This window comes from Mesorhizobium sp. M0898 (assembly GCF_040319695.1).
Lineage (GTDB): Bacteria > Pseudomonadota > Alphaproteobacteria > Rhizobiales > Rhizobiaceae > Mesorhizobium.
This window is the reverse complement of sequence record NZ_JAMYOE010000041.1, coordinates 1-43,898: the sequence shown is the minus strand read 5'-3', so window position 1 is coordinate 43,898 and position 43,898 is coordinate 1. Positions and strand designations below refer to the sequence as shown.

Genomic DNA, 43,898 nt, shown 5'->3' with positions numbered 1-43,898 from the left:
CATCAGCCATCGCATCAAGAAATGCGCCTGGAACGACGACTATCTCATCAATGCCATCACTCATATGCGATAGCCCTGCCCTTGAAGGGGAGATGTCCGGCAGGACAGAGGGGGGTGTGAAGGAATGCCAACGTCCCGGTTGGCCCGCCTCGTTAGAACAGGAATGCGGCCGTGGCGGGGTTCGGGCCGGTGCGGCCGTCGGGCGAATCCATGCCCCGGATAAGCTCGAGGTCCTTCGCTTCCAACTCGAAATCGAAGACATCGAAATTGGCGGCGATGCGGTCCTGGTGGATCGACTTTGGAATGACGATCAGCCCTTCCTGAAGGTGCCACCTGACGATCGTCTGCGCCACCGACTTGCCGTGTTTCCTGGCGATGCTTTCAAGCGTCGGATCGCTCAACAGCCGGCCGCTGCCCAGTGGGCTCCAGCTCTCGATGCGGATGTTGTGCCTGTCGTGGAATTCACGTTTGTCACGCTGCTGGAAGCGGGGGTGGAGCTCGATCTGGTTGACGGTCGGCGTGACGCCGGTCTCGCCGATGATCCGTTCGAGGTGGTCCTGGTTGAAGTTCGAAACGCCGATCGACTTGATCCGGCCTGATTGCCTGAGTTCGATCAGCGTCTTCCAGGCCTCGACATATCTGTCCTGGCTGGGCACCGGCCAGTGGATCAGGAACAGGTCGATCTGTTCGATGCCGAGCTTGCTCATCGTCTCGTCGAAGGCGCGCAAGGCGGCGTCGCGCTGATGCGCGCCGTTGCGCAGTTTCGAGGTGATGAACAACTCGCTTCTCGGCACGCCGGCCGAGCGGATCGCCTGCCCGACACCTTCCTCGTTCTGATAGCCTTCGGCGGTGTCGATCAGCCTGTAGCCGGCCTCGATTCCCCAGCGCACCACCTTGGCGGTGATGGCTGGATCGACCTGCCACACGCCGAGGCCGATTTGCGGAATGGCGGAGCCGTCGTTCAATCTGATTTGTTCAGGTCTATTCAGGGTAATCTGTTCAGGCATGTTCAGGTCCTTCTGCATCGTTCCGCCCGGCGCAGGCTCTATCTAGTCTGAATGGCCGCCAAAGCCAGTCGATCTCAGGAGAATGTGAGGAGACGGACGTGAAGCGCTGATCCTCCGCTTCGGGCCGACAGCTCTCTGCGACCCACGGACTCCAGGGAACTCTATACAGGACGACCCCACTATCGCGGATTCTGTGGTATTCTGTGGACGATCCGAGGAGGCGACTGCGTTGACCAACAGCTTGGAAGCCGAAGGGGCAAGAGACTGGTCGCCCCTGCTGGTCGCGGCAGAACAAGGCGATGCGGAGGCGGTTCGATCGGAATTGGCGGCTGGCGCCGACATCAATCAGTCGGACGACGGCGGCTGGTCTGCACTTCACCTTTCAGCCCTCAATGGCCGCACAGCTGTGGTGGAGGCGCTGATCGAAGACCCGGAAATCGACGTGAATGCCAGAAACAAGTGGAAGAGCACGCCCTTGAGCCTTGCGTCGGCCAAGGGACATTACGCGTGTATCGCAGTCCTCGTGAGACACCCCCAAATAGAGATCAACGCGCGAGCTGACTACTACGGCAGAACGGCTCTTATCGAGGCGGCGAAGAACGGGCATCTCGAAGTCGTCAAGTTGCTCGTGGAGAATGGCGCGGAAGTAAATCTGACCGACAAGACGGGCAGAAACAACGCGCTCATCGAGGCTATCAAGGGGCGGCACTACGAGATCGCGGAATACCTGCTGGATTCTGGGAAAGTGAGCTTTATCAACAAAGAGATGAGGCTAAACGCCCTGATCTGGGCTGGCAGCTGCCACAACCCTCAGCTTATCGAAAAGCTGGAAGCCGCGATCCACCGTTTCTTCGACGGCAAATAAGGGCCTCGCCCTTACTGTCGCGGGGCGCGTCCGCATCTCCCGTCACGACAAGCTCGATGGCGCAAACGGTCCCGCGACGCTTCGCATAAATTATTCAACCAAATGGTTGACTATCTCAAAGCGTGCGTCTATATTCAACTACATGGTTGAATTAGAGACACCCAAGATGGACGCGGTTTTTCACGCCCTTGGCGACGCCACCCGGCGGCACATGCTTCGCGATCTCGCCGATGGCGAGAAAACGGTAAGCCAGCTGGCGGAACCCTTCGCGATGTCGCTCGCGGCGGCCTCCAAGCACATCAAGGCGCTGGAGAACGCAGGGCTTATTCGTCGAGAGGTGAGGGGCCGAACGCATCTGTGCCGACTAGCCCCTGGACCGCTGGCCAGCGCCCATCAGTGGCTCAGCTTCTACGAGCGCTTCTGGACCGGTCGTCTCGATGTTCTCGAACGCCTTCTTCGCGAAGAGGACGCACGCAAAGCCCAGGAAGAGCCCAGGAAATCGCCCAACTCAGAAGAAGGAGACGAGCAATGAACCAGATGAGAACCATCGACGCCCATGGCGAGCTGAGCGAGCCCGCCACGTTCACCATTCAGCGCCTCTTGCCCGGCCCCATCGAGCGCGTCTGGGCCTATCTCACCGAGAGTGACTTGCGCCGGCAATGGATGGCCGCGGGCCAGATGGAAATGAAGGCCGGCAGCTCGTTCGAATTGGTCTGGCGTAACGACGAGCTGACGGACCCGCCTGGCCAGCGACCAGCGGGCTTTCCCGAAGAGCATCGGATGGAGGGCCGGATCACCGAACTCGATCCGCCGCGCAAGCTTTCCATCACCTGGGGAAACACCGGCGGCGTCTCCTTCTTGCTGGAGGCGAAGGGTAACGATGTGCTGCTCACCGTCGTTCATCGCCGCCTGCCGGAACGTGCAATCCAGCTCAACATCACGGCCGGCTGGCACATACACCTCGACCTGCTGGCCGCCCGCCTGGCGGGCAAGACGCCGACCTCGTTCTGGGACGGCTGGAGCCGCCTGCGGGAAGAATACGACCGCCGCCTGCCGGCCTGATGTAACTCGCGGCGGCCATCCCTGAGGTCGCCGCCAGCAACACGAAGCAACGCTGAACCGATGAAACGTGCTTGCATCCCGCAAGCCTGATGGAGGAAGTCATGCGCAAATTAATCGCTGGAATGAAAATTTCCGTCGACGGCAAGATGGAGGGGCCCGAGGGTTACGCCGATTGGGTCGACGCGTGGTCGGACGAATACGGCCTGACGCCGCAAATCGACGCTTGCCTGCTTGGCAGCGTCATGTATGCCGGCTACGAGCGCTACTGGAGCGCCATCCAGAACGAGCCCGACAAGCCGCTGCCGATGACCGGCAAATTGCCGAAGCCGGCCGAGCTCGAATGGGCCCGCTTCGCCGCGCAGACCCCGCATTATGTGCTGTCGAACACAATGACTTCGGCGGCCTGGCCAAAGACGCGCTTCGTGCGGAATTTCGAGGATATCGCTGCACTGAAACAGCAGCCCGGCAAGGACATCTACCTTATGGGCGGCGCCCGAATTACCGCGAGCCTTATCGATGCCGGGCTGGTCGATGAGCTCAGGCTCATCGTCTATCCGCTGCTCGCCGGTGAAGGAAAGGCGCTGTTTGGGACGGCGAAAAATCGTCGTGGGCTCGAACTGCGCAAGGTCGAACAGCTTTCGGACGGCCGCGTTGGGCTGGTCTACGGGATCGGCTAAAGCGCGTCGCGTTCGATCGGCCTCATGCGATGCGCTTTTTACACGGCATGCATTAGCGCCAACGTCAGGCAACGACGCCGCGGCAGGCCCAGGCGACATTGGCAAAGGACCTCGGGCCGTCGGGCCGGCCGGCCTCATAGGCGTCGCGCATGGCGGCGTCGGTGCGCGCCCGCTCTTCCGGGTCGAGCGCGGCCACATACTTGCCGAGCGGCCCTTCGCCGGCGGCAATCGGCGCCCAGTAATCATCGAAATTTTGGTAGTCCATGCGGATCATCAACTGGGTTTCCGTAACGTCGCGGAGATCCTGTTCGACAAAGGTCCGTTTCATTTCACCCGGCTGCATCATCGGCTGCGTGCAATAGCGGGCACGCAACTGGCGTCCGCCTTCACTGAGCACCGCCACCGTGTCGATCATCATGCGCATCCCCGGCATGCCGCCGAGATGGTCCCATACCGTCGCCGCGACGACGCCGCCCGGCCGCACGACGCGGCGCATCTCGGCGACTGCCTTGCCGGCTTCGGGCACGAAATGGAGCACGAGCAGGGCTAGGGCACGGTCGAACGCGCCATCCTCAAAGGGCAGGGCGCAGGCATCCGCCTGACGGATTTTTATCCGCGGATCGGTGTTGCGTCGGATTGCCTCCTCGACGAAAACGGCCGAAAAGTCGATCGCCGCGACCTCGCCGAGGTCAGCGGCCTTGACGAGCGCGAAGGTCAGGCTGCCGGTACCGCAACCGACGTCGAGGATGTTTTCGCCGTCGGCAAGCCCCACGAAGTCGATGAACAGCGGCGCGAGTCTTTGGCTCCAGCGGCCCATGAGCTGCTCATAGCCGGCAGCATGATGAACATTGAAACTTGAAGTCATCGAAGCCTCCTCCCAAAGCCGTATGCTAGACTTCGGCGGCCGCTGACGAAAGCCACTTTTGGCGCGTGTTGGTTCGGCAGCCCGGAGCGCGCGAAGACATCGCCGGCCGGATTTGACGGCGCCGACCAGCCAGCCTCCGTGGCCTCGACCACCTATTCGGCGGGCAACCCGCGGCGCTTCCATTCGCTGCGCGGCACCGGATCTCCGACACGGAAGGCGAAGGAAATGACTTTCGTCGCGTCCGGATCGACCTCGCAACGATAGCTCAAATCGTACCACTGCCCGTTGGCACGGAAGGCGGTCCTGGGAACTTGCATGATAGTGCCTTCCTTCAGCCTGAATGAACGCAAGAGGTCGGGAAAATAGGGGGGCGAGGCGCGGCGCAACTGTTCGCGCAATTCCGTGAGGCAGAGCTGACCGATCCGCACGGGGCGGGGTATATTGCCCATTGCGCTTGTCGCTATCGGATCACCGGTTGCTGCTTCCGAGAACAACGTCTTGGCTTGCTGAAGCTTCAAGGGTTTTTGCTCCTTGACATCCGCTGGCTTGGGCTTCGGCGGCGGTGATGCGCCAGGCGACGGAGCCTGGTCTTTCCCCTCGACCGCTGTCACGGCAGGTGGCTGTGCAAGATCCTGGTTACTGGGAACTTGCGGCGCTGGCGGTTGTTCCGAACCATCCTCCGCACTGTTGCCGTCCAGAGACTTGCGAGGACCGGCGTCCTTCTCACCGAATTGGAAGACAGGTCTCTGCGCGGTGACCTCACGGCTCGTCGGCGTCTCGACCTTGGCTTCCGGCTGCTTTTCCGGCTTGGGCGGTTCAGCGGGGGACGGAGGTTTGGTTTTTTCCGGCGGTTTAGGCGGCGGCACGATATCAACTGCGATGGGCTGCTCCTTCTGCGGCTGCGGGGGCGACAGCGGCAGTGCGGACAAAAGAAGCGCGGCGGCGAGCAAATGCACGACCGCGGAGGCAGGCAAGGCCCACCCGAAAACCCGGCGCTGATCCCGTATGTCGTTTCTCATCATGACCGGTGTGTGGAATGAAATATTGGCGGCATCAAGCATCGATGCCGCCGGACGTCGAAATAACCCGTTGCGAATCGATAGTCGGCGGCTGCAACACGGCGCGGCATCCAATCGTGTGGCGTCGGCGTCCGCGCAGGGGACCGGGCCAGCAGCGCATGCGGCAAGTCGTCATTTCAGGCGGCTAGCAGGCACGCCCTGCCGGCACGGTGTCGCCGGTTGAAATCACAGGGAAACCGATAGCCCGCCGTCAACCGCCAGCACGTGCCCGTTGACGTAAGCGGCAGCGTCGGAGGCGAGAAACACCACGGCTCCGCCGAGCTCCTCAGGCTGGGCCCAGCGGCCCGCGGGGGTTCGTGCCTCGACCCATTTGGTGAAGGCCTCGTCGCGCATAAGTGCGGTGTTGAGCTCGGTGGCGAAATAGCCGGGGGCGATCGCGTTGACGGTGATGCCGTGACGGCCCAGCTCAGCGGCAGTGGAGCGTGTCAGCCCGTGCAGGCCCGCCTTTGCCGCCACATAGGCGTGAATGGTGGGACGGCCAAGGATCGCTGCGACCGATCCGGTGTTTATTATGCGCCCGAACTTGTTTGGCAGCATCAGGCGCACCGCGTCGCGCATCATGCGGAAGCAAGCCGACAGATTGACGGCAACCACATGGTTGAAATCCTCGTCCTGCCATTCGACCAGCGGTTTACGATGCTGGATGCCGGCGTTGTTGACCAGAATATCGAGGCGGCCGTGGCGTTCGACGATTCCTTCGAGCGACGCCCTTGAGATCGCCGCGTCGGTGACATCGAACGGCAGGGCTTCTGCACCGATCCTTTCGGCGGCCGCGGAAAGGGCGGCCATGTCGCGCGCATTGACGATCACCGTCGCGCCGTTTTCCGCAAGTGCCTTGGCCATGGCAAAACCAAGACCACGCGAGGCACCCGTGACCAATGCGACACGGCCCTTGAGCGAGAACAATTCCGGCATTGAGATCCCCTGTGAAAAGGGCGGGAGTTTCCTCCCGCCCAAAAGCACTATTTGGCGACGCAAGTGTCGGCTGTCTCCGGAGTGCAGACATCGAGGCCCGTGTAGGTCGGGTCGGCCGGCGGAGCCTTGCCCTCCTTCATTTCCTTCAGCGCCATCATCGTCTTGTAGCCCATCTCGAACGGCCGCTGGCCGACCTGGCCAAGGGAGAAACCTTCCTTCATCTGGTCGATCTGTACCGGAAGCGTGTCGGCAACGACAAGGGCCAGGGCTTTCGAGGCGATCTTGTCCTTGTACGGTGCGACCGCGGCGCGGTTGGCATCGGGAATGAACTGCGGGAAGCCACCGGTTGGGACGAATGCGTCGAGGTTCGGGTTTTTCGCCATGATATCCTCGAACTGTTGCACCGAAAGCGGGAAATCATCGTTGGTGTAGAGCGGACAGCCTTCGATTTCGGTCCAGCCGTTCTGGCCCGTCAGCCGATCCCCGGGCGAGGCCGCCGATTTGGTGCCCGAAAGCGTATCGCGAATGCCCTGCATGCGCTCGTTGTGGTTGGCCGCCGCGGCGCCGCCGGACTGGATGCAGATCGTGCCGCCTTTGGGCTTGATCTGCATTACAAGCTTGGCGAGGTTCTCGCCGATTTCGTAATTGTGCGTGCCGATATAGGCAACGCGGAGATCCTTGTTTTCGGGCAGGAGATCGGAGTCCCAGGTGAGGACCGGGATGCCGGCTTCCTTGGCGGCCTGCAGCGCAACCGCCATCGCCGCGGCGTTCGATGGCGACACGGCGATGCCGTCCACCTTCTTGGCCACGAGGTCCTGTACGATCTGCACCTGCTCGTCGCCACCACCATGTTCGCCGGGGCCGATATACATGCACTCCACGGCGCCATTGGATTCGGCCTCGGCTTTCTTGCAGCCGTCGCGTGCCTGGTCGAAGAAAGGATTGTTCATGTTCTTCGGCACCAGGGCGAAGGTGTATTTCGCCTGGGCGCCGGAAACGGCGAGCACCATTGCGCCAAGCGCCACGGCGGCCGTCAGCAGATGTTTTTTCATGTGACGTTCTCCTCCTGGGTGTGATCCCGCAAGCCTCCCGCCGGCGGGTTTCTAGCGGCGTTTTTTGGGCATCAAGACTGCCAGCGACGCGGCGAGAATCGATTTGCCGCCGGTTTGCATGCCCAAAAGAACCGCAAGAACGATGAAGGCGCCGACGAAGGCACCCTGCCAATTTGAATCGATACCGGCCATCAGCAGCGCATTCCTGATCACCTCGAGGAAGGCCGAACCGATGATCGCACCGAAGGCCGTGCCGGCGCCGCCCATGAGGCTGGCGCCGCCAATGACTGTCGCGGCGATAACGCGCAGCTCGTAGCCCTGGCCCATGGCATTGATGGCCGAGCCGTTATAGCCGAGGAGCAGGAGCGAGGCGAGCGCGGCGGTGAAAGCCGAGAAGACATAGGCCTGGAATTTAATCCAGTTGACCGGAACGCCGGTGAGCCGTGCCGCCTCCTCATTGCCGCCGATGGCGAAGAGATGCCGGGCCCAGGCTGTGAAGTTGAATACGAAGCCGAGAATCAGGGCCAAGATCACCATGGTCCAGAATTGTGACGACAGTTCTGGTATCCAATGCGGTGCCCAGTCGTTCGGACCATGCCGCGGCCATTTCCACTGACCGATTGCCTTCACGATCGGAGCATCGGGCCCGAACTGGTAGAGCATCTGGTTGGCCGAGAATACGACCGCCAGCGAGCGCGCGACGGACAGCATACCGAGGGTGACCACAAAGGACGGCATCCCGACATAGGCGACAAAGAATCCGTTGACCGCGCCACAGGCCAGACCGGAGAAAAGGCCCATGGCGAAGGCGACGTACCAGGGATAATGCCAAGTGAGGAACAGGCCGGCGACGATGACCACGAGACCCATGACGGAGCCGACCGACAGATCGATACCGCCGGTGATGATGACGATCGTCATGCCAAGTGCCATGATGCCGAAAGGTGCGAAATTGCGCGTCACATTGGCGACATTTTCAGACGTGCCGAAGCTCGGCTCCATCGCAGTCATCAACATGACGAGCGCGATGAGCGCGATCGTCACCCAGAAGGGCTGACTTGAAATCACACGCTGGAGAACTGTTTTTTCCTTGGTCGGGACGAAATCCGACATGGCCGGCCGGCCATGTTCTTCGACTGAGCCCTGAACGCCAATTGACTCCTGAACACTATTCGCCACGGATGGCCCCCGTTATCAGTCCAGTGATTTCCTCGGGCGATGTTTTGTCGGCTGGCTTGTCGGCAACTTTCGAGCCCCGCCTGAGGACGATAATGCGATCTGCCACGGCGAACACGTCAGGCATTCGGTGACTGATCAGCATGACGCCGACTCCTTGTGCTTTGAGGCGTCGGATCAGTTCGAGTACTTCCGCCACCTGGCGCACGGAGATGGCGGCCGTTGGTTCGTCCATCAGCACCAGCTTGGCATTTGAAAGCCGGGTCCGCGCGATGGCGACCGCCTGGCGCTGCCCACCCGACATCTTCCTGACGAGGTCGCGCGGCCGGGTTTCCGATTTGAGTTCCTTGAACAGCGCTGCCGAGCGATCGATCATCGCCTGCTTGTCAAGAATCCTGATCGGCCAGAAGCCTTTCTTGATCTCGCGCCCCAGAAAGACGTTCTGCGCGGCCGTCAGATTATCGGCGAGCGCCAGGTCCTGATAAACAACTTCGATCCCCTTGGCGCGGGCCTGCACGGGCTGGTGGAAGTGGCACACCTCGCCCTCGACTACAATTTCGCCGTCGCTCGGAGGAAAATTCCCGGCCACAGTCTTGACTATCGTCGACTTGCCGGCGCCGTTGTCCCCCATCAGACCAACGACTTCGCCTCGCTCCACCTGGAAGCTGACGTCAGTCAGGGCCTGGATAGCCCCGAAATTCTTGGAGACGTGGCAAACCTCAAGCACCGGCATCGCGGTCCTCCCGGGACAACATTTATCGGTCTTGTCCCTGGTCAATGCACAGCAGCTAATCAGCGAAACGTATTCAACACAATCATTTATTAGGTCAGGCCTTCCGGCCGTAACGCGCCTCGTCCAAGTGTGACTTGTAGCTGCTGCAGAGCACCGAGGCGCTCGGCCGATCCGTACAACAGCCACCAGGCGATCCTCATGCTTGCGCCGCTTCATATCCGTTTCGGGTGAAATGAGTGGGCATTTTTCGAGCGGTGCCAACGCCTCGGGTATGGAGCGCGGCAGAACACGGCTATGCGTCATTCAAACACACGAGGACAGTGGCCAAGCCTGTCCCTAGCGTGCGTCGGCCAGAGCGCACGTCAGGAGATGAACCCGCATTCGGGGGAGGCGAGGGTCAAGTATTGAAAATCCGCTCCTTGCCGGCGCTGCACGAGAGGGATATTCGGTCATGAATTTCAAAGGTTTGATCAAGCGTGCCGAGACAGTGGAGAGAGCGTTCAAGGAGCTCGAAACCGATTTGGCGGATGCGTTTAGCGAATGTCTCAATGTGGACGATCAGTCGCCGTTGAACGACGTCACTGTGCCGGATGAGACGGTATCGGATGAGAATCTCGCGACAACGGATGACAGCTCGCAGCTCGAAGCCAATGCGGACGCCTTCGAGACCGCACGACGGCTGTCCCCCCATACGCAAACCCGGCTGGCTGCCTTAAATGCGGTCGATGGGCTCTTTCACGACGCGCAGGAGTATCTGGGGGAGATCAATGCGAAACTGTCGGAGATCGCGACCTCGCATCATCTGACGGGCGAATTCCTGAAACTGCTTCACGGCGACATTCTTCGCGCCAACGAATTGGAGCTGGCAAATACCGGCCTGACCGCGCAGCAAAGGGTGCTGTCCGAACAGCTCCACGATGCAACCAGAAAGCAGCGCGAGCGCGACAGCGCTATCGAGGCCCTGCAGCAGCACGAGGCGAGCCTGGTCGAGGACAAGGAAGCACTTCGCGGCGCGCTGGCTGCGGCAAGGCTGGAACTCGTCGTCGCAGGCAATGCGAGCGCAAAACGCGAGGCCGAGTTCGGCGAGCTTGTCAAAACGCTCTCGGCCAGAGCGGTCGAGGCCAACAGACGCTCGCGCGAGAACGAGATGCTGCGGGAGAAGCATGTCAGTCTGTCGATCGATCTCGACAAGGCGCTGAAACGGGAGGCCGAGGCGCGGCACAGGCTGGACGAACTCTCGACCGTCCATGCCAATGACGCCGCGCAGGTTTCCGAACTGCTGGCCGCGCTTGGCAAGAGCGAGAAAGAGGAAATGCGGCTGCAGAAATCGCTCGATATGGCGCAGACGAAGCTATCGGAAATAACGGAAGCGGCCCGCCTCAGGGACGGTGACAGGGAAGCCGAGCTTGCACGCAGTGTCGCGGAGATGACCGGCTTGCGTTCTGAAATCGAGGACCTTCGATCGCGGCTGGAAGCCGCCTCCAACCACAACAGCGAAGCCGTCACCGAGATCGCCAGGCTCAAGGCTCAAGCGAGCGACGCGGTGGCCGAAAAGCAAATTGTCGAGCAAAAATTGTCCGCTCTCACGAAGGAGAGCGAACACGACAAGATGAACCTTTCCGCGGTCAGCGCGAATTTTTCGCAGCTTTCCCTGCAGCAGGCATCCGAACAGATACAGTTCGACGTCCAGCGGCAGGAATGCGAGGATCTGCGAGCCGAAGTCGCGTCGCTTCAAGCCCGGGTCAAGGAACTGTTGCCCTATGAGCGGCTCCACAAGGCCACCAACGCCAGACCGCGTGAAGACGGCGTGGTCGAGATCACCGCCGCGGTGGCGGAGAAGGCCCGCGCCAGCAGGCGGCGCCTTCGCCTGCGCGCTGCTTCGTAGCTCAGGCGCGGCTGTCTGAATTTCGACTGGTGCGAAGCGAACATCCGTCGATGGAAGCGATCCTTGGGGCTGGCCTCCCCTGCGTCAGGCTGCAATAGTGCACGCCGGTGAGGCGGAGGGGGCTGAGCGTGCGGCTATTCACAAACCGGAACCACCTCCGTTGGAGGTTGGCCGTCATCGCAATCATGGTGCTTTCGCCGAAGGCGGCGTCGGCCGACACCATTACGCCCGACCGGGTCGCCGCGGCCATTGCGAAGCTCGAATTGCTTGCCGAAGGCGTCGTCGCGGATGGTAGCGTGCCCGGTCTGGCCATCGGCGTCGTGCACGGCGACGAGGTGATCTTCCTCAAGGGGTTCGGGCATCGCGAAGCCGGAAAACCGGAGATCGTCGATGCTGACACGGTCTTCCAGATTGCCTCGCTCTCCAAGCCGGTCTCCGCCACCGTCGTGGCGGCGCTGGTCAGCGACGGGATCGCTTCGTGGGATTCCAAGATCGCCGACCTCGATCCGGCTTTCCGGCTCGCTCAGCCCTATCCGACCAGCGAACTCACGGTCCGCGACCTGTTTGCGCACCGCAGCGGGCTTCCCGGCACCGCCGGCGACGACCTCGAGGACATCGGCTATGACCGCGCGGAGATCCTGCGCCGGCTGCGGTTCGTGTCGCCGTCATCGAGCTTTCGTGCGGGCTATTCCTACAGCAATTTTGGACTGACCGAGGGTGCCGTCGCGGCCGCGAAGCCGACGGGTAAATCATGGGAAGAGGTCGCCGAAGAGAAGCTCTACCGTCCGCTTGGAATGGCCTCGACCAGCTCCCGTCATTCGGACTTCATCAAGCACGCCAACCGCGCCGAGCTCCACGCCAAAATCGATGGCGCCTGGACCGCGAAGGTCCAGCGCTATCCGGATGCGCAGGCGCCAGCAGGCGGCGTCAATTCCACCGCACGCGACCTCTCGCAATGGATGCGCCTTGTGCTCGGCAACGGGGTCTATGCCGGCAAGAGACTCATTGCCGCCGATGCGCTGGACCAGACACATATTCCCTTGACGGCTCGCGGCAAGAATCCCGTCTCCGGAGGCGAGGCCTTCTACGGCCTCGGCTGGAATATCGAATTCGGCCGGCACGGGCTGATCTGGGGTCACGCGGGCGCCTTCAGCGCCGGCGCACGCAGCCTGGTGATGCTCTTCCCCGAGGAGAAGCTTGGCATCGTCGTCATCGCCAACGCCTTTCCGACAGGCGTGCCGGAGGGGCTGTCCGACAGCTTCGCCGATCTCGTTTTCGACGGAACGCTGGGCAAGGATAAGGTAAAGGCATGGAATAATATCTATGCGAGCATGTTCGGCCCGGTGATTGCGGCGGCCAAGGCCACCTATGCCGCGCCGCCCTCTCCAGCAAGTCCGGTCGAGCCGGCCAGTGCCTATGCGGGCCGTTACTTCAACGACTTCTTCGGCGAAGCTATTGTATCGGGCGAAGGAGACACTCTTGTCCTCAAGGTCGGGCCTGCCGGCGCGCGGTCCTATTCGCTGAAGCATTTCGACCGCGACCTCTTCGTGACCTTCCCCGATGCCGAGATGCCGGACAGGCCCTCGGCCGTCAGCTTTGCCGTCGGCCGCGACGGCAAGGCGTCGGCCATCACCGTCGAATTTCTCGACGACAATCATCTCGGCACGCTGCGGCGCGTGGGGGATTAGCCACCGGCGGTGAGGGAGCCTATGCCGGGCCGAACTGGAGCAATTTGAAGCAATCGCCGCTTCCCGACTTCAACTGCGTCAGGAAGGGTTTCGACCGGTCGAGCCATTCCTGGTGCGATCTGGCATCGGCTTCGATTTCATTGGCCGGTGCAAGCTTGACGAAGCCGCGCCCCGTGCTGAAAAGCCAGCACGCGCGGGCGAGAAACCGCCTGCTGCGCTGGCGCAGGAGGTCGGCATCATAAAAGACGTCGAGCACCTCCTGCTTGATCTTCCGTTCCTTTTCGGGATTGGCGATCGCAACCTCGATCGGCTCGCCGCCGATTGCATCCTGCAGGTCCTTGTAATCCAGAGCGATCTGGGTAGTGGCATATTTGATATCGCTCTCGTCCCGGACGATGTTGAACCATAGCGTTGGGTTGAGCTCGTTGACGACGAACGATGCTTCGAAATCGCGCGACAGATTCAGGATATCGAACCCCTGAACATCGACGTCGCGCTCGACCAGAAGGATCTGCGAAACCTGCTTGGCGAGCGCCGTTCCGTGGGCGCTGACGGCGGCATTGTTTCCGCCGTGTTCCGGACTGACATAGGCACCGCCATCATCCAGCAGCGCGTCGAATTCGCCGAGGGCCTCCACGACAGCGCTGCCGCGGGCAACACGCGCCGCCAGTTTGGCGAGAACCTGCTGGAGCTCCGTTTCGCGTTTGCGCTGGTCCTGATAATTCTGCTGAAAAAAGAAGATGAACAGGGACACGCCAATCCCGATCAGGATCACGCCCAGCTGCGAAAAGATATTGCGATAATATTCCAGCAGCTTTTCACGATGGCGTACGTCGTCACGCACACTGTGCGCCACGCGAAGATTGACGATCAGCGAAACGACCAGGAGCCCGGCGCCGACCAGGATCAGGCCACCGATCAGCAGGTAGCCATGTCGTGAGTTGAAGTCCATTGCTTTGCCGCGCTCCCGAAACCCCAGACAGCGCAGACTAATACCATTCCGCCTCAACACCTACGATCATCCCCACCATTCGGCCACTGTTCTTACAGCCAGGACTACGCTCGCCATCCGCCTCGTTTCGTGGCGGTCTTCTCGCAGCCGGATTCAGGCCGCGTGCTTGGAACCAATGACCGGCGAGACTGTTCAGCTATGACTTTGATACGACGCCGACGTGCCCGGCCGGCTGGGCATGCGGCGATCTTGAGGAGTTCTCATCATGAAGATTTCGTCCAGATTTCGTTCAGTCGCAGTTGCCGTCATCGCTGCGGCGGCAGTTAGCTTTGCCAGCGTCGCGCATGCCGACAGCGGTACGATCCGCTTCGCCGTCTACAAGGCGGCCTTCTTCATCGGCGGCTCCGGAGGCGAGGGCACACTGACCTTCCATGGTCGCCGATATCCGATCTCGGTCGGCGGCATCTCGGGCGGCCTCGCCTTCGGCGCCTCCAAGACCTATTTCAAAGGTACCGTGCGCCACATACGCCGCGCCCGGGATGTGACGGGGGTGTACGGTGCAGCGGGCGGTGGCGGCGCGCTCGGCAAAGGAGCCCAGGTGATCGTCATGACCAATGACAAGGGTGCCCAACTCGAACTCACGGGCAGGCAGGTAGGCCTGCAAGTCAATGCCGATCTCAGCGGTATGAGCATCTCGCTGAAATAAGGACAGTCACTGCATTCGTTATTCCTTGGATGGGCCGGATTTGGCCGCTCCAAACCGCAGCCCATCCATCAGCAGCGACACCAATCGGCGCGAGCGATCGCGCCAGTCCTTGGTGTCCGGGGCCGAATAGATGCCGCCCAGCGCATGCAGCACGTCGGAGGCATCGACATCGCCGCGGATCGAGCCGTCGGCGACCGCGGCATCGATCAGCCGCCGCAAGGCGAGCGTCACCCTGCCGGAAACGTCGGAGAACAGGGTTGAGTTGGTCGTGAGCAGGATGCGCAGGCTTGTCGACAGCCCGCGCTTGGTGGCGATGTAGTCGACGAAGCGCTGCATCCATTGTTCGAGCGCCATGTCGGGCGCATGATCGCGGGCGAGTTCTTCGGCCGCCTGGCACAGTCCTTCCACCTCGCGCCGATAAACCACCTCGACCAGGTGCTCGCGGGTTGGGAAATGCCGGTAGAGCGTGCCGATGCCGACGCCGGCCTGGCGCGCAATCTCCTCCAGCGAGGCATCGACGCCTTGCGCGGCAAAGGCTTTTGCCGCGACCTCGACCAGAGCATCGCGGTTGCGCTGCGCGTCGGCGCGCAGCGGCTTTGCAACGGCGGCTTCGGTTTTGTCTCCAGAAATGACGGGCGGCTCCGCGGCCAATTTTTTCTCCAGTGCTGATCCGAAGCATACCCGGATAGGCAGGCCCCATTTCAAGAACGCAGACGCTTCCACCTTCGTTACGTCTCCGACAAATATAATCGCAAGTAAATATAATCACAGGATCGAGTCTGGGCCGGCGTTCCGGCAGGCGAGGCATCTTGCCCGCCTCCGGTGCACGGCCCGTGGATGACGTCCGGTGGATGACGACGGAGGATATTTCCTCGCGGCCGGCACTCCTCATCTGTTCGGCCGATGCCGTGGGGCAAAAATGAGCCCATGTTGAGCACGATCCCCTCAGGATCATTGGACTGTCCTGCCCCTACAGACAGTTCAGAGAGCACCACCGGCTTGGGCCGGTGGTGCTTTTTTGTCTCCAGGCATGACGGCCGGCTGCCCTGCCAATTTTCTCCAATTTTGATCATTTTCGATCCTGGGCTTGAACAGGGCGGAGCAGGCCCTTAGGTAATAAGCGGAGGCGCCTCCGATTGTGGAGCGCCTTTCTCATGTAATCACGGGATCGGGTATGTCACGTCTTTCGACCTCGCAAGCCGCAGCCCTCCCGGAGCTCGCGCCAAGTCGAATCGACCCCCTCTGCCCTGCCGGGCATCTCCCCCGCAAGGGGGGAGATTGGCTCACCTAGCCATAAGCTGATCTTGCCGCTCGCCGGCCGGGCACCAGATCATCCCCTCCCGCGTCAAGCAACTGGACCCAGACGCCCCATGACAAGCAAAACCCGAACTCCAATCCAACTTCGAATCAACGGACATCGACATGAGCTGGAGGTCGAACCGCGCGTTACCCTGCTCGACGCCTTGCGCGACCATCTCGGCCTGACCGGCACCAAGAAGGGCTGCGACCAGGGCCAGTGCGGCGCCTGCACCGTTCATATCGACGGCCAGCGCGTGCTGGCCTGCCTGACGCTCGCCACTCAGGCTGAAGGCAGGGACATCACCACCATCGAAGGGCTTGCCGGGGAGGATGGCACGCTGCATGCGGTGCAGGCCGCCTTCCTCGAACAGGATGCCTTCCAGTGCGGCTATTGCACGCCGGGCCAGATCATGTCGGCGGTCGCCTGCATTCGCGAAGGCCATGCCGGCTCGGATGAGGATATCCGCGAATACATGGCCGGCAATCTCTGCCGCTGCGGCGCCTATCCGCATATCGTCGCCGCCGTGCGCCAGGCGGCCGTGGAGGCCGCATCATGAGGGATTTTTCGTATCTCCGCGCCAGCTCCGTCGATGCAGCCCGTGAGGCAGCAGCACTTCCCGGCGCCATGCTTTTGGCCGGCGGCACGACGCTTGTCGATCTCGCGAAATGCGGCGTTGCCGAACCCGAGACCGTGGTCGACATCACCCATCTCAAGGGACTGGACACGATTGCCGTTGATGACCGGGGCGCCACGATCGGCGCGCTGGCCAGGATGAGCCGCGTCGCCGACCATGCCGATATCAAGAGCCGGTTCCCCGCCGTCTCGGAAGCATTGTGGCAGGCGGCGTCGGCGCAGCTGCGCAACATGGCGACGATCGGCGGCAATCTGATGCAGCGTACGCGCTGCCCCTATTTCCGCGATCCGGCGAATTTCCCCGCTTGCAACAAGCGCTCGCCCGGCAGCGGCTGCTCGGCGATCGGCGGGGTCACCCGCGGCCATGCCGTGCTCGGCACCAGCGAGGCCTGCATCGCCATCTATCCCGGCGACCTGGCGGTTGCACTCGTCGCCTTCGACGCGATCGTCCATCTCGGCGACCGTCAGGTCGCCGTCGATGATTTTTTCCTGTTGCCGGGCAGCACGCCCGAAAGGGAACATGCGATCGAGCCCGGCGAGATGATCACCGCGATCGGCATTCCCGCTTCGGCGGCCGCCCGCCGCTCGACCTATCTCAAGGTCCGCGACCGCCAGTCCTATGAATTCGCCGCGGCAAGTGCCGCGGTCGGCATCGAATTCGAGGCCGACGGAAGGACGATCCGCGATCTGCGCGTCGCGCTTGGCGGTGTCGCCACCAAGCCATGGCGCGCCCTTGCCGTCGAAGAGGCGCTGAAAGGCAAAGTGCTCGAGCCGGAGGTCGTCAGGCAAGCCAGCCTGCTCGCCGTCGAGGGCACCGTCGACCATGGCGCCAACCACTACAAGATCGAACTGGCGCCGCGCGTCGTCGCCCGCGCCATCCTCAAAATGGGAGAAACGGCATGACCGTTCACGAGTTGAGAACAAGACCCGGCGATGCCAAACGCGGCGACGCTTCGGACGGTGCCGTCCTCGCCGACCAGGTCGGCGGCCGGCTGTCGCGCGTCGACGGCCCGGCCAAGATCACCGGTGCCGCCAAATACGCCGTCGAGCAGCAGCTCGAGGGGCTTACCCATGCGGTGCTGGTCGAGAGCACCATTGCCGCCGGCCGGGTGCGTTCGATCGACACGGCCGCGGCCAAGGCGTCGCCCGGCGTGCTGCTGGTGCTGACGCCCGACAATATCCTGCCGCTGAGAACCGCAACGGACTGGCTGGGCACGCCGCCGCCGGACGTCGCCTATTGCCCGCTGGCGCGCGACATCACCTTCAGCGGCCAGCATGTCGCGGCGGTGGTGGCCGAGAGTTTCGAGCAGGCGGTCGCCGCCGCGGCGCTGGTCAAGATCGCCTATGACGAGGCGCCGGCGATCGTCGACCTCAGCGATCCAAAGGCCGGCGACGGCATCCCCGTCGATGCGATGACCAAGGAATGGGGCGAGGCGGAGACAGCGTTCGCCTCGGCTCCGGTCAGGATCTGCAACGCCTACAACACGCCGCGCGAATACCAGGCGCCGATGGAGCCGCATGGCCTGATCGCAAAGTGGCAGGGCGACCAGCTGACGGTCTGGGAGCCGAGCCAATGGCTCGACGGCATGGCGCGGACCTATGCCGAATGGTTCGGCGTGCCGTTCGAGAATGTACGACTGGTCTCGCCCTATATTGGCGGCGGCTTCGGCTCCAAGGCGTTTGCCTATGGCTACGGCGCTGTAGCGGCAGTCGCCGCGAAAATGCTGGGACGGCCGGTGAAGCTGGCGGTCACCAGGCCGCAGACCTTCACCGCCTATGGCGGACGGGCGGCGACGCGCCAGACCGTGGCGCTCGGCGCCAACGCGGAGGGCCAGATCCAGTCGATCGTGCATCGCGGCGTCAATGAGACCTCGGTCGACGGCATGTGGGTCGAGCCGCTCGGCTCGGTCACCTCGGTCATGTACGCGACGCCGAATTTCTCGTCGCGGCAGAACGTCGTGCGGGTCAACACGGTGGTGCCGGGGGCATTGCGCGCGCCGGGCGAGAACCCGAGCGCCTTCGGCATCGAAAGCGCCATCGACGAGCTCGCCTATGAGGTCGGTATCGATCCGCTGGAAATCCGGCTCAGGAATTATGCCGAGCAGGATCCGCATGCGAAGAAGCCGTGGTCGACACGGCAGCTGCGTGAGGCCTTCGCGGCCGGCGTCGAAGCCTTTGGCTGGTCGAAGCGGAACCCCCGGCCGCGTTCGATGCGCGACGGCAACCAGCTGATCGGCTGGGGTGTCGCGGCAGGCACCTATCCGGTGCGGCGCGCCTATGGCGAGGCGGTCGTGCGCATTCTCGCCGACGGCTCGGTCGAGGTCGAAAGCTCATCGATCGACATGGGGCAGGGCACCTACACGATCCTGGCGCAGACCGCCGCCGAGGTGGTGGGCGTGCCGGCGGAAAACGTCGTCGTCAAGCTTGGCGATTCCCGCTATGCCCGTGCCGGCGTCACCGGCGGTTCGCGGCTGGCCGGGGTGATGACCGGCGCCGTCCACAAGGCGGCGAGTGCCGCGCTCGACCAGCTGATCGGGCTCGCCATCAGCGATCCGGCTTCGCCGTTCCATGCGCTGCAGGCCAACACGCTCGTCGTCGCCAATGGCCGCATCGCCTCGCCGCGCGGCAACGGCCCTGAGGTTTCGATCGCCGAACTGCTCAGCAGCGTCGGGCGCGAGCATATCGAGGCGAAGGGCGACACCATGCCGGCCAATTCGACGGTCGAGGACCGCTACAAGAACTACACCACCATAGCCATGGCGCTGCCACACACCGAGGGCGACTATTCCCGCCACAGCTGGTGCGCGCATTTCATCGAAGTCCGCGTCGACGAGGACTTTGGCACGGTTCGCGTTTCCCGCGTGGTGTCGGCGCTGGATTCGGGCCGGCTCTACAATCCCAAGCTCGCCGAAAGCCAGTGGAAGGGCGGAATCATCATGGGCATCGGCCAGGCGCTGCTCGAGGAGGGCATCGTCGACCGCCGGCATGGGCGCATCGTCAACAACAATCTCGCCGACTATCTCATCGCCACCAATGCCGACATTCCCGACATCGAGGTGATCTCGGTCGGTATTCCCGATCCGCATTCCTCGGTGCTGGGCGGCAAGGGGGTCGGCGAGCTGGGCATCGTCGGCGTGGCGCCGGCGATCGCCAACGCGGTATTCCACGCCACCGGGAAAAGGGTGCGGGATCTGCCGATCACGCTGGAGAAGCTGATTTAGGCGGAGGTTGGGACTGTCGGCGCGTTGGCGATTGGCAAAAGCCGAGGTGACGACCGATCTCCCCACGAGAGGGGAGATCGGCAGCTTCAACGCTCTGCCTTTTTCAGGCTCACCACGACAGACTGAACGCGAGCTTGCCGAAATGCCGGCCGCCGGCTGCCATGTGGGCGTAGGCCTCGGTCGCCTGGTGCTGGCTGTAGACAGTGTCGATGACCGGATCGATACGGGCGGCGCCGATGGCCCGCGCCGCGTCGCACAGATCGGATACCGAACCGGTGTTGTTGCCCACCACCTTGAGTGCCTTGATGATGATCGGTAGCAGGTTCGTGGTGGCCTCGGCGCCGGTGACGAAGCCGATGGCGAACACCGTGCCGCCGGGCGCCGCGGCATTGATGGAGCGGGCGAAGGTGGCCGAGCCGCCGGTTTCGACGATCAGATCGGCGCCGAGGCCGTCGGTCAACTCGAGCACCTTGGCGTCCCAGTCCGGCGTCTCACGATAATTAATGAGATGATCCGCACCCAAGGCCTTGGCGCGCGCCAGCTTTTCGTCAGACGACGAGGTGATGATGACCGTGGCGCCGGCTGCCTTGGCCAGCTGCAGGGTCAGGATCGAGACACCGCCGGTACCGAGCAGGACGACGACCGACCCCGGCCCGGCATCGGCGGCGCGAAGCGCATTCCACGCGGTGGTGCCGGCGATCGGCAGCGTCGCTGCCGCTTCGAAGGACAGATGCGCCGGCATCGGCACGACGGCATTGGCCGGCAGCGCGACATATTCGGCGAGCGAGCCGGGCAGTGTCAGCCCGCGCATCTCTCTGGTCTCATAAGGCCGCGGACGGCCGCCGATCCAGCGCGGTTTTGCATGGGCGATGACGCGGTCGTTGATGGCGAGCCTCGACACGCCCTCGCCAATGCCGACGATCTCGCCGGCGCCGTCGACGACGGGAATGAGCGGAAAGCTCGGACCTGGATAGTTGCCGCTCGCTATCGCGACATCGACAAAATTGAGGCTTGCGGCGCGCAGGCGGATCAGCACTTCGCCGCGTTGCGGTTCAGGCGTGGGAACGGTGGCCGCGCGAAACGCGTCCAGTCTCGGGGCAGTCAGTTCGATCGCTTTCATGTCTCACTCCGGTTGATGGCCGATTGACGGGCCGGGATTGAGTGAAACTAGCTGCTGCGCTATTGGTATATAATCCTTGGCTTTTACATTTGAGCTCTGCACCTGATGCAGCAATCGCACGAACCGGCAGCATTGGTCGAAATGGCCGCCTTCGCGGCAATCGCTGAAGCACGCTCCTTCACCAGGGCGGCTGCTCGCATCGGCCGCGACGCGACGATCCTGTCGCGGCGCCTTGCCTCGCTGGAAGAGCGGTTGGGCGTGCGCCTGCTGCACCGGACGACACGAAGCGTATCGCTGACCGAGGCGGGTTCGGAATTTCTCATCCGGGTCCGCGCCATCCTGGCTGCGGTCGACGAGGCCGAGGCTGCCGCGTCGGCGCATGCCGGCGGCGGGCCGCGCGGCGTGCTGCGGCTGGCGCTGCCCGGCTCGTTCGGGCGCATGTGGATCGGCCCGCTGCTGCCGCAGTTTCTCGCCGAATTTCCCGATGTCCGTATCGAGGCCGAGTTCTCCAACCGCTTCGTCGATCTCGTCGCCGAGAATTTCGATGTCGCCGTGCGTCTCGGCGCGCTGGAGGATTCGCGGCTGGTGGCGCGCAAGGTCGCTACACGGCGGCGGCTGCTGTGCGCCGCGCCGTCCTACCTCGCCCGCCGGGGCACGCCGACTGAACCTGAAGCACTGCTGGAACACAGTTGCCTGGGCTTCTCAGGCTTCCAGACCTTTCCGGCCTGGGAGATGACCGACAGTTCGGGCCGTCGCGTCAGTATCGAGGTCTCCGGGCCGCTGGTCACCGATGATGCCGAGGTACTGGTCGAAGCCGCCGTGCAAGGCGTCGGACTGATGATGAGCACGGATTGGCTGGTCGGACGCGAGCTCGCCGACGGCCGTCTGGTGCCAGTGCTGGAGGACTGGACGCTTGCCGACGAGGGCGCCGTCTATGTCGTCATGCCTTCGGCCAAGGGGCAAGCCGCCAAGACACGTGCCTTCGCCGACTGGATCGGCAAACGCTTTGCGCCGGTCCCGCCGTGGCGGAGGTGAGGGTGGGTCGCGGCGCGTGGAGCGTCAGCGCCGTCTCTCGTAGGGAAGGCGTCGGCGATCTATGTGAGACGACCTCCTCTGGCCGCTTCGCAGCCATCTCCCCCTCGAGGGGGAAGATTACGCGCTCAGCCGCCTCCACCACCCTGCTTGATGAAATGACCGAGCAGATCCATCGGCACCGGAAACACGACCGTCGACGAGCGCTCACCGGCGATGTCATGGAGAGCCTCGAAATAGCGTAGCTGCATGGCCTGCGGTGCTTCGGCCAGCATCTTGCCGGCCTCGACGAGCTTTGCCGCCGCCTGCTGTTCGCCGTCGGCATTGATCACTTTCGCACGCCGCAGCCGTTCCGCCTCGGCCTGCTTGGCGATGGCGCGGACCATGTTCTCGTTGAGGTCGACATGCTTGATCTCGACATCGGAGACCTTGATGCCCCAGGCATCGGTGCGCTGGTCGAGAATCTCCTGGATATCGCTGTTGAGCTTGTCACGTTCGGCCAGCATTTCGTCGAGCTCATGCTTGCCGAGCACCGAGCGCAACGTGGTCTGTGCCAGCTGGTTGGTGGCGGTCATGAAGTCTTCAACCTGGATCACCGCCCGCTCGGCGTCGACGATACGAAAATACAGCACCGCGTTGACCTTCACCGAGACGTTGTCGCGCGAGATCACGTCCTGCGGCGGGACGTCCTGGACCACCACTCGCAGGTCGACCTTCACCATCTGCTGCACGAAAGGGATGAGGATGATAAGGCCGGGGCCCTTGACTCCGGTGAAGCGGCCGAGCGTGAAGACCACGCCGCGCTCATATTCCCGCAGGATGCGAATGGCCGCGGACAGGAACATGACCACGACGAGCGCTGCTGCCAGATAGGCCACATAACCGATGATCATTGCCTTGCTCCATCGCTTCTCACATTGCGGCGCCGTATCGTCAGCACAAGATCCCTGACATCGGCCACCTCGACGCTGTCGCCCACTGCAAGCGGTTCGTCGGCTTTTGCCCGCCAGCGCTCGCCCCGGGCGAGCACGTGGCCCTCGCTGCCCTGCCAGTCGAGGACCTCCGCCGGCAGCCCCTGCATGGCCTGTGCGCCAACACGCGGAACGTTCTTGCGGGCCGCCCACAGATAGCTGCCGGTCAACAGCGCCAGGCCGAGCGTCAGGACGGCGGCGGTGCCGATAACGGCCCACGACATCTCGAAGCCGGGCCCCTCGATCCTGAGCAACATTGCAGCGCCCAGCAGAAACGCAGCCAGCCTCCCAGCCCAAGGACCACAGTCGGGTTCAAGGCTTCGACGACCAGGAAGATGATGCCAAGCAGCATCAAGGCAAGGCCGGCATAGCTGATCGGCAGGAGATTGAGCGCATAGAGTCCGAGCAGAAGGCAAATCGTGCCGATCACGCCGGGCGCGACCGCGCCCGGGCTCGTGAATTCGAAGACGAGGCCATAGACGCCGACCAGCATCAGGATGACGGCGATGTTCGGGTCCGTGATCACGGCGAGAAGCCGGATGAGCCAGCCTGGCTCGAGCGTTTCGACCGGCAGTCCTTTCGTCGCCATTGCCTCTTTTTTGCCGACGATCTCGACTGTCCGGCCGTCGGCCAGTTGAAGCAGTTCGGTGGTGTCGCGGGCGACGAAGTCGATGACATGCTGCTGCAGCGCCGCGCCGGCCGACAGGCTGGCCGCCTCGCGCACGGCCTTTTCTCCCCATTCGGCATTGCGCCCGCGCAATTCAGCCAGGCTGCGGATCAGGGCAACGGCATCGTTCGTCGCCTTGGCGATCATCGCATCGCCCGCGGGTGCGTTCTTCTTGTCCTTGTCCGCCTCCGGGCCATCGTTCTTGCCGCCGGGAAACGATGGCAGCGGCCCGCCCATCTCGATCGGCGTTGCCGCGCCCAGATTGGTGCCGGGCGCCATCGCCGCCAGATGGGTGGCGTAGAGGATGTAGGTTCCGGCGCTCGCTGCGTGCCCGCCGGCGGGCGCGACATAGCCGATGACGGGAACCGGCGAGGCGAGAATGCCGGCGATCATCTCACGCATGCTGGTGACCAGCCCGCCGGGCGTGTCCATCTGCAGGATGAGAGCCTGGGCATTTCGGTCCGCGGCAACCGCCAGTGCTTCCTCGAGCTGCCTGGCACTCGCCGGACCGATGGCGCCGTCTATCTCGACGCGCAACACAATTTTCTCCCGGCCGTCCGCCTCTCCGGTTGCTGAAGAGGGACAAACGGCCGCAACAGCCACGAAAGCCGCGGCAAGCAGGACCGCACGCGCGAGTTTCACGCTCAAAGCTCCACATCTAGGAATATGGGCTGGATTTTGCCGAAATCCATGACGCGGCGCGGCGGGTGACGCATCGCACGGTCCTGCTGGGCGTCGGCCTGCTCAGGCGGCGGCTACGGCACCGAGGAGCTCCGCCAATCGGGCGCGTTTCGCGTCTATGAAGATCCCGACGACATGCTGCGCGCCATGTCGACGAAGTCAGCGGCCGCACATGAAGGCGACGGCGGGCTGTCGCCGTCATTCAATCACACCTATGTCTCTTGCGCATTGGAGCCATCTAGCGGGCTTCTATTGCGCGACGTCCTCCTGGGTTGTCTGTTCCTGGATTCGGGCGGGTGCCCCGAGACACTGATCGTAGCCGATGGTGCAATTATTCAGACATTCGTTGCGTCCCTTGATGGATCTGACGCTATTGTAGTCGATCGGCACAGCCTGGCATTTCTTCTGGCACGCCTGGTCCTTCTCGGCGCAATTCGTGCCGTGGCCCTTGGGGTACTTCTTCGTCGTCGCTTCAGCGTTCAATGGCATGACGGCCAGCAGCGCCAGCAGCGTCGGTATCAGTCGGAGCATACGCATGGATCCTCCCTTGCGCGTTAGACGCTCTACACTTGGAGGCAATGTTAGCGCGCCACTTCCGCTGGCCGCATCACCCGAGCGGGGGATGGACGGCAGCGGGGCCGCCGCTAGCCCAGGCAATTTCCCCGTGATCGGTTCTGCTCGTCATCGCTCCGGCCGGCAACCGATCACAAAACGCGACGACGTTCAGGCAGTCATGTCGCGCGCTGGGCACGATCAGGCCGTCATAATCGAGGAAATGCGCGGCCTCGCCGATGTCTTGCGATCTCGGATATTCGGCGTGCTTTTCCTGATACGAAAGCTGCCCGTAGCGCGCGGTGTCGAGGCCAAGGGTCTGCAAGGCTGCCAGGTCGAGCAGTCTGAGCGTCCGGTCCAAAGCAAGATCGATCTCGAAGAGATTGTATCTGACACGCGAAGGGATCACTGGCTGCCCCCGCGTCAGGTGGAATCTCATCTCGCTCAAGGCACCTTCGCGCTCTTGCGAGGTGTAGAGCACGTCGAACGTTCCATCGTCCCAACGGCCGCCGGAGCTCGAGCACTGGATCGGGCTGCGGCCCTGGCGCACCACACGCCAAACCGTTCCGGAGTATTCGACCGGAACTATTGCCTCGATAGCGTCGATGAGCCGACTGTCTCGTCTCATCCGCCCGGCGATCGCCAATTACAGAAAGACCTCGTTCTCAAGCCGATCGATGACTTTGAGCACGTCGAGAGCACGGTCGTCGTGAATGAGATCTATCGCCCTTTCACCGTTCAATTGCGGGTGGCGAGCGTAAAGCCAGGTGCGGATATCGCTTGGCTCGTAGAATTCCTGCAGTCGGCCGACGATATAGTGCAGGTCCGATAGAATGAGCTCGCTGCGCGGCTGGGGCTTGATGTCGCCGGCCTTCCACCTCGAAACCGTGGCCTTGGACACGTCGGTGATGTTTGCAATGTCGGTTCCCTTGAGACCGCCAAACGTGCCCAATTCGTCCAGGAATCTGGGGACCGCCCGCAACGCCGTGCTCATGCTTTTCTCTCCGGCTGCCGAGCCACTTCGCGTCGGACCAGCCCTTCAATTGCGCTGTCGCATTTCGGTTTCATAAAAGGAAAATATGAAACAGGAATGTTAATGTCAATCACCCGTTCGGTGCGAAGGCCCCTGGAGCCAGCACTTCAGGCCTGAAGTAGCGCCAGCTCTTCCGCGCTCAGATGGCGTGCCTTGCCTTTGGCAAGCTCGCCGAGCTGCAATTGGCCGATCGCCACCCGCACCAGGCGCAGCACCTCGATATCGTAGGCGGCGAGCAGCCGGCGGATGTGGCGGTTGCGGCCCTCGTCGAGCACGATCTCCAGCCAGGCGGTGCTGGTGCCGCTTCCACTCGATCGAAAATCAATCGCCTGAATTGCTACAGCGCCCTGTCGCCGGTAATGCCACGGGACAATTTGTTTTGTATAGTCCTCGATGCCACGTGGCCGACGATGGTTCGATGACTTGGGAAGGGAAGATCATGCGAAGCGGATTGGCGAAATTCGTCGTGGCGGGTTGCGTCGCCGCTCAGGTTGTCCTGCAAGCGGCGCAGCCGGCGTTTGCCGCGCCGTGCGGCTGGACGGCGAAACTGGAGGAAGAGGAGGGCGGTAAAGTGCTGATGGCGTCGGTCTGCGGCGGATCGAATGGCGGCGCCCAGCTGACGCTGGCCTGTTTCGGCAAGCCGACGCTGAGCTATGATTTGGGCGACAGCGGTCCGCAACTGGAACCCGGCATCGCTTCGTTCGCGTTCAAGGCCGGCGGCAAGGCGGTGACCAAGACGCTTCAACTCGAAGAAATGTACAACACCTTCACCGTGGAATTGAGCAGCACCGACCCGCTGTTGGCCCTGCTGCGCTCCAAGGGCGAGGTCACGGTCGTCTCGGGCAAATATGGCGAGAACAGCTTTCCGCTTGCCGGCTCATCCGCCGCCATCGGCAAGGTGCTGGCCCAGTGCGGCAAAGCCAAGGCTTCTTCCGACAATGAAGATTGATGAACCCCTTACATTTCAATTTGAATCGCGCGAGACGTTGGTTGCGAAGATAGAGCGTGATCCCGCTAACCTCGATCCCTGGACAGGGCTTGTCGAACTGGAGGCCGAGGAAAGCAGCCTGGACACCGCGGTGTCGGTTCTCTTGCGGGCAATTGATGCTGTATCCGACAGGGAACAGCTTTGGCGGGCAGCTGCCTGACTGTCGAGTCGCCGCCAGCCGGCTAGGCCTGAAGCATCGCCAGCTCTTCCGCGCTCAGACGGCGTGCCTTGCCTTTGGCAAGGTCGCCGAGCCGCAGAGATCCGATCGCGATCCGCACTAGGCGCAGCACCTCGATATCGTGGGCGGCGAGCAGCCGGCGGATATGGCGGTTGCGGCCCTCGTCGAGCACGATCTCCAGCCAGGCGGTGCTGGTGCCGCCGCGCAGCAGCTCGATCGAGCGGGCCGCCAGCAATTCTCCGTCGACGGTCGCGCCGGCGCGCAACCGCGCCAGCATGGCCTCGTCGGGCAGCGCGCCGATCTGCACGTGATAGGTCTTGGCGACATGCGAGGCGGGATCGAGCAGGCGCTGCGCGAAGCGCGTGTCGTTGGTCATCAACAGCAGGCCTTCGCTGGCCTTGTCGAGGCGGCCGACGGGCGAGACGAAAGGCAGGTCGAGGCCTGCCAGGCAGTCATAGACGGTGCCGCGGTCCTGCGGGTCGTCACGGGTGGTGACCAGCCCGCGCGGCTTGTTGAGCATCAGATAGACCTTGCGCTCGGCGGCGACGCGGCGGCCGTCGACCTCGATGCGATCGCGGCCTGGATCGACGCGCATCGAGCCGTTGCGCACGATCTTGCCGGCGACCCGCACGCGCCCCTCGACAACCAGATGCTCGGCCTGCTTGCGCGAGCACAGGCCAAGCTTCGACAGCGCGCGACAGAGGCTGACGCCGGGAGGCTGGGCCCCGGGGGCAGGGCGTTGCCGGGCAATGTTCGGTCGCGGCGACATGATGTTGCCTGTGGATTCTTGTATACGAGCATCCCACTATAGCCGGCCGCCGGCTATGTCCACGGAAGGGAACTGCATATCGTTTGCGTCGTGCGCAGCGGCTGCGAGGACTTGCATGAAAACAGCCATTCGCCTTTGCCTGCTGCTCGCCTTCCTGCCGACATCGCCGGCGCATGCCGGCTGGCAGGCGGTCGAGAAGGTCGAGACCTATGCCATCTCAGGGCAATCCGGCCCGGAGCTCTATGCCTCGATCGGCGGGCGCGGGCCGCTGCTCGGCGAGCGCCGCGTCATCGCGCATACCAATTTCAAGCTGACCTGGGTAAGGGACTACCAGCCGCAAGGCGACGCCTGCGTGCTGGTGTCGGCGCAGCCGAAGCTGATCATCACCTACACCTTGCCGAAGCCGGCTGCGGGGCTGCCGGGCGCAATCCAGAAGAACTGGGAGGTTTTCGCAGCCGGCCTTGCCGCCCACGAGAAGGTGCACGGCGCCAGCATCGTCGACATGGTGCACAAGATCGAGGCGGCCACCATTGGCCTGACCGTCGCCGATGACCGTGGCTGCAGCAAGATCAGGATCGAAGTGACGAGACAGCTCGCCGGAATCTCGCAGGCACAACGGCAGGCGAGCCGCGATTTCGACCGGGTCGAATTCGGCCCGGGCGGCAAGCTGCGGCAGCTTGTGTTCACGCTGATGACCGGCGGATGAAGCTGCGGGGGCGGCGCAGGGTACCACCTTGCGGCCTCACGCCTGCGCGGTCGGATAGAGCGTCAGGATGTTGACGTTGACCCTTGGCGGCTGGCTCACCGCATAAAGGATGGCGGCGGCGATGTCCTCGCTTTCCAGCTGCTCCATGTCGCCCAGCCTCTGCTCGACCGCCTGGCGCACATCGGCGCGCATATTCTGGGTGAACTCGGTCTTGACGGCGCCAGGCTCGATGCAGGTGACGCGGATGCCGTCCTTGCCGATCTCGCGGCGCAGCGATTCCGCCATCGCGCTCACCGCGTGCTTGGTGCCGGAATAAACCACCGAAGGGTGGATATAACGGCCGGTGCCGGACGAGACCACGACGATGTGGCCGGCGCCTTGCCGCTGCATCGACGGCAGTGCCGCATGGATCGGATAAAGCAGGCCCAGGATGTTGACGTCGACCATCCGGCGGTATTCTTCCGGCGTCGTGTTGCGGAACGGCGCGGCGACGCCGACCCCGGCAACCGCAAGCAGCATGTCGAGCCGGCCGTACTCCTGCTGGACCCGCTCGACCATCGCCGTGGCTTGCGTTTCGTCGGTGACGTCGACGGCAATCGGCAGTGCCGCGCTGCCGGTCTCACGGATCCGCTTCGCCAGATCGTCCAGCCGCTCGGCGCGCCGCGCGGCAATCGCCAGCGTGGCGCCCTCGGCCGCCAGCGCCAAGGCGGTGGCCTCGCCGATGCCGGAAGAGGCGCCCGTCACCAAGGCGATCTTGCCGCTCAGTTTTCCTGTCTGCATCTTTTTCTCCTGACGCTTTGGACCGGCCGTGAAGCTAGGGCGCGGACATTCTGGAACAATGCTGATCGAAAAACCGAATGCACCGTTAGGGTTTTGGCCCCAGCAAGCCCACGTCTGCGCACGAACGGGCCTTGACGCGACCGGAGGTGTTGCGTCTTGATACGGGGGCTGCGGGGCTTCGCATGAAAACAGCTGATCGATTACGTCTGCGGGTGGCTTGTTTGCATGCGACGCTTGCATGCACCCCCGCGATCCTCTCGCGACCGACAGGTCTGAGCGCCAGATGAAGGTCCTCGTCGTCCATTGCCATCCCTGCGCCGACAGCTTCAGCGGCGCGGTGCGCGACACGGTGCTGGAGACGCTTGCCGAAAGCGGTCACCAGGTCCACCTGCTCGACCTCTATGCGACCGGCTTCGATCCGGTCATGCGCACGCAGGAATGGCGCGGTTACCACGACAAGGCGGCGAACCTGCAACCGGTGCACGAACATGCGCAGGAGCTGCTCTGGGCGGAGGCGGTCGTCTTCATCTATCCGACCTGGTGGTATGGCCTGCCGGCGATGCTGAAAGGCTGGCTGGAGCGTGTGCTGGTGCCGGGCTTCGCTTTCGAGATGCCGACGGCACGACGCGGCCCGCGGCCCAAATTGCGGCACATACGCCGGGTGATGGCAATGACCACATGTGGCGCCACGCCGCTGATGTCGTGGATCATGGGACAGCCCGGCCGGCGGACCCTGCTGCGCGGCTTCCGCTCCGTCTGCCATCCGCTGTGCCGGACCAAATTCCTGGCGCTCTACCGGATGGACAGCGTCTCGGACGCCGGACGCCAGGCGCATCTGCAGCGGGTCAGAAAAGCGGTTGCCGGCCTTGGTCGCGCTGATGCCGTTGCCGCCACGGTGCCTGGCTGACCGCAACCTTCCTGAGTCGAGGTCCATGGCCTACTTGATGTCGTACCTTTCGTCCCACGTGTCGAAACGAGGTTCTTCCTCTGTTAGCCACATCAGTCCGTTCCAGCGAATCCTCACCATAGCCTCTCGCTCAGGGTGAGGATAACCGGATCGCTCTCCAATACCTGCCCAGAGTGGCGCGAGCCCGTCCTGGGCGAGCAGGCTTAGCAGTGGTCGGCGTCGCGCGACACACCAGACCTTATGATGGCTTCGGCCCGCAACGACGGTCGGTATTCCTTGTGAATCAAGAAATTGGCCAGGACGTTGAGGGTCGGCTTCCAGGTCGAGTGCTTTCAAAAGCCAAGGAGCTGGAAGTTGGAATGAGGCACCTTCGGGCAGGGATCCATCGAGATGTGATTCCCAATGGTAGCCAAGTGTTAGTCCAGTAAAAATAAACTCCTCATGAGGCCAATGCTCCCGCTGACGCAACCTGTCATTTGGCCAAGTTCCTCTTCGGCCAAGTTCATAAAGATACCCCGCATCGGTGTAGTCAGCCGGTAACCAGCGATGAAAGTCGACCTTATTTTCCCGACTGCGCCTAACAAGTTCATCCTGATCTTTCTTGGGCAAGGCGATCATCATAACAAAGTGAAAATCATCTTGTCTTGTTGGGCGGCTGGATATGAATTTTTGTTCGGGCCATTTAACGGTCGCCGAGGCATAGCGATAGAGTGAGACCCATTCGTCCTGCGAGGCTATGTCATCGCTCAGCCCGAGGCGCAGCCGGTTCTCGGCGAGGCATGACGCAAACACCCAGAGTTTCTGTTCTTCGCTTGCAACCGTCTCAATTAGGAGTGACGGGACGTCGAACACAGGTGCGGTACCATAGTCGTTTTCCCCACGGGGGGTGGGTACTGTCGGATCGATATCTCGCACGAACTCGGTATCCAATGGGGTATCAAATGATCGCGAGTAGGTTTCGTTATAGCTGTCGAGTAACCAATAATTGTCAGCGAGTCGTGCGAGAAGCTCGAAGTATGCCAGCCACTGGTATTTCTTCCCGATTCGTTCGATCCTCCCCCCGCTACTATGACTATCTCCAAACGAACTATCTCTGGGAAATCTCTTCTTATTCCAGCCCAGACGAATAGCTTGGTTGGCGACCCATCGCTGGGCACCCTTGATGCTGATCTTGTTTTCCCGGTCGTATCTGAAGCCGCCTGACAATGGCTTGGTTGGTGCAGCCTGCGTAAGCCGCACATTTGACCAGTCACTCATGCGACTTTCGATTACATAGCGTCCGAAGTCGCCAAAAGGGCCGATACAGGAACTGATGATGCTATCTGCACCAGTCTTTTTTGCTCGCTCATTTATCCCCCGATCATCCTTAGGAAAACGGGGTAGAGGCGTTCGATATGGCGGCCGGCAACGCATAATATCGATATCACCGGGAAGCACGCCGCAATCATTGGCGAGTTCGACGATACCGCGAGCGTAGTCACGTCCAAGTAGATGACGCGGGGGCTTTGCCGCCGCGAAAACCAAGTCGTAGATTGACCGGCTGGCTGTGCGAAGCCTTCTAGGTGCAGGATCACGAAAGCAGGCGCCCGCACACGCAGCCATGACCCGTTCAACAACATACAAATCATCGACACCGACAAAACGTGAAACGAACGAGGGCAGCAGGTCAGCCCGGAGGAGCAAGATTTCGGTCGCCGCTTTTGTTGCGCGGTCTCGCAACTGTCTGTTAGTTGTTGTGAAGATCCAACCGAGCGTCACCAGTGCATGCGCTAGCGTTTTGTCTGTCGCTCGTGTGATCCCGGGGCCGAGGCACCAATTGACTAGACGCTCCGGAGATGATGGCTGGTCATCGTCGCCAACGAGTCGATTGAGGACGACGGTCCAGAAAGCATCCCGATCGGGAAGTTTCATCGATTGAAGATTGATATCGAGTAGTTCTGCATTCCATGGATGATCAAGAACGCTAAGCTGTAGCAATATGTCAAACGTGTTGGTATTGTCGCTACCCAATGCATTTAGCAACTCAAGAGATCTTTCAGTAAAAGCACGCAAATCTCGCCAATACACGCTTTCGACAAATGCTTCTGAAATTTGATATTTTCTCCACCATCGGTCAGCTCCTCCCGGAAGAAGGTCGACGAGCTCTTTACCTTCTTTTTCTGCTGTCAGTGACCATAGTGCTTGAAAGACACCAGCCCATTGATAAGCTAAGCTGTTTTTCCCAATGAAGAAGTGGAGTGCGCCCTTTTCTTCAAACGCGGCGGCGCTAGGAATAGTCTTAGCTAGCAGCCGCTCAGCTACAAGATGATCCTGAAATCGCTGGAATGCGAACCGAACGACATCAGGAGGCGGCTGTAGCGGGTCATCGGTGTCATCGGGATGAGGATCTATTCGCACAATCCCCCCCAGCCTTAGACGATCGAGCCACGACCGATCCCCTGCAGCAAATCCATCGAACATGTTATTGACAATACGGCTAGCCTCAGTGCGTGGAACGAAGTCGGCTTGGCTTATTGCCATGGCCTCAGCCAAACTGACGACGGCCTGCTTCAACGGGGAGACAAGGTCATTCGAACCGTCGTGTACCGTGCCAAGATGACGACCCGTTGCGTCGAGATAGAAGGCGAGGGTTTCGCGCACTCCACGCAAGCCTACAGGGTAATGATTGCGCCCGTCACGCTCCAGCGCTAGGCAGGTAGTACGCAAGAATAAGGGATTGGTAAACTCTGGCGACAACCACGGTGTAGCGGGTCGGAGGATGCCGCGCTTGTCCATATACATTTGCGCAGCCTTTTCCTGTTCGCGGGCTGTAACAAAACCTTGGACTTCGGCGACCACTGCTCGAGATCGCGTAGCGCTAGTAAGCAGGTATTGAGCATACTCGCTGCGACATGACACAACGAGTGCGAGACGTTGGTGCGCGACTACGCGCGTAGAAATTGCTGCCAACTGATCACGCCAGCCGGCCGCGCCACCCCCCTCGTTGATTGCGTCAATTACGATAAGAGCGCGAGTGCTCGCCAGTTCAGCAGCCGCCGCCAGCGCGCCGAGGAAGGTATCAAAGCTGACGTTAAGACCAAGTAGCGCGGTGATCTGCAGATCGATCGACAGCGAACCTGAGAAATCTGTTCCAAGTAGCATTACAGCTGGCTGGCCGGCGTTCAGTGAACGTGCAACTTCGGCAGCGAGCAAGTGGGATTTTCCTGCTCCTGCTCGGCCCTCAAAGATCACAAAACGCTTAGCGTCAGCCTCATGTGTCGGCTCGCGTAGGTAAGATTCGAGAGCGTGGGCCGCCTCGCGTATCTTCCATTCTGCATCCCGGTCGTGTTCGGGGTCATTCTTGGAGTTCTTCCCTTTGTATGCATTCATCAAGGCTTTATGGTAACGGTGTGTTGCTTCACGAAGATCTTTGCATAGCTTCAACCAGTCACCGGTTGGAAATGGCGATCCTGACCCGAGTTCAATGTCTTTGGCGTGTGCGTTAAGCGCATTTATTCCCTCAGTTACACTCTGAAACAGTGCCTGGAGGCTTTCGGAAGCATCCTTTTGGCTATCCCGAGAGCGGGCACTAAAAAGTACTTCGAGTCGCGTACGCAATTCCTCCCGCCATTTCGCGCTGCGCTGCAAACCATCAAATAGGTGCTGCATCGTCACATCGACATGATCATCAGGACTGTAGCGCTCTTCGAGGGCCGCGAGCGTGCGGGTGAACTGCGTCTTGAACCAGGGAGCATCAAGTGCGACATCACCAAACCAGTATTCGCGCAGACCTCTGGCCTCAGGGCGCGTCAAGAGTTGCTCGATGTCGGAGGCGCCCCAAAGGGCAAACGTCATTGTCCGACCGATTGCTTTCGCCGCGGCACTCCAGTTCGAGAAATGTGTATTCCATCGCTCGTGTCCAGAGGTGCCCTTACGACCGGGTACGACATCAGTCAGGTCGCACGCCAAAGCGACTTGAATGTGAGTTAGCTTACCATGTGATTTCATTGCGGTCATAATCGAACGGTCGAGCGCGCTCCAATCGACGTCGCCGGATTTGGTGTGGAATTTGGCTTGATAGCCATACTCACTGCGATCCGACTTCAGCCAATAGGCCTCAATGCCGCCATCGCCGCCTGCGCCATGGATGTGTTGAAACGTAGTCGCACCAGCGGGTGGGTTTACTTGGGCGAGATGACGAATAAGTCCTTCGAACGCACCACGCTGGCCGTCGACTTGGCTCCGCAAACGACTAAAATCGAGCATTATGTCCTCAAGCTGTCGAAATGGTCGACTCACAAACAGACTCTTCTTGCAGCGCAAAGGCAAGTCTCAAGCATGTTTCCGATCTGTACAGATGCTTATTCAGTGTTCTTGACCCAAGGATCGAGCATAAAGTGAGCTATTTGTTACCTCGCCATTGTCGCGTATTCGAAGCATGGGTTCCGTCGAGTGTACTTTTTTGCGCAATACGGTTGACGCTGGCCGCTTCCGCTCCGTCTGCCATCCGCTGTGCCGGACCAAATTCGTGGCGCTCTACCGGATGGACAGCGTCTCGGCCGCCGGACGCCGGGCGCATCTGCAGCGGGTCAGGAAAGCGGTCGCAAGCCTTGGATGCCGTTGTCTCACCGGTGCCTGGCTGATAAGCCGGGTGGGCCGTCGCCGGCGCGGGGCAATCGCTTTGGACAGGCGATTGCGCCAGGTTTGCGTTGGAGACGGCCAATTATCGAAGTCGGCGCCGCCCTTTGGCCCTGCCGGGCGTTTCTCCCTGTAAACGGCAGGGCAATTGCATATGGATTCTTGCGAAGATGGACCCCCACCCTAACCCTTACCGTAACCCACCCCGCAAGGGGGAGGAACGCTGCAAAGCCTGAAGCAAAAAACCCGCCTCGGGAGGCGGGTCGTTGGAGCCAATTAGCGCCATACTCAACTTAGTAGCATGGCTGCCGGCACAAAGCAAGAACAAAATACGCCGTGGCGATAGAAAATCCGAATTCCTGCTCGTCCGAGGTCGCTGCTCAGAACGATTGCAAAACTCGCATTCCTTCGCCACCACTTGGGCATCTCCCCGCAGGGGCAGGGCAATCGCATATGATTCTTACGAAGAAGGATCCCCACCCTAACTCCCGTCACAAGGATGCCGGCAGGCAGGGGCAGCGCAATGCTCGCAGCGAGGGGCGGACTCAAATTCAAAGCGATTGCCCTGCGTTACCGGCACACGCGTTGACTCTCTTCGTCATTTCTGGAATCCTGGAAATGTGGATAAGACACTCGCCCTTTCGGCACTTGCCGCGCTAGGCCAGGAGACCCGGCTGGACGTTTTTCGCCTTTTGGTGCGGGCTGGAGCCGACGGCGTGCCGGCGGGCGAGATCGCCACGCGGCTCGCCGCATTTCCGAATACGGTATCGGCTCATCTCAAGATACTGTCGCATGCCGGCCTGGTGCGGACCGAACGGGACGGCCGCAGCGTGCGCTACTTCGCCGACATGACCAGGTTTCGCGATCTGCTGGCCTACCTCATGGAGGATTGCTGCAACGGCGCGCCGGAACTTTGCCAGCCTGTCATCCAGGCTGTGACCTGCAATTGCTAGGGGAGGCTCGTCTTGGCCAACCTTTCCCGTCGCCTCGTTGCCGAAGCCCTCGGCACGGCTCTGCTGGTCGCCACCGTTGTCGGTTCCGGCATCATGGCCGACCGGCTGACCGACGATGTCGCCGTCTCCCTGCTCGGCAACACCTTGCCGACAGGGGCGATCCTGGTCGTGCTGATCACCATATTCGGACCTGTCTCCGGAGCGCATTTCAACCCAGCGGTGACAATGGTATTCGCGCTTCGACGTGAATTCGAAACGACCGCAGCGCTGGCTTACATCGCCGCCCAGATTGCAGGCGGCATCGCCGGAACGTTCCTGGCGCATGCGATGTTCGAACTGCCGATCCTGCAGGTATCGGCGACGGTGCGCACCGGAAGCGGGCAATGGATTGCGGAACTGGTCGCCGCCTTCGGGCTGGTCTTCACCATTCTCGCCGGCCTGCGCTCCCGCCCGGATTCTATCCCCTGGCTGGTCGGGCTCTATATCACCGCTGCCTATTGGTTCACCGCGTCGACCTCCTTCGCCAATCCGGCCGTGGCCATCGCCCGTGCGTTTTCCAACACCTTCGCCGGCATCCGCCCCGCCGATCTGCCGGGCTTCATCGCCGCCGAGCTTTTGGGCGCGTTGCTCGCCATGGCCTTGGCAGGGTGGCTGCTCGCCCAACCGAAACCAGTCGGACAGATGAAAGCTGCGAAATGACCATCACCATCTATCACAACCCCGATTGCGGCACCTCGCGCAACACGCTGGCCATGATCAGGCAGTCCGGCGAGGAGCCTGAGGTGATCGAATATCTGAAAAATCCGCCGTCGCGCGAAAAGCTCGTCGAGCTGATCGCAGCGATGGGCATGACGCCGCGCCAATTGCTGCGCGAAAAGGGCACGCCCTATGCCGAACTTGGCCTGGGCGAGCCGAAGTGGAGCGACGACGAGATCCTCGATTTCATGCTGGCGCATCCGATCCTGATCAACCGGCCGATCGTGGTGACGCCGCTCGGCACCATGCTCGCCCGACCCTCCGAAGCCGTGCTCGATATCCTGCCCAATCCGGATATCGGCCCGTTCACCAAGGAGGACGGCGAGGTGGTCATCGACGCCAGCGGCAAGCGCCTCGGCTAGATATCGTCTTATTTCGATCTTTGTCGAAATTCTCTTGACGTGCAGCGATTCTGGAAATAGCTTATTTCCATGAAACTCGAAAAAGCAGCCTCGCAACTTGAAGCCCTCGGCAGCCCGACGCGGTTGCAGCTCTATCGGACGCTGGTGCGGGCGGGCGATGAGGGGCTGCCGGTCGGGCGTATCCAGGACAGATTGGGCATCGCTGCCTCGACGCTGTCGCATCACCTCAAGCGGCTGGTCGACACCGGCTTGGTGACACAGGAGCGCCAGACGACCACGCTGATCTGCCGGGCCAATTATCCCGCCATGAATGGGCTCATCGGATACCTCGCAGACGAATGCTGCGCCGACGCCACCTGTGCGCCGGCATCGGCGGAAGCGGCCGCCAAAACGGCGGCATGATTTTTTTGCCATTATAATTCGAAATTACCGGAAGGATGGAAGACATGGAGATGATTGAAAAACTCCCCGTTGCGGTGATCGGCGCCGGGCCGGTCGGCCTGGCGGCAGCGGTCCACCTGATCGCGCGGGGCATTCCTGTCAAAGTCTACGAAGCCGGCAATGCGGTTGCATCCAATCTCAGGGATTGGGGCCATGTCCGTGTGTTCACGCCTTGGCGCTATTGCGTCGATCAGGCGGCCAGAAACCTGCTCGAGGCGCATGGCTGGCGGATGCCTGAGCCCGAGGCATTCCCAACCGCGGACGACCTCGTCGCGGATTATCTCGAGCCGCTGGCAAAGCTTCCGCAATTGTCGCCGTCGATCGAAACCGGCGCCCGGGTCGTTGGCATTTCGCGCTGGGGCGCCGACAAGGTCTCGAGCAAGGAACGCGAAACCCGGCCGTTCATGCTGGTGGTCGAGACTGCCGATGGTACAAGACGCGACAGCGCACGTGCCGTCATCGATGCTTCGGGAACCTGGCAGATGCCGAACCCGCTCGGCGCCGGCGGAATTCCTGCAGAAGGCGAGGCCGAATTTGCCGACCGCATTGCCTACGGCATCCCCGATATTCTCGGCCGCGACCGCAGCCTTTATGCGGGGAAGACGACGCTGGTCGCCGGCTCCGGCCATTCGGCCGCCAATGCGGTGCTGGATCTCGCCAGCCTGGCAAATGTGGAGGCGGGCACCGCTTTCATCTGGACGACGCGCGGCACCGACCTGGTGCGCATCTACGGTGGCGGTGATGCCGACCAATTGCCGGCACGCGGCGAACTCGGCGCCGAAGTGCGCGAACTCGCCGAGAGCGGCGGCGTCAGGCTGGTGACGGGCTTTGCGGCTGTTTCGATCCGCGATGCCAACGGCCGGCTGGTCGTCGAAGGCCAGACCAGGGACGGTTTGCAGGCGCTTGGCCCGGTCGACCGCATCATCGCCGCGACCGGGCAACGCCCGGATCTGTCGCTGACCCGTGAGCTTCGGCTCGAGCTCGATCCATGGCTGGAAAGCGTCAAGGCACTGGGACCGTTGATCGATCCCAACGAGCACTCCTGCGGCGACGTGCCGCCGCACGGCCACCGTGAGCTCAGCCATCCAGAGCAAGGGTTCTACACAGTCGGCATCAAGAGCTATGGCCGCGCACCGACCTTCCTGCTGCTGACCGGGTATGAGCAGGTCCGCTCGGTCGCGGCGGCGATCGCCGGAGACATGGTGGCGGCCGACAATGTCCAGCTCGTGCTGCCCGAGACCGGCGTCTGCACCGTGCCGCGGATCGGCGTGGCCGACAAGGGGTGCTGCGGCGGTCCGGCGCCGGCGGCTTCGAGCGCCTGCTGTGTCGCCGATGCCGAAGCAAAGGCGATCGGCAAAGGCGGCTGTGGCTGCAGCGTCGCGGCATGAGTCTTTCGCCGCCTTCGCCGGCCATCGTGCGCAGCCGCGGCGCGATCATCACCGCGCTTGGCCTGACGCAGATCATGGCGTGGGGGTCTTCCTACTATCTTCCCGCGGTCATCGCACCGGCAGTCTCCTCCGATACCGGCTGGCCGCTGGCATGGGTTGTCGGCGGCCTGTCTCTCGGCTTGCTTGTGGCCGGATTGATCTCTCCGCGCGTCGGGTCGTCGATCGAGCGGCATGGCGGCCGCAATGTCCTGGCGTTCAGCGCCGGATGCATCGGGCTCGGCCAGATCGGGCTGGCTCTTGCCCCTAATCTTGCGGCCTATATCGCGGCCTGGCTGATCGTCGGTCTGGGCATGGGGGCGGGGCTTTACGATGCCGCTTTCGCAACGCTTGGCCGCCACTACGGCCACGGCGCGCGCTCCGCCATCACTATGCTGACGCTGTTCGGCGGCCTTGCCAGCACCATCTGCTGGCCGATCTCAGCCTTGCTGCTGGGGGAGGTCGGCTGGCGCGGCACCTGCCTGGTTTACGCCGCCTTTCAGCTGGCAATTGCGCTGCCGCTCTATCTCGTGATCCTGCCCCGGGAGCCGCCGCAACCGGCAGTCAAACCGGGAGTGAAGAAGGCGGCACCCATTCTCGACAACCAAGCCGATCCGTCGATCATGATCGTTCTGGCCGCGACCCTGACACTCGCAGCGGTGATCTCGTCGACACTATCGGTGCATCTGCTCACAATCCTGCAAGGCAGCGGCATGGCGCTTGCCGTAGCCGTAGGGCTCGGCGTGCTGGTTGGTCCATCACAGGTGGCGGCGCGCGCGATCGAGATGATGATCGCGCGCTACCACCATCCGATTTTCACCAAGTTTGCCTCGGTTACGTTTGTGGCGATCGGCGTTTCGACGCTCTGGGCCGGCATGCCAATCATCCCGCTGGCGCTGGGCTTCTACGGCGCAGGGATCGGCCTGGAATCCATCGCGCGGGGGACGTTGCCGCTCGCGCTGTTCGGCTCTAACGGCTACGCGAGACTGATGGGCCGCCTCGCCATGCCGAGCCTGATGGCCCAGGCGGCGGCACCCTCGGCCGGAGCATTGCTGCTGGAGCGCTTCGGCCCGCACGGGACGTTGGCCGCGCTTTCTGGTCTAGCGCTGGCCAACGTCATCCTCGCATGCGGCTTGGGCTGGCGGATGCTCCGCCGGCGGCAATCGCAGGTTCAAACCCGATAGGATTTCGACCTGCGTTCAGCGCCTTCAACTGGAGAGCGGGAGATCTTCCAAGGGATCGACAAGGAAAGACGCGGCGATCAGATCGTCCGCATCGAGGCGCAGTGAGCCTTTGGCGCCGCCCATAATGGCGGCAACCTTTTGAAACGTCTTGATCTCATGCTCGGTAATCTGGGCACTTTGCATTCTGGATTTGAGGTCAGCGACGCGCAGCCCCAAACTGTGGGACATTCCGATTTTACGGTTCGACATGGTAAGATGCTCCTCCCCGGCCCATGTTGTTTTGCCACCCGCCCTTATTCGTATTTCCTCCGCTTGCCTAAATATGAGGCATCGCGATACAGCGCCCGAACGCCCGATGCAAGGGAAGGTTCCGGCACGCAGAGGTCACGAAATAATAATACGTAGGAAGCACGGCCGATGGTCCGGCCGGAGGTAGGACTTAGGTATGACGCCCCGCCGGACAGAGGGCTCCGGTGGCTTAGCGGCTGGCGAGGACCATGCGGTTGCCTTCGCTGTCGCGAAACTCCGCCACCGTGCGGCCCGGCTGCCACGGCGCCTCATGCGGTTCGGTGACGATCTCGACGCCGTCCTTCTTCAGCGCCGCGATCATTGCCCCGACATTTTCGTCGACCAGCACCAATACGGGCTCCGCTCCGGGAGCGTCGTCGGCGCGCCTGACAAAATGCAGGTTCGTTACGGCATGCGGAAATGCCAGCTCGATCCAGCGCCAGCCGCCATCACCCATCTTCTGGTCGGCCATGACCTGGCAGGCGAGATGCCTGGTGTAGAACGCCTTGGCGCGGTCCTGCTCGAACACCGGAAGCTCGGCAAACTGGATATGCATGATCGTCTCTCCTGCTTGATGGCTGCCGCGCAGCCGCCCACGCGGGAAAGACGATGCGGGCAACCGAAAAGATTCGTCGGCAAGGAGAATCTTTTCAGCGCAGCCGGTCGTCCTTCGTTCATACCAACCAGTCAGGAGACGATGATGAACTACGCGCTCATTCGATACGGTGTGAAGCAAGCCGACCTGGAAGATAACCGCGTGCTGGTCGAAAAAGTGTTCGAAGCGTTGGGCGAGGCGGCACCGCCGACGGTGCGTTATCTCGTGCTCGAGCTGGACGACGGCTCGTTCGTCCACATCGTCGGCCAGGACGGCGATTCGTCGGCGCTGACCGGGCTTGCGGCCTTCAAGGCGTTTACGGAAAACCACGCCGAGCGCCGTTCGACCCCGGCATTGCGATCGCCTGTCAAAGTCATCGGCAATTACCGTATGCTGGCGGATCAGAAAGCCCGGTAGCGCCTGCCATGCCGCTCGCGCAGAAATGGGACGCTACGCCGAAAATGAACAGGGCGACTTTGGAGGTGATGCTCGTCGGGTTGCGGCCAAGGCTGCATCGCTACTGCGCGCGTATGGCCGGCTCGGTGATCGACGGCGAGGACATCGTCCAGGAGGTGCTGATCAAGGCGCTGCAGGCGATCGACGGGGGTGGGATCGTCGAACGTCCCGAGCAATGGCTGTTTCGCATCGCCCACAATGCCGCGCAGGATCATCTGCGGCGGCGCAATCGGGAAAGGTCGCGCATGACCGAGGCCGACATGAGCGTCATCGAGGATCCCTCCGGCAGCGCCGACAGCCGGCTCGCCGCCCAGACCGGCCTGCGCTCCTTCATGCAGCTTTCGGTGCCGCAGCGCAGCGCCGTGATCCTGGTCGACGTGCTCGGCCTCAGCCTGCATGAGACCTGCGAAGTGACCGGCGCGACGCTCGCCGCCACCAAGGCCGCGCTGCATCGCGGGCGGGCGCAGCTCAAGCTGCTGGCGCTGCAGCCCGAACAGGCGCTTGCGCCGAGGCTCGACGCCGATGACGAGCGCCGGCTGCGGCGCTATGTCGACCTGTTCAACGCGCGCGACTTCGACGCGGTCAGGGCACTGATCGCCGAGGACGTGCCGCTCGACGTCGTCAACCGCGTCCGCCTGCGCGGCAAGGCCGAGGTGTCGACCTATTTCGGCAATTATGCCCGTATCAGCGACTGGACATTGTCGCTCGGCTTCGTCGACGGCAGGCCGGCGATCCTCATCCGCGACCCGCAGGCGGCCGACGGCGCCGTGCGCGGCTTCATGCTGGTCGAGTGGCGGGACGATCAGGTCATCCAGATCCGCGACTTCCGCTACGCGCCTTGGTGCCTGGTCGACGCGGAGATCAGGGCCGTGGAGGGGTGAGGAGAGCGCTGGAAATGGTGCGAAATGGCGATCAGGCAGCCTCTTCCTGTTTGACCCAAACGCAATTGCCACATGGCAGCACGTTCTTGGAGCGGTTCCGGTTCTCTCAGAACCAGAACCGCTCTAACTATCTGTTTTGCCGCATTTATGCGGACGCCACATGACTCCATTTGGCGGCAGAATCCTCTAGCCGATACGCACGCGGCGCGTCACCTGGCCATTGCTTTCCCAGTATGTGTGTTTCTTGGCTATCAAGGGATCGTCCATCGCCGGTTGAACTTGTCCCGTGGTGCTGACCGCGCGCGAGGTCACCGTGTGTTCTCCAGGAGAGGGATTTGCCCAAGCCAGGGACCATATTTTCCAGGCGTGTTCGGCCTCCTCACTGTGGTCAATGGTCGCTGGTATCCAAGGCCCTTGATCGATTTGCACTTCGACCCGGTCGATCGGCGCCCCCCAGGCTGCCCCAACGATGCGGTAATCTGAATCTTTCCGGGTAACCTTCGCAGGCGCGGACTTTATCAGCGCTCGCCCGACTGACGTCTCGGCCCATACGGTCTCGCCGTTGTGGTCCTCCTCCCGGATGGTGACATAGTCACGGGCCATCAGAAGGCTCATGAACCGCGTATCGCGAACCTCGATGCGCTTTAGCCACTTGACGTTGGCGATCCCGTACCAGCCTGGCGCAATGAGCCGTACCGGGAAGCCATTGGGCGCCGGCAAGGCGGCCCCGTTCATTTCATAGCAGAGGAGATTGTCGGGGTTCATCGCGTCGGCGAGCGACATGCTGCGAGCGAAGTTCTGCTGCATCTTGACGTCGCGTATCGGGATCTCGCCTGTGTCGGTACCGAAAAAGACGACCTCGATGCCCTTCTCCAGAACGCCAGCTTCCTCAAGGATCGGGGCGAGCGGCGTCCCTGCCCAGCGAGCATTGCCGATGCCGCCGGTGAAAAAGGGAAACCCGTGATTGCCCGAGCATTCCACTGTGAAAACGACCTCCTGCCGCGGTCGCGCCCTGATGTCGGCGAGCGTTAGCTCCAGGGGCTTCTTGACCAGGCCTCCGATTTCCATCGACCATGTCTTCTCGTCGATCGTCGGTCGGTTGAAATGCGAGATGCTGAAGAACTTGTCGTTTGGCGTTATCCAGCTATCCAAATCCTCCCAGACAAGCTGCTTCTGGATACCCGCCGGATTGGGATTTTCGGTCGGCTGATCCAGCCATCGAATAACTTCCTCGTTCGGCCGTGTTGGAAAAGCGTAAGCCCGGCGCGAGGTATAGAGAGCAGCAATTGCGGCAAGAGCCGCGCTTCCTTGAACAAGAAGTTCTCTGCGCTGAAAATCAGGCATGTTGTTTACCTCCCAGTTGATCCGGAACGGGCTGCAACGTGCCTTAGGCCGTAGCCTGATCACGGATAGGCGACACAATGTGAGGTCTGCCCACCCGGAAGTATCCGGGTAGGTCAGATAATCACCGACGCAAGTCAAGCATGTGAAGCGTTGCACGAAACGCTAGCTCGCGTTTCACATGCTAAGAGTGCGCCTTTGAGAAGGAACTGTCCACAACTTGGACGGGACATGATGATGATTGCAGCATTCCATGCCGATTTCCGGTCCTGCCAAAATCGTTGCTGCTCTGATCGCTGCCGAACGCCCGCTTCTGGGTCGATAGTGTTGAAGAAGTCGGCGATGAAGCCGTGGATCCACTCGCACCGAAGCGTCTTGATTAAGGTCGACGCGACCTCCT

The 43,898-nt window shown here is 62.1% G+C and carries 44 protein-coding genes and 3 pseudogenes; 24 read left to right on the top strand and 23 right to left on the bottom strand.

Annotation, left to right across the window (positions count from 1 at the left end):
• Positions 1–152: 152 nt before the first annotated feature.
• Positions 153–1,007 carry an aldo/keto reductase gene (locus NKH90_RS28405; RefSeq protein WP_352451452.1) on the bottom strand — a complete coding sequence of 285 codons (855 nt, stop codon included), beginning with the start codon at positions 1,005–1,007 and terminating at the stop codon, positions 153–155.
• A 229-nt stretch (positions 1,008–1,236) separates the two neighbouring features.
• On the opposite strand from NKH90_RS28405, the gene NKH90_RS28400 reads away from it, so the two are divergent.
• The 4 genes from NKH90_RS28400 (at position 1,237) to NKH90_RS28385 (ending at position 3,611) form a co-directional block, all read left to right on the top strand.
• The gene (locus tag NKH90_RS28400) at positions 1,237–1,872 is read left to right on the top strand and encodes an ankyrin repeat domain-containing protein (RefSeq protein WP_352472190.1); all 636 of its coding nucleotides are present in this window, start codon (positions 1,237–1,239) and stop codon (positions 1,870–1,872) included.
• Positions 1,873–2,014: 142 nt separating this feature from the next.
• Entirely contained in the window at positions 2,015–2,404 is a 390-nt protein-coding gene (locus NKH90_RS28395; protein ID WP_352472205.1) for an ArsR/SmtB family transcription factor, read from the top strand.
• A complete protein-coding gene (locus NKH90_RS28390; protein WP_352822340.1) occupies positions 2,401–2,934 on the top strand; it encodes an SRPBCC family protein in 534 nt (177 codons plus the stop codon). Before NKH90_RS28395 ends, NKH90_RS28390 begins: the two co-directional genes overlap by 4 nt.
• Positions 2,935–3,035: 101 nt before the next feature.
• The gene (locus tag NKH90_RS28385; protein ID WP_352472188.1) at positions 3,036–3,611 is read left to right on the top strand and encodes a dihydrofolate reductase family protein; all 576 of its coding nucleotides are present in this window, start codon (positions 3,036–3,038) and stop codon (positions 3,609–3,611) included.
• 64 nt (positions 3,612–3,675) lie between these two features.
• Here NKH90_RS28385 and NKH90_RS28380 read toward each other — a convergent pair whose 3' ends face one another.
• The 6 genes from NKH90_RS28380 to NKH90_RS28355 all read right to left on the bottom strand — a co-directional run bounded on the left by NKH90_RS28380 (position 3,676) and on the right by NKH90_RS28355 (position 9,431).
• Complete coding sequence (locus tag NKH90_RS28380; RefSeq protein ID WP_352472187.1) at positions 3,676–4,476, bottom strand: class I SAM-dependent methyltransferase; 801 nt, start codon at positions 4,474–4,476, stop codon at positions 3,676–3,678.
• 152 nt (positions 4,477–4,628) lie between these two features.
• Positions 4,629–5,537, bottom strand: coding sequence for a DUF930 domain-containing protein (locus tag NKH90_RS28375; RefSeq protein WP_352472186.1), 909 nt, complete (start codon positions 5,535–5,537; stop codon positions 4,629–4,631).
• A gap of 183 nt (positions 5,538–5,720) precedes the next feature.
• Positions 5,721–6,470 carry a glucose 1-dehydrogenase gene (locus NKH90_RS28370; protein ID WP_352451446.1) on the bottom strand — a complete coding sequence of 250 codons (750 nt, stop codon included), beginning with the start codon at positions 6,468–6,470 and terminating at the stop codon, positions 5,721–5,723.
• A gap of 47 nt (positions 6,471–6,517) precedes the next feature.
• Positions 6,518–7,522 (bottom strand): sugar-binding protein, encoded by a 1,005-nt coding sequence (locus NKH90_RS28365; RefSeq protein ID WP_023677316.1) that lies wholly within the window; start codon positions 7,520–7,522, stop codon positions 6,518–6,520.
• A 51-nt stretch (positions 7,523–7,573) separates the two neighbouring features.
• Positions 7,574–8,635, bottom strand: coding sequence for an ABC transporter permease (locus NKH90_RS28360; RefSeq protein ID WP_352472185.1), 1,062 nt, complete (start codon positions 8,633–8,635; stop codon positions 7,574–7,576).
• A gap of 55 nt (positions 8,636–8,690) precedes the next feature.
• Positions 8,691–9,431 (bottom strand): ATP-binding cassette domain-containing protein, encoded by a 741-nt coding sequence (locus NKH90_RS28355; protein ID WP_352451444.1) that lies wholly within the window; start codon positions 9,429–9,431, stop codon positions 8,691–8,693.
• A 451-nt stretch (positions 9,432–9,882) separates the two neighbouring features.
• Between NKH90_RS28355 and NKH90_RS28350 the strand changes: the two genes are divergently transcribed.
• Both NKH90_RS28350 and NKH90_RS28345 read left to right on the top strand, forming a co-directional pair.
• Positions 9,883–11,316: a coiled-coil domain-containing protein gene (locus tag NKH90_RS28350; RefSeq protein WP_352472183.1), complete on the top strand. Its 1,434-nt coding sequence runs from the start codon at positions 9,883–9,885 to the stop codon at positions 11,314–11,316.
• Positions 11,317–11,501: 185 nt separating this feature from the next.
• Positions 11,502–13,004 (top strand): serine hydrolase, encoded by a 1,503-nt coding sequence (locus tag NKH90_RS28345; RefSeq protein ID WP_352822345.1) that lies wholly within the window; start codon positions 11,502–11,504, stop codon positions 13,002–13,004.
• Positions 13,005–13,023: 19 nt separating this feature from the next.
• Here NKH90_RS28345 and NKH90_RS28340 read toward each other — a convergent pair whose 3' ends face one another.
• Positions 13,024–13,956, bottom strand: coding sequence for a hypothetical protein (locus tag NKH90_RS28340; RefSeq protein WP_352822337.1), 933 nt, complete (start codon positions 13,954–13,956; stop codon positions 13,024–13,026).
• 265 nt (positions 13,957–14,221) lie between these two features.
• Between NKH90_RS28340 and NKH90_RS28335 the strand changes: the two genes are divergently transcribed.
• The gene (locus tag NKH90_RS28335) at positions 14,222–14,662 is read left to right on the top strand and encodes a lipid-binding SYLF domain-containing protein (protein ID WP_352451439.1); all 441 of its coding nucleotides are present in this window, start codon (positions 14,222–14,224) and stop codon (positions 14,660–14,662) included.
• A gap of 18 nt (positions 14,663–14,680) precedes the next feature.
• Here NKH90_RS28335 and NKH90_RS28330 read toward each other — a convergent pair whose 3' ends face one another.
• Positions 14,681–15,313: a TetR/AcrR family transcriptional regulator gene (locus tag NKH90_RS28330; RefSeq protein WP_352489997.1), complete on the bottom strand. Its 633-nt coding sequence runs from the start codon at positions 15,311–15,313 to the stop codon at positions 14,681–14,683.
• A 719-nt stretch (positions 15,314–16,032) separates the two neighbouring features.
• On the opposite strand from NKH90_RS28330, the gene NKH90_RS28325 reads away from it, so the two are divergent.
• The 3 genes from NKH90_RS28325 to NKH90_RS28315 are packed head-to-tail and all read left to right on the top strand — an operon-like array spanning position 16,033 to position 19,816.
• Positions 16,033–16,518 carry a (2Fe-2S)-binding protein gene (locus tag NKH90_RS28325; protein WP_352822333.1) on the top strand — a complete coding sequence of 162 codons (486 nt, stop codon included), beginning with the start codon at positions 16,033–16,035 and terminating at the stop codon, positions 16,516–16,518.
• The gene (locus tag NKH90_RS28320; protein ID WP_352822331.1) at positions 16,515–17,498 is read left to right on the top strand and encodes an FAD binding domain-containing protein; all 984 of its coding nucleotides are present in this window, start codon (positions 16,515–16,517) and stop codon (positions 17,496–17,498) included. The genes NKH90_RS28325 and NKH90_RS28320 overlap by 4 nt, the downstream gene beginning before the upstream one ends.
• Positions 17,495–19,816 carry a xanthine dehydrogenase family protein molybdopterin-binding subunit gene (locus tag NKH90_RS28315; protein WP_352822328.1) on the top strand — a complete coding sequence of 774 codons (2,322 nt, stop codon included), beginning with the start codon at positions 17,495–17,497 and terminating at the stop codon, positions 19,814–19,816. The genes NKH90_RS28320 and NKH90_RS28315 overlap by 4 nt, the downstream gene beginning before the upstream one ends.
• Before the next feature lie 109 nt (positions 19,817–19,925).
• Here the strand turns inward: NKH90_RS28315 and NKH90_RS28310 are convergent, their stop codons facing one another.
• A complete protein-coding gene (locus tag NKH90_RS28310; RefSeq protein ID WP_352541190.1) occupies positions 19,926–20,936 on the bottom strand; it encodes a zinc-dependent alcohol dehydrogenase family protein in 1,011 nt (336 codons plus the stop codon).
• A gap of 105 nt (positions 20,937–21,041) precedes the next feature.
• Here NKH90_RS28310 and NKH90_RS28305 point away from each other — a divergent pair, with 105 nt between their 5' ends.
• A complete protein-coding gene (locus NKH90_RS28305; protein ID WP_352490004.1) occupies positions 21,042–21,971 on the top strand; it encodes a LysR family transcriptional regulator in 930 nt (309 codons plus the stop codon).
• A 125-nt stretch (positions 21,972–22,096) separates the two neighbouring features.
• On the opposite strand, the gene NKH90_RS28300 is transcribed toward NKH90_RS28305, so the two are convergent.
• Both NKH90_RS28300 and NKH90_RS28295 read right to left on the bottom strand, forming a co-directional pair.
• Complete coding sequence (locus NKH90_RS28300) at positions 22,097–22,861, bottom strand: slipin family protein (protein WP_352822324.1); 765 nt, start codon at positions 22,859–22,861, stop codon at positions 22,097–22,099.
• A pseudogene (locus tag NKH90_RS28295) lies at positions 22,858–24,248 on the bottom strand (NfeD family protein). Before NKH90_RS28295 ends, NKH90_RS28300 begins: the two are co-directional and overlap by 4 nt.
• 108 nt (positions 24,249–24,356) lie before the next feature.
• Between NKH90_RS28295 and NKH90_RS28290 the strand changes: the two are divergent.
• Positions 24,357–24,463: pseudogene (locus tag NKH90_RS28290) on the top strand (HAD family hydrolase); the annotation flags it as partial.
• A gap of 73 nt (positions 24,464–24,536) precedes the next feature.
• Here NKH90_RS28290 and NKH90_RS28285 read toward each other — a convergent pair.
• The 4 genes and pseudogenes from NKH90_RS28285 to NKH90_RS28270 all read right to left on the bottom strand — a co-directional run.
• Entirely contained in the window at positions 24,537–24,824 is a 288-nt protein-coding gene (locus NKH90_RS28285) for a hypothetical protein (RefSeq protein ID WP_352564190.1), read from the bottom strand.
• A gap of 70 nt (positions 24,825–24,894) precedes the next feature.
• Positions 24,895–25,467 carry an RES family NAD+ phosphorylase gene (locus NKH90_RS28280; RefSeq protein ID WP_352822320.1) on the bottom strand — a complete coding sequence of 191 codons (573 nt, stop codon included), beginning with the start codon at positions 25,465–25,467 and terminating at the stop codon, positions 24,895–24,897.
• An 18-nt stretch (positions 25,468–25,485) separates the two neighbouring features.
• Positions 25,486–25,833: an antitoxin Xre/MbcA/ParS toxin-binding domain-containing protein gene (locus NKH90_RS28275; RefSeq protein WP_023680350.1), complete on the bottom strand. Its 348-nt coding sequence runs from the start codon at positions 25,831–25,833 to the stop codon at positions 25,486–25,488.
• Between the two features lie 146 nt (positions 25,834–25,979).
• Positions 25,980–26,177: pseudogene (locus NKH90_RS28270) on the bottom strand (pseudouridine synthase); the annotation flags it as partial.
• Positions 26,178–26,311: 134 nt separating this feature from the next.
• Between NKH90_RS28270 and NKH90_RS28265 the strand changes: the two are divergent.
• Both NKH90_RS28265 and NKH90_RS28260 read left to right on the top strand, forming a co-directional pair.
• Positions 26,312–26,821: a hypothetical protein gene (locus tag NKH90_RS28265; RefSeq protein ID WP_352822317.1), complete on the top strand. Its 510-nt coding sequence runs from the start codon at positions 26,312–26,314 to the stop codon at positions 26,819–26,821.
• Positions 26,811–27,020 carry a hypothetical protein gene (locus NKH90_RS28260; protein WP_352822314.1) on the top strand — a complete coding sequence of 70 codons (210 nt, stop codon included), beginning with the start codon at positions 26,811–26,813 and terminating at the stop codon, positions 27,018–27,020. Before NKH90_RS28265 ends, NKH90_RS28260 begins: the two co-directional genes overlap by 11 nt.
• 22 nt (positions 27,021–27,042) lie before the next feature.
• Here the strand turns inward: NKH90_RS28260 and NKH90_RS28255 are convergent, their stop codons facing one another.
• Positions 27,043–27,807, bottom strand: coding sequence for a pseudouridine synthase (locus NKH90_RS28255; protein ID WP_352822311.1), 765 nt, complete (start codon positions 27,805–27,807; stop codon positions 27,043–27,045).
• A gap of 115 nt (positions 27,808–27,922) precedes the next feature.
• Here NKH90_RS28255 and NKH90_RS28250 point away from each other — a divergent pair, with 115 nt between their 5' ends.
• Positions 27,923–28,513 (top strand): DUF922 domain-containing Zn-dependent protease, encoded by a 591-nt coding sequence (locus NKH90_RS28250; RefSeq protein ID WP_352822309.1) that lies wholly within the window; start codon positions 27,923–27,925, stop codon positions 28,511–28,513.
• 36 nt (positions 28,514–28,549) lie between these two features.
• Here NKH90_RS28250 and NKH90_RS28245 read toward each other — a convergent pair whose 3' ends face one another.
• A complete protein-coding gene (locus tag NKH90_RS28245) occupies positions 28,550–29,293 on the bottom strand; it encodes an SDR family oxidoreductase (RefSeq protein WP_352501239.1) in 744 nt (247 codons plus the stop codon).
• A gap of 283 nt (positions 29,294–29,576) precedes the next feature.
• Between NKH90_RS28245 and NKH90_RS28240 the strand changes: the two genes are divergently transcribed.
• On the top strand, positions 29,577–30,200 hold the full coding sequence (locus NKH90_RS28240) for an NAD(P)H-dependent oxidoreductase (RefSeq protein ID WP_352822306.1): 624 nt from the start codon (positions 29,577–29,579) through the stop codon (positions 30,198–30,200).
• 30 nt (positions 30,201–30,230) lie between these two features.
• Here NKH90_RS28240 and NKH90_RS28235 read toward each other — a convergent pair whose 3' ends face one another.
• Positions 30,231–34,445 carry an NACHT domain-containing protein gene (locus NKH90_RS28235; protein WP_352822303.1) on the bottom strand — a complete coding sequence of 1,405 codons (4,215 nt, stop codon included), beginning with the start codon at positions 34,443–34,445 and terminating at the stop codon, positions 30,231–30,233.
• 992 nt (positions 34,446–35,437) lie between these two features.
• Here NKH90_RS28235 and NKH90_RS28230 point away from each other — a divergent pair.
• The 6 genes from NKH90_RS28230 (at position 35,438) to NKH90_RS28205 (ending at position 39,937) form a co-directional block, all read left to right on the top strand.
• On the top strand, positions 35,438–35,770 hold the full coding sequence (locus tag NKH90_RS28230) for an ArsR/SmtB family transcription factor (RefSeq protein WP_352822300.1): 333 nt from the start codon (positions 35,438–35,440) through the stop codon (positions 35,768–35,770).
• Between the two features lie 12 nt (positions 35,771–35,782).
• Positions 35,783–36,469 (top strand): aquaporin, encoded by a 687-nt coding sequence (locus NKH90_RS28225; protein ID WP_352822297.1) that lies wholly within the window; start codon positions 35,783–35,785, stop codon positions 36,467–36,469.
• Positions 36,466–36,888, top strand: a complete 423-nt coding sequence (gene arsC / locus NKH90_RS28220) for an arsenate reductase (glutaredoxin) (protein WP_352822294.1) — start codon at positions 36,466–36,468, stop codon at positions 36,886–36,888. The genes NKH90_RS28225 and arsC overlap by 4 nt, the downstream gene beginning before the upstream one ends.
• 69 nt (positions 36,889–36,957) lie before the next feature.
• Positions 36,958–37,290, top strand: coding sequence for an ArsR/SmtB family transcription factor (locus tag NKH90_RS28215; RefSeq protein ID WP_352822292.1), 333 nt, complete (start codon positions 36,958–36,960; stop codon positions 37,288–37,290).
• A gap of 50 nt (positions 37,291–37,340) precedes the next feature.
• Positions 37,341–38,717, top strand: a complete 1,377-nt coding sequence (locus NKH90_RS28210; protein ID WP_502898884.1) for an FAD-dependent oxidoreductase — start codon at positions 37,341–37,343, stop codon at positions 38,715–38,717.
• Positions 38,714–39,937, top strand: a complete 1,224-nt coding sequence (locus NKH90_RS28205; protein ID WP_352822286.1) for an MFS transporter — start codon at positions 38,714–38,716, stop codon at positions 39,935–39,937. Before NKH90_RS28210 ends, NKH90_RS28205 begins: the two co-directional genes overlap by 4 nt.
• A gap of 24 nt (positions 39,938–39,961) precedes the next feature.
• Here NKH90_RS28205 and NKH90_RS28200 read toward each other — a convergent pair whose 3' ends face one another.
• Positions 39,962–40,186, bottom strand: a complete 225-nt coding sequence (locus NKH90_RS28200) for a hypothetical protein (RefSeq protein WP_031213090.1) — start codon at positions 40,184–40,186, stop codon at positions 39,962–39,964.
• Positions 40,187–40,415: 229 nt separating this feature from the next.
• On the bottom strand, positions 40,416–40,781 hold the full coding sequence (locus NKH90_RS28195) for a VOC family protein (protein WP_352472157.1): 366 nt from the start codon (positions 40,779–40,781) through the stop codon (positions 40,416–40,418).
• 144 nt (positions 40,782–40,925) lie between these two features.
• Here NKH90_RS28195 and NKH90_RS28190 point away from each other — a divergent pair, with 144 nt between their 5' ends.
• Together NKH90_RS28190 and NKH90_RS28185 are read left to right on the top strand one after the other, a co-directional pair.
• Positions 40,926–41,237 (top strand): hypothetical protein, encoded by a 312-nt coding sequence (locus tag NKH90_RS28190; RefSeq protein WP_352822283.1) that lies wholly within the window; start codon positions 40,926–40,928, stop codon positions 41,235–41,237.
• A gap of 44 nt (positions 41,238–41,281) precedes the next feature.
• Positions 41,282–42,157, top strand: a complete 876-nt coding sequence (locus NKH90_RS28185; protein WP_352822280.1) for a sigma-70 family RNA polymerase sigma factor — start codon at positions 41,282–41,284, stop codon at positions 42,155–42,157.
• A gap of 186 nt (positions 42,158–42,343) precedes the next feature.
• On the opposite strand, the gene NKH90_RS28180 is transcribed toward NKH90_RS28185, so the two are convergent.
• Positions 42,344–43,501, bottom strand: a complete 1,158-nt coding sequence (locus tag NKH90_RS28180; protein WP_352822343.1) for a sulfite oxidase — start codon at positions 43,499–43,501, stop codon at positions 42,344–42,346.
• A gap of 134 nt (positions 43,502–43,635) precedes the next feature.
• Positions 43,636–43,898, bottom strand: a 263-nt coding sequence (locus NKH90_RS28175) for a hypothetical protein (RefSeq protein WP_352822278.1), incomplete at its 5' end; no start/stop codon positions are given.

Bases quoted from the DNA above. Each gene is read 5' to 3' on its own strand.
- NKH90_RS28370 (WP_352451446.1), bottom strand. From the start codon at position 6,470: ATGCCGGAATTGTTCTCGCTCAAGGGCCGTGTCGCATTGGTCACGGGT.
- NKH90_RS28335 (WP_352451439.1), top strand. From the start codon at position 14,222: ATGAAGATTTCGTCCAGATTTCGTTCAGTCGCAGTTGCCGTCATCGCT.
- NKH90_RS28320 (WP_352822331.1), top strand. From the start codon at position 16,515: ATGAGGGATTTTTCGTATCTCCGCGCCAGCTCCGTCGATGCAGCCCGT.
- NKH90_RS28260 (WP_352822314.1), top strand. From the start codon at position 26,811: ATGAAGATTGATGAACCCCTTACATTTCAATTTGAATCGCGCGAGACG.
- NKH90_RS28350 (WP_352472183.1), top strand. From the start codon at position 9,883: ATGAATTTCAAAGGTTTGATCAAGCGTGCCGAGACAGTGGAGAGAGCG.
- NKH90_RS28275 (WP_023680350.1), bottom strand. From the start codon at position 25,833: ATGAGCACGGCGTTGCGGGCGGTCCCCAGATTCCTGGACGAATTGGGC.
- NKH90_RS28235 (WP_352822303.1), bottom strand. From the start codon at position 34,445: ATGCTCGATTTTAGTCGTTTGCGGAGCCAAGTCGACGGCCAGCGTGGT.
- arsC (WP_352822294.1), top strand. From the start codon at position 36,466: ATGACCATCACCATCTATCACAACCCCGATTGCGGCACCTCGCGCAAC.
- NKH90_RS28375 (WP_352472186.1), bottom strand. From the start codon at position 5,537: ATGCTTGATGCCGCCAATATTTCATTCCACACACCGGTCATGATGAGA.
- NKH90_RS28180 (WP_352822343.1), bottom strand. From the start codon at position 43,501: ATGCCTGATTTTCAGCGCAGAGAACTTCTTGTTCAAGGAAGCGCGGCT.
- NKH90_RS28345 (WP_352822345.1), top strand. From the start codon at position 11,502: ATGGTGCTTTCGCCGAAGGCGGCGTCGGCCGACACCATTACGCCCGAC.
- NKH90_RS28215 (WP_352822292.1), top strand. From the start codon at position 36,958: ATGAAACTCGAAAAAGCAGCCTCGCAACTTGAAGCCCTCGGCAGCCCG.
- NKH90_RS28255 (WP_352822311.1), bottom strand. From the start codon at position 27,807: ATGTCGCCGCGACCGAACATTGCCCGGCAACGCCCTGCCCCCGGGGCC.
- NKH90_RS28360 (WP_352472185.1), bottom strand. From the start codon at position 8,635: ATGTCGGATTTCGTCCCGACCAAGGAAAAAACAGTTCTCCAGCGTGTG.
- NKH90_RS28300 (WP_352822324.1), bottom strand. From the start codon at position 22,861: ATGATCATCGGTTATGTGGCCTATCTGGCAGCAGCGCTCGTCGTGGTC.
- NKH90_RS28280 (WP_352822320.1), bottom strand. From the start codon at position 25,467: ATGAGACGAGACAGTCGGCTCATCGACGCTATCGAGGCAATAGTTCCG.
- NKH90_RS28380 (WP_352472187.1), bottom strand. From the start codon at position 4,476: ATGACTTCAAGTTTCAATGTTCATCATGCTGCCGGCTATGAGCAGCTC.
- NKH90_RS28325 (WP_352822333.1), top strand. From the start codon at position 16,033: ATGACAAGCAAAACCCGAACTCCAATCCAACTTCGAATCAACGGACAT.
- NKH90_RS28355 (WP_352451444.1), bottom strand. From the start codon at position 9,431: ATGCCGGTGCTTGAGGTTTGCCACGTCTCCAAGAATTTCGGGGCTATC.
- NKH90_RS28205 (WP_352822286.1), top strand. From the start codon at position 38,714: ATGAGTCTTTCGCCGCCTTCGCCGGCCATCGTGCGCAGCCGCGGCGCG.
- NKH90_RS28195 (WP_352472157.1), bottom strand. From the start codon at position 40,781: ATGCATATCCAGTTTGCCGAGCTTCCGGTGTTCGAGCAGGACCGCGCC.
- NKH90_RS28395 (WP_352472205.1), top strand. From the start codon at position 2,015: ATGGTTGAATTAGAGACACCCAAGATGGACGCGGTTTTTCACGCCCTT.
- NKH90_RS28405 (WP_352451452.1), bottom strand. From the start codon at position 1,007: ATGCCTGAACAGATTACCCTGAATAGACCTGAACAAATCAGATTGAAC.
- NKH90_RS28250 (WP_352822309.1), top strand. From the start codon at position 27,923: ATGAAAACAGCCATTCGCCTTTGCCTGCTGCTCGCCTTCCTGCCGACA.
- NKH90_RS28385 (WP_352472188.1), top strand. From the start codon at position 3,036: ATGCGCAAATTAATCGCTGGAATGAAAATTTCCGTCGACGGCAAGATG.
- NKH90_RS28200 (WP_031213090.1), bottom strand. From the start codon at position 40,186: ATGTCGAACCGTAAAATCGGAATGTCCCACAGTTTGGGGCTGCGCGTC.
- NKH90_RS28245 (WP_352501239.1), bottom strand. From the start codon at position 29,293: ATGCAGACAGGAAAACTGAGCGGCAAGATCGCCTTGGTGACGGGCGCC.
- NKH90_RS28305 (WP_352490004.1), top strand. From the start codon at position 21,042: ATGCAGCAATCGCACGAACCGGCAGCATTGGTCGAAATGGCCGCCTTC.
- NKH90_RS28390 (WP_352822340.1), top strand. From the start codon at position 2,401: ATGAACCAGATGAGAACCATCGACGCCCATGGCGAGCTGAGCGAGCCC.
- NKH90_RS28240 (WP_352822306.1), top strand. From the start codon at position 29,577: ATGAAGGTCCTCGTCGTCCATTGCCATCCCTGCGCCGACAGCTTCAGC.
- NKH90_RS28340 (WP_352822337.1), bottom strand. From the start codon at position 13,956: ATGGACTTCAACTCACGACATGGCTACCTGCTGATCGGTGGCCTGATC.
- NKH90_RS28265 (WP_352822317.1), top strand. From the start codon at position 26,312: ATGCGAAGCGGATTGGCGAAATTCGTCGTGGCGGGTTGCGTCGCCGCT.
- NKH90_RS28365 (WP_023677316.1), bottom strand. From the start codon at position 7,522: ATGAAAAAACATCTGCTGACGGCCGCCGTGGCGCTTGGCGCAATGGTG.
- NKH90_RS28210 (WP_502898884.1), top strand. From the start codon at position 37,341: ATGATTGAAAAACTCCCCGTTGCGGTGATCGGCGCCGGGCCGGTCGGC.
- NKH90_RS28310 (WP_352541190.1), bottom strand. From the start codon at position 20,936: ATGAAAGCGATCGAACTGACTGCCCCGAGACTGGACGCGTTTCGCGCG.
- NKH90_RS28185 (WP_352822280.1), top strand. From the start codon at position 41,282: ATGAACAGGGCGACTTTGGAGGTGATGCTCGTCGGGTTGCGGCCAAGG.
- NKH90_RS28315 (WP_352822328.1), top strand. From the start codon at position 17,495: ATGACCGTTCACGAGTTGAGAACAAGACCCGGCGATGCCAAACGCGGC.
- NKH90_RS28190 (WP_352822283.1), top strand. From the start codon at position 40,926: ATGAACTACGCGCTCATTCGATACGGTGTGAAGCAAGCCGACCTGGAA.
- NKH90_RS28285 (WP_352564190.1), bottom strand. From the start codon at position 24,824: ATGCGTATGCTCCGACTGATACCGACGCTGCTGGCGCTGCTGGCCGTC.